Annotated in this window: 52 protein-coding genes (2 of these 52 running past the window's edge); 35 read left to right on the top strand and 17 right to left on the bottom strand. The window is 68.8% G+C overall.

The genetic code is table 11. From position 1 onward, the window contains the following. From RZE79_RS01955 to RZE79_RS01945, 3 genes are all read left to right on the top strand, one after another. A protein-coding gene (locus RZE79_RS01955) for a TetR/AcrR family transcriptional regulator (RefSeq protein ID WP_319358809.1) crosses the window boundary here: on the top strand, window positions 1-111 show its 3' portion. It extends 600 nt beyond the left edge of the window; only the last 111 of its 711 coding nucleotides appear in the window; its start codon lies beyond the left edge, outside the window; it ends in the stop codon at window positions 109-111. 7 nt (window positions 112-118) lie between these two features. Next, window positions 119-967 (top strand): hypothetical protein, encoded by an 849-nt coding sequence (locus RZE79_RS01950; RefSeq protein WP_319358807.1) that lies wholly within the window; start codon window positions 119-121, stop codon window positions 965-967. Between the two features lie 81 nt (window positions 968-1048). Beyond that, a complete protein-coding gene (locus RZE79_RS01945) occupies window positions 1049-1306 on the top strand; it encodes an acyl-CoA-binding protein (RefSeq protein ID WP_319358805.1) in 258 nt (85 codons plus the stop codon). A gap of 4 nt (window positions 1307-1310) precedes the next feature. Here RZE79_RS01945 and RZE79_RS01940 read toward each other — a convergent pair whose 3' ends face one another. Further along, on the bottom strand, window positions 1311-2549 hold the full coding sequence (locus RZE79_RS01940; protein WP_319358803.1) for a CaiB/BaiF CoA-transferase family protein: 1239 nt from the start codon (window positions 2547-2549) through the stop codon (window positions 1311-1313). Between the two features lie 303 nt (window positions 2550-2852). Here RZE79_RS01940 and RZE79_RS01935 point away from each other — a divergent pair, with 303 nt between their 5' ends. From RZE79_RS01935 to RZE79_RS01905, 7 genes are all read left to right on the top strand, one after another. After that, window positions 2853-3746, top strand: a complete 894-nt coding sequence (locus RZE79_RS01935) for an AraC family transcriptional regulator (protein WP_153281074.1) — start codon at window positions 2853-2855, stop codon at window positions 3744-3746. A gap of 120 nt (window positions 3747-3866) precedes the next feature. Then, window positions 3867-4787, top strand: a complete 921-nt coding sequence (locus RZE79_RS01930) for an ABC transporter substrate-binding protein (protein ID WP_153281075.1) — start codon at window positions 3867-3869, stop codon at window positions 4785-4787. Window positions 4788-4836: 49 nt separating this feature from the next. After that, entirely contained in the window at window positions 4837-6372 is a 1536-nt protein-coding gene (locus tag RZE79_RS01925; protein WP_319361064.1) for a sugar ABC transporter ATP-binding protein, read from the top strand. Then, window positions 6369-7349 (top strand): ABC transporter permease, encoded by a 981-nt coding sequence (locus RZE79_RS01920; RefSeq protein WP_319358801.1) that lies wholly within the window; start codon window positions 6369-6371, stop codon window positions 7347-7349. The genes RZE79_RS01925 and RZE79_RS01920 overlap by 4 nt, the downstream gene beginning before the upstream one ends. Before the next feature lie 165 nt (window positions 7350-7514). Further along, on the top strand, window positions 7515-8648 hold the full coding sequence (locus tag RZE79_RS01915) for an alcohol dehydrogenase catalytic domain-containing protein (protein WP_319358800.1): 1134 nt from the start codon (window positions 7515-7517) through the stop codon (window positions 8646-8648). After that, on the top strand, window positions 8645-10171 hold the full coding sequence (locus tag RZE79_RS01910; RefSeq protein ID WP_319358798.1) for an FGGY-family carbohydrate kinase: 1527 nt from the start codon (window positions 8645-8647) through the stop codon (window positions 10169-10171). The genes RZE79_RS01915 and RZE79_RS01910 overlap by 4 nt, the downstream gene beginning before the upstream one ends. Before the next feature lie 291 nt (window positions 10172-10462). Beyond that, complete coding sequence (locus RZE79_RS01905; RefSeq protein ID WP_319358797.1) at window positions 10463-11200, top strand: SDR family oxidoreductase; 738 nt, start codon at window positions 10463-10465, stop codon at window positions 11198-11200. A gap of 18 nt (window positions 11201-11218) precedes the next feature. Here the strand turns inward: RZE79_RS01905 and RZE79_RS01900 are convergent, their stop codons facing one another. From RZE79_RS01900 to RZE79_RS01890, 3 genes are read right to left on the bottom strand one after another with little or no spacing between them, the layout of a single operon-like run. Further along, window positions 11219-11533, bottom strand: a complete 315-nt coding sequence (locus tag RZE79_RS01900; RefSeq protein ID WP_101493405.1) for a polyhydroxyalkanoic acid system family protein — start codon at window positions 11531-11533, stop codon at window positions 11219-11221. Further along, a complete protein-coding gene (locus RZE79_RS01895) occupies window positions 11526-12665 on the bottom strand; it encodes an aminopeptidase (RefSeq protein WP_319358794.1) in 1140 nt (379 codons plus the stop codon). The genes RZE79_RS01900 and RZE79_RS01895 overlap by 8 nt, the downstream gene beginning before the upstream one ends. Then, window positions 12665-14725 carry a molybdopterin oxidoreductase family protein gene (locus RZE79_RS01890; protein ID WP_319358793.1) on the bottom strand — a complete coding sequence of 687 codons (2061 nt, stop codon included), beginning with the start codon at window positions 14723-14725 and terminating at the stop codon, window positions 12665-12667. Before RZE79_RS01890 ends, RZE79_RS01895 begins: the two co-directional genes overlap by 1 nt. Before the next feature lie 58 nt (window positions 14726-14783). Between RZE79_RS01890 and RZE79_RS01885 the strand changes: the two genes are divergently transcribed. Beyond that, complete coding sequence (locus RZE79_RS01885; RefSeq protein WP_319361063.1) at window positions 14784-15917, top strand: ABC transporter substrate-binding protein; 1134 nt, start codon at window positions 14784-14786, stop codon at window positions 15915-15917. A 285-nt stretch (window positions 15918-16202) separates the two neighbouring features. On the opposite strand, the gene RZE79_RS01880 is transcribed toward RZE79_RS01885, so the two are convergent. Genes RZE79_RS01880 through RZE79_RS01870 form a run of 3 tightly spaced genes read right to left on the bottom strand, consistent with a single transcriptional unit; the run spans window position 16203 to window position 19745 of the window. Next, window positions 16203-17297 carry a M14 family metallopeptidase gene (locus RZE79_RS01880; protein WP_319358792.1) on the bottom strand — a complete coding sequence of 365 codons (1095 nt, stop codon included), beginning with the start codon at window positions 17295-17297 and terminating at the stop codon, window positions 16203-16205. After that, window positions 17294-18496 (bottom strand): M20 aminoacylase family protein, encoded by a 1203-nt coding sequence (locus RZE79_RS01875; protein ID WP_319358790.1) that lies wholly within the window; start codon window positions 18494-18496, stop codon window positions 17294-17296. The genes RZE79_RS01880 and RZE79_RS01875 overlap by 4 nt, the downstream gene beginning before the upstream one ends. Window positions 18497-18551: 55 nt before the next feature. Continuing rightward, window positions 18552-19745: a glycerophosphodiester phosphodiesterase gene (locus RZE79_RS01870; protein WP_153281085.1), complete on the bottom strand. Its 1194-nt coding sequence runs from the start codon at window positions 19743-19745 to the stop codon at window positions 18552-18554. Window positions 19746-19855: 110 nt separating this feature from the next. On the opposite strand from RZE79_RS01870, the gene argE reads away from it, so the two are divergent. From argE to RZE79_RS01825, 9 genes are all read left to right on the top strand, one after another. Then, window positions 19856-21022, top strand: coding sequence for an acetylornithine deacetylase (gene argE / locus RZE79_RS01865; RefSeq protein ID WP_319358789.1), 1167 nt, complete (start codon window positions 19856-19858; stop codon window positions 21020-21022). Beyond that, on the top strand, window positions 21015-22274 hold the full coding sequence (locus RZE79_RS01860; RefSeq protein WP_319358787.1) for a DUF445 domain-containing protein: 1260 nt from the start codon (window positions 21015-21017) through the stop codon (window positions 22272-22274). Before argE ends, RZE79_RS01860 begins: the two co-directional genes overlap by 8 nt. Window positions 22275-22398: 124 nt before the next feature. After that, window positions 22399-24057 (top strand): hypothetical protein, encoded by a 1659-nt coding sequence (locus RZE79_RS01855; RefSeq protein ID WP_319358786.1) that lies wholly within the window; start codon window positions 22399-22401, stop codon window positions 24055-24057. Window positions 24058-24176: 119 nt separating this feature from the next. Further along, the gene (locus RZE79_RS01850) at window positions 24177-24956 is read left to right on the top strand and encodes an MHYT domain-containing protein (RefSeq protein WP_153281087.1); all 780 of its coding nucleotides are present in this window, start codon (window positions 24177-24179) and stop codon (window positions 24954-24956) included. A 73-nt stretch (window positions 24957-25029) separates the two neighbouring features. Beyond that, a complete protein-coding gene (locus RZE79_RS01845; RefSeq protein ID WP_319358783.1) occupies window positions 25030-26640 on the top strand; it encodes a carboxyl transferase domain-containing protein in 1611 nt (536 codons plus the stop codon). Then, window positions 26637-28586, top strand: a complete 1950-nt coding sequence (locus RZE79_RS01840; RefSeq protein ID WP_319358781.1) for an acetyl-CoA carboxylase biotin carboxylase subunit — start codon at window positions 26637-26639, stop codon at window positions 28584-28586. Before RZE79_RS01845 ends, RZE79_RS01840 begins: the two co-directional genes overlap by 4 nt. Before the next feature lie 32 nt (window positions 28587-28618). Then, window positions 28619-29515, top strand: a complete 897-nt coding sequence (locus RZE79_RS01835; protein WP_319358780.1) for an SDR family oxidoreductase — start codon at window positions 28619-28621, stop codon at window positions 29513-29515. Window positions 29516-29543: 28 nt separating this feature from the next. Continuing rightward, window positions 29544-30704, top strand: coding sequence for an acyl-CoA dehydrogenase family protein (locus tag RZE79_RS01830; RefSeq protein WP_319358779.1), 1161 nt, complete (start codon window positions 29544-29546; stop codon window positions 30702-30704). Window positions 30705-30719: 15 nt separating this feature from the next. Then, window positions 30720-31886: an acyl-CoA dehydrogenase family protein gene (locus RZE79_RS01825; protein WP_319358778.1), complete on the top strand. Its 1167-nt coding sequence runs from the start codon at window positions 30720-30722 to the stop codon at window positions 31884-31886. A gap of 6 nt (window positions 31887-31892) precedes the next feature. Here RZE79_RS01825 and RZE79_RS01820 read toward each other — a convergent pair whose 3' ends face one another. Next, a complete protein-coding gene (locus tag RZE79_RS01820) occupies window positions 31893-33176 on the bottom strand; it encodes a DEAD/DEAH box helicase (protein ID WP_319358776.1) in 1284 nt (427 codons plus the stop codon). A gap of 45 nt (window positions 33177-33221) precedes the next feature. Between RZE79_RS01820 and RZE79_RS01815 the strand changes: the two genes are divergently transcribed. From RZE79_RS01815 to RZE79_RS01795, 5 genes are all read left to right on the top strand, one after another. Continuing rightward, entirely contained in the window at window positions 33222-33602 is a 381-nt protein-coding gene (locus RZE79_RS01815; protein WP_192194523.1) for a translation initiation factor Sui1, read from the top strand. A gap of 7 nt (window positions 33603-33609) precedes the next feature. After that, window positions 33610-33846, top strand: coding sequence for a DUF3820 family protein (locus RZE79_RS01810; protein WP_153281095.1), 237 nt, complete (start codon window positions 33610-33612; stop codon window positions 33844-33846). Window positions 33847-34028: 182 nt separating this feature from the next. Next, window positions 34029-34442, top strand: a complete 414-nt coding sequence (locus RZE79_RS01805; RefSeq protein ID WP_319358773.1) for an RNA-binding protein — start codon at window positions 34029-34031, stop codon at window positions 34440-34442. 339 nt (window positions 34443-34781) lie between these two features. Continuing rightward, window positions 34782-35270, top strand: coding sequence for a tripartite tricarboxylate transporter TctB family protein (locus RZE79_RS01800; protein ID WP_056584013.1), 489 nt, complete (start codon window positions 34782-34784; stop codon window positions 35268-35270). A 13-nt stretch (window positions 35271-35283) separates the two neighbouring features. After that, the gene (locus RZE79_RS01795) at window positions 35284-36795 is read left to right on the top strand and encodes a tripartite tricarboxylate transporter permease (RefSeq protein ID WP_153281097.1); all 1512 of its coding nucleotides are present in this window, start codon (window positions 35284-35286) and stop codon (window positions 36793-36795) included. 131 nt (window positions 36796-36926) lie between these two features. On the opposite strand, the gene RZE79_RS01790 is transcribed toward RZE79_RS01795, so the two are convergent. Then, window positions 36927-37685, bottom strand: a complete 759-nt coding sequence (locus RZE79_RS01790; protein WP_153281098.1) for a TSUP family transporter — start codon at window positions 37683-37685, stop codon at window positions 36927-36929. 416 nt (window positions 37686-38101) lie between these two features. On the opposite strand from RZE79_RS01790, the gene RZE79_RS01785 reads away from it, so the two are divergent. Both RZE79_RS01785 and RZE79_RS01780 read left to right on the top strand, forming a co-directional pair. Further along, entirely contained in the window at window positions 38102-39340 is a 1239-nt protein-coding gene (locus RZE79_RS01785; protein ID WP_319358769.1) for an ammonium transporter, read from the top strand. A 23-nt stretch (window positions 39341-39363) separates the two neighbouring features. Beyond that, a complete protein-coding gene (locus RZE79_RS01780) occupies window positions 39364-39666 on the top strand; it encodes a hypothetical protein (protein ID WP_082549084.1) in 303 nt (100 codons plus the stop codon). A 6-nt stretch (window positions 39667-39672) separates the two neighbouring features. Here the strand turns inward: RZE79_RS01780 and RZE79_RS01775 are convergent, their stop codons facing one another. The 4 genes from RZE79_RS01775 to RZE79_RS01760 all read right to left on the bottom strand — a co-directional run bounded on the left by RZE79_RS01775 (window position 39673) and on the right by RZE79_RS01760 (window position 45260). Beyond that, entirely contained in the window at window positions 39673-41346 is a 1674-nt protein-coding gene (locus tag RZE79_RS01775) for a thiamine pyrophosphate-binding protein (RefSeq protein ID WP_319358766.1), read from the bottom strand. A gap of 151 nt (window positions 41347-41497) precedes the next feature. Next, window positions 41498-42715: a pyridoxal phosphate-dependent aminotransferase gene (locus RZE79_RS01770; protein WP_319358764.1), complete on the bottom strand. Its 1218-nt coding sequence runs from the start codon at window positions 42713-42715 to the stop codon at window positions 41498-41500. Then, window positions 42712-43620: an amino acid ABC transporter substrate-binding protein gene (locus RZE79_RS01765; RefSeq protein WP_319358763.1), complete on the bottom strand. Its 909-nt coding sequence runs from the start codon at window positions 43618-43620 to the stop codon at window positions 42712-42714. Before RZE79_RS01765 ends, RZE79_RS01770 begins: the two co-directional genes overlap by 4 nt. A gap of 101 nt (window positions 43621-43721) precedes the next feature. After that, window positions 43722-45260, bottom strand: coding sequence for an aldehyde dehydrogenase family protein (locus RZE79_RS01760; protein ID WP_319358761.1), 1539 nt, complete (start codon window positions 45258-45260; stop codon window positions 43722-43724). A 196-nt stretch (window positions 45261-45456) separates the two neighbouring features. Between RZE79_RS01760 and RZE79_RS01755 the strand changes: the two genes are divergently transcribed. Next, window positions 45457-45732: a GIY-YIG nuclease family protein gene (locus RZE79_RS01755; protein WP_319358760.1), complete on the top strand. Its 276-nt coding sequence runs from the start codon at window positions 45457-45459 to the stop codon at window positions 45730-45732. A 45-nt stretch (window positions 45733-45777) separates the two neighbouring features. Here RZE79_RS01755 and RZE79_RS01750 read toward each other — a convergent pair whose 3' ends face one another. Both RZE79_RS01750 and RZE79_RS01745 read right to left on the bottom strand, forming a co-directional pair. Then, the gene (locus RZE79_RS01750; protein WP_319358758.1) at window positions 45778-47412 is read right to left on the bottom strand and encodes a GMC family oxidoreductase N-terminal domain-containing protein; all 1635 of its coding nucleotides are present in this window, start codon (window positions 47410-47412) and stop codon (window positions 45778-45780) included. Window positions 47413-47572: 160 nt separating this feature from the next. Continuing rightward, window positions 47573-49090: a CoA-acylating methylmalonate-semialdehyde dehydrogenase gene (locus RZE79_RS01745; RefSeq protein WP_319358756.1), complete on the bottom strand. Its 1518-nt coding sequence runs from the start codon at window positions 49088-49090 to the stop codon at window positions 47573-47575. Between the two features lie 86 nt (window positions 49091-49176). On the opposite strand from RZE79_RS01745, the gene RZE79_RS01740 reads away from it, so the two are divergent. From RZE79_RS01740 to RZE79_RS01710, 7 genes are all read left to right on the top strand, one after another. Beyond that, a complete protein-coding gene (locus RZE79_RS01740) occupies window positions 49177-50085 on the top strand; it encodes a LysR family transcriptional regulator (RefSeq protein WP_319358754.1) in 909 nt (302 codons plus the stop codon). Between the two features lie 133 nt (window positions 50086-50218). Next, window positions 50219-51391, top strand: coding sequence for an ABC transporter permease (locus RZE79_RS01735; RefSeq protein ID WP_319358752.1), 1173 nt, complete (start codon window positions 50219-50221; stop codon window positions 51389-51391). Then, window positions 51388-52242 carry an ATP-binding cassette domain-containing protein gene (locus RZE79_RS01730; protein WP_319358750.1) on the top strand — a complete coding sequence of 285 codons (855 nt, stop codon included), beginning with the start codon at window positions 51388-51390 and terminating at the stop codon, window positions 52240-52242. The genes RZE79_RS01735 and RZE79_RS01730 overlap by 4 nt, the downstream gene beginning before the upstream one ends. Before the next feature lie 6 nt (window positions 52243-52248). Beyond that, window positions 52249-53205 carry an MlaD family protein gene (locus RZE79_RS01725; protein WP_153281110.1) on the top strand — a complete coding sequence of 319 codons (957 nt, stop codon included), beginning with the start codon at window positions 52249-52251 and terminating at the stop codon, window positions 53203-53205. A 21-nt stretch (window positions 53206-53226) separates the two neighbouring features. After that, window positions 53227-53919 carry an ABC-type transport auxiliary lipoprotein family protein gene (locus tag RZE79_RS01720; protein ID WP_319361062.1) on the top strand — a complete coding sequence of 231 codons (693 nt, stop codon included), beginning with the start codon at window positions 53227-53229 and terminating at the stop codon, window positions 53917-53919. A 55-nt stretch (window positions 53920-53974) separates the two neighbouring features. Then, window positions 53975-54196, top strand: a complete 222-nt coding sequence (locus RZE79_RS01715; RefSeq protein ID WP_056583963.1) for a hypothetical protein — start codon at window positions 53975-53977, stop codon at window positions 54194-54196. A 19-nt stretch (window positions 54197-54215) separates the two neighbouring features. Then, complete coding sequence (locus RZE79_RS01710) at window positions 54216-54710, top strand: GFA family protein (RefSeq protein ID WP_319358747.1); 495 nt, start codon at window positions 54216-54218, stop codon at window positions 54708-54710. Window positions 54711-54714: 4 nt separating this feature from the next. Here RZE79_RS01710 and RZE79_RS01705 read toward each other — a convergent pair whose 3' ends face one another. Both RZE79_RS01705 and RZE79_RS01700 read right to left on the bottom strand, forming a co-directional pair. Next, window positions 54715-55497 (bottom strand): Sir2 family NAD-dependent protein deacetylase, encoded by a 783-nt coding sequence (locus RZE79_RS01705; protein ID WP_319358745.1) that lies wholly within the window; start codon window positions 55495-55497, stop codon window positions 54715-54717. Next, a protein-coding gene (locus RZE79_RS01700) for an IclR family transcriptional regulator (protein WP_319361061.1) crosses the window boundary here: on the bottom strand, window positions 55494-55498 show its 3' end. The gene runs 871 nt beyond the window's last position; 5 of the gene's 876 nt are visible here — the last part of the coding sequence; the start codon falls outside the window, past its right edge; its stop codon occupies window positions 55494-55496. The genes RZE79_RS01705 and RZE79_RS01700 overlap by 4 nt, the downstream gene beginning before the upstream one ends.

Genomic DNA, 55498 nt, shown 5'->3' with positions numbered 1-55498 from the left:
GCACGCGACCAGCGCCGCCACCTGCTGGCGCTGAGCAACGCCTACAACGGCGAGAACGCCGCCAGCAGCCCCCCCAGCCACGTGCCACCGACGGTCGATATGGCGGCCTAGAACATCCATGCCCCACTCCGATTTCAAACCGCTCTCGCTGCTGTCCGCCGGTCCTGCCGCGGCCACGGCCGCCGCCGGCACCGAACCCTGGACGCCCCTTCCCTACCCCGATGTGCCCCGCTACGACGCGCGCAGCCTGCTCGCGCACTGGCCGCGCCTGCACGCCGGCCACGCACTGCCGCCGCCCGCGGCCGACGCGCCGCTGGCCGAAGGTTGGGCGCTGTACCACAGCGGTGAGTTCGAACGCGCCGCCGCCCTCGGCCTGCGGCACGGCCCCGACGGCCTGGCGCTCGCCAACCAGGCGACCGCGATCTATGCCAACTACCTGGAGCCGCGCGAGGCCGTGCGACTCGCGCTGTTCCGCCAGGTCATCGAACGCGCCGGCGCGCAGGTCGCGGCCGAGCCCGACAACTGCCAGGCGCTCTACTGGCAGGCCTACGCGCTGGGCCGCTACAGCCAGGGCATCAGCGTGGCACGCGCCCTGGCGCAGGGACTGGGCACCAAGCTCAAGGGCGCGCTGGAGCACGTGATCGAACTGCAGCCCGAGCACGGCGACGCGCACCTCGCGCTGGCCGCCTTCCACGCCGAGGTGATCGACAAGGTCGGCGCGCTGGTCGGGCGCATGACGTATGGCGTGCGCGCCGAAACCTCGATCGAGCTGTTCGAGCGCGGGCTGGCGCTGCACCCGAATTCGGCGGCCGGGATGATGGAGTACGCGCGTGCGCTGCTGATGCTGCACGGCGAGTCGCGCACGGGCGAGGCGAACGGACTGTATGAAAAGGCCGCGGCGCTGACGCCGGCAGATGCGCGGGAGCGGCTGGATGTGGAGCTGGCGCGGGCGGGGCTGACGGACTGAAAGGCCCAAACGCCTGCAATTGGTACCACTTGGTACCAATCCATTTAAGATGCGCGTTTTCTGACCTTCTTCCCGACCGCCATGTCCGATCTCAACGCCCAATTCGAAGCCGCCCAGGCCAACTCCAAGCTGCTGGCCGAGCGCCCCGACAACCCGACGCTGCTGAAGATCTACGGCCTGTTCAAGCAGGCGACCGAAGGCGACAACGCCGCCAAGAAGCCCAGCTTCAGCGACATCGTCGCGCGCGCCAAGTGGGACGCGTGGACCGCCCAGAAGGGCGCCACCGCCGACGAGGCGAAGCAGAAGTACATCGACCTGATCGAATCCCTCCGGGCCTGACCGGCTAGCCGACGATCCCGCGCTCCTGCAGCGCGGCGATCTGCCCGGCGCTCAGGCCGATCTCTTTCAGCACCGCCTCCGTGTCCGCCCCCAGCGCCGGCGCGTTGCGCCGGTGGCCGGCCGGCGTGAGCGACAGCTTGGGCACGAAGCCGGGCACCGCGAGCGCGCTGCCGTCGGGCATTGTCACCTCCTGCAGCATGCCGCGCGCAGCGTAGTGCGGGTCGGCTGCGATGTCGGCGATGGTGTAGATGCGCCCGGCCGGCACGTGCGCCGCATCGAGCGCGGCCAGCACCTCGGTCACCGTGCGCTGCGCGGCCCAGTCGCCGATGGCGGCATCGAGCAGGTCGACCTGCGCCACGCGCCCCGTGTTGCCCGCCAGCGCCGGGTCGGCCGCGAGGTCGGGCCGGCCGATGCAGGCCATGAGCCGCTTGAAGATGCTGTCGCCGTTGCCCGCGACGATGGCGTAGCCGCCGTCCGCGCAGCGGTAGGCGTTGGTGGGCGCAATGCCCGGCAGCGCGCTGCCGGCCGCCTCGCGCACCGCACCGAAGGCGCCGTACTCGGGCAGCAGGCTTTCCATGCAGTTGAAGACCGCCTCGTACAGCGCGACGTCGACCACCTGGCCCCGGCCTTTTGGCAACTCGGCGCTGACGGTGGCATGGCGGTGCTGCATGGCCATCAGCACGCCGATCACGCCATGCAACGAGGCCAACGTGTCGCCGATCGACACGCCCACGCGCACCGGCACGCGGCCCGGCTCGCCCGTGAGGTGGCGCAACCCGCCCATGGCCTCGGCCACCACGCCGAAGCCGGGGCGGTCGCGGTAGGGGCCAGTCTGGCCGTAGCCGCTGATGCGCAGCATCACGAGCGCGGGGTTGGCGGCCAGCAGGTCGTCGGGGCCGAGGCCCCAGCCTTCCATCGCGCCGGGTCGGAAGTTCTCGACCAGCACGTCGGCCTCGGCCGCGAGCTGGCGCACGATGGCCTGCGCCTCGGGCTCGCGCAGGTCCAGCGCCAGCGAGCGCTTGTTGCGCGACTGCACCTGCCACCAGACGGAGGTGCCGTCCTTCAGCAGCCGCCAGGTGCGCAGCGGGTCGCCCGCGCCGGGCGGTTCGATCTTGACCACATCGGCGCCGAAGTCGGCCAGCGTGCGCGCCGCGAACGGGCCGGCGATCAGTTGCCCGAGTTCGACGACCTTGAGGCCGGCCAGCGGACCCGCGGCCGGAGGGGAAAGAGAGCTTTGCGTCATGGCTTCCGAGTGTGCCGTGCCGCCCCGGAGGTCGGGTCGGGCCGGGAAAACACCTATGAAATCTTGACACGACCCGGCCCTACCTTTCTGCACTGCAGCAATTGCGCTCAGCCACGCGCTTTCCCCCGAGGAGAAAGGGGTTTGCTGCAGTGCAATGAGGCATCCCGCCCCTTGTCATCGGGCAGGACTGAAGCTCAAAAAAGTATCAATTGCGAGCACCAACGCTGGTTGTTGGCGTCCTGAGCGATTCGTACAGTCCGCCTCACTCCCACCGAGCCACACCTACACAGAGACAACCCGGCCATGCAACCCGATCTGGAAATCGTCGAAGTCCACGGGGACGAATCGTTCACCGCATGGGCGCACGGCTATCCGTATCGCACGGTGCGCTGGCACTTCCACCCCGAGTACGAAATCCAGCTGATCGTCGAGACCCAGGGCGTGTATTTCGTGGGTGACCATGTCGGTCACTTCGAGCCGGGCAACCTCGTGCTGATGGGCCCCGACCTGCCGCACAACTGGATCAGCGACGTGCCCGCCGGCCAGAGCGTGGAGCGCCGCGGCATCGTGATCCAGTTCCCGGCCGCGCTGGTGCGCAACGTGGCAGGCACCTTTCCCGAGTTCCGGCACATCGAGCCGCTGCTGGCCGAATCGGCCTCCGGCCTGCTCTTTTCTGCCAAGACCGCCGCCGCCGCCAAGCCGCTCATGGAGTCGCTGCTCGAAGCCAGCGGCATGCGCCGCGTGGTGCTGCTGCTGTCGCTGTTCGAGCTGCTGGTGGCCAGCGACGACCGCCAGCGGCTGGCCAGCCCGGCATTCACGCCCGACCCCAAGGCCTTCATGTCGCACGCGATCAACAACGTGCTGGCGCACATTGCCGCCAACCTCGGCGACGAGCTGCGCGAGCCGATGCTGGCCGAGCTGGTGGGCCAGAGCCCGAGCGCGTTCTCGCGCTCGTTCCGCAAGCACACCGGGCAGTCGTTCGTGCGCTACGTGAACCGGCTGCGCATCGGCCGCGCCTGCGAGCTGCTGGCCAACAGCGACAAGCCCGTGCTCGACGTCTGCATGGACGTGGGCTTCAACAACGTGTCGAACTTCAACCGGCAGTTCCTGCTGCACAAGCGCATGCCGCCGACCAAGTTCCGCCACTTCCATCGCATGCAGCTCGCTGCATCGCGCGCCGCCAACAGCCCGCCGTAGCGCGCACCCGCCCCGTGTTCCCCGCGTCGTTCCTGGCGCGGCGCCTTCCGCGCCGCGCAGGGCGCCCCTTTGCCCGCGTTTTTGCAGACCGTCACACAACCACCTCAAGGAGACAAACCCATGAAGAGCCTTCTCAAAGCCACCGCCCTCGTCGCCGCCCTCGCCTGCGGCACCACCGCCGCACTGGCGCAGGCGCCCAAGCAGCCGCTGCGCATCGGCATGACCTTCCAGGAACTGAACAACCCCTACTTCGTGACGATGAAGCAGGCACTGGAAGAAGCCGCCGCCAGCATCGGCGCCACCGTGGTCACCACCGATGCGCGCCACGACGTGGCCAAGCAGATCGGTGACGTGGAAGACATGATCCAGAAGAAGATCGACATCCTGCTGCTGAACCCGACCGACTCGGCCGGCGTGCAGTCGGCGGTGCGCTCGGCCAAGAAGGCCGGCGTGATCGTGGTGGCGGTCGATGCGAACGCGCAGGGCCCGGTCGATTCGTTCGTGGGTTCCAAGAACCTCGACGCGGGCCGCCTGGCCTGCGAGTACCTCGCGAAGAGCATCGGCGAAAAAGGCGACGTGGCCATCCTCGACGGCATTCCGGTCGTGCCGATTTTGGAGCGCGTGAAGGGCTGCCGCGAGGCGCTGGCCAAGTACCCCGGCATCAAGGTCGTGAGCACGCAGAACGGCAAGCAGGAGCGCGCCACCGCGCTCACCGTCACCGAGAACATCCTGCAGGCCAACAAGAACCTCAAGGGCGTGTTCAGCGTGAACGACGGCGGCTCGATGGGCGCACTCGCCGCCATCGAGGCCAGCGGCAAGGACGTGAAGCTCACCAGCGTGGACGGCGCGCCCGAAGCCATCAAGGCGATGCAGAAGGCGGGCTCGAAGTTCATCGCGACCACCGCACAGTACCCGCGCGACCAGATCCGCCTGGCCATCGGCATCGCGCTGGCGAAGAAGTGGGGCGCCAACGTGCCCGCTGCCGTGCCGGTCGATGTGAAGCTCATCGACGCCGAAGGCGCCAAGACCTTCAGCTGGTAAGCCGCCGGACGCGCCGCCCGTGACCACCACGAACGAACCACCCCGGGAGATGCTGCGGCTCGAGGGCGTGTCCAAGCGCTTCCCGGGCGTGAAGGCCCTGTCGAACATCGACCTCTCGGTGCGCCAGGGCGAGGTGCACGCGCTGCTCGGCGAGAACGGCGCGGGCAAGTCGACGCTGATGAAGATCCTCGGCGGCATCCACCAGGCCGACGAGGGCCGCATCGTCATCGACGGCACCGAGTGCCGGTTCGCGGGCTACGGCGACGCCATCGCGGCCGGCATCGGCATCATCTTCCAGGAGTTCAGCCTGGTGCCGTACCTGAACGCGGTGGAGAACATCTTTCTCGGCCGCTACCGCACGAACCGCCTCGGCCTGATGGACAAGGCCGCCATGACGCGCGAGGCCCGCGCGCTGTTCGACGAGCTGGGCGTGCAGGTCGACCTCGATGTGCCCATCTGCCAGCTCTCGGTGGCGCAGCAGCAGTTCGTCGAGATCGGCAAGGCGCTGTCGCTCCACGCGCGGCTGCTGGTGCTCGACGAACCCACCGCCACGCTCACGCCCAACGAGGCGGAGCACCTGTTCAAGGTCATGCGCGCGCTGCGCGCCAAGGGCGTGGCAATGATCTTCATCTCGCACCACCTCGACGAGATCTTCGAGGTATGCGATCGCATCAGCGTGCTGCGCGACGGTGCCAACGCCGGACATGCCGACATGGCCGCCACGACCGTCGACGCGCTGGTCGAGATGATGGTGGGCCGGCGCATCGAACAGAGCTTTCCACCCAAGCCGCAGCCTTCGCCGCACGCACGCAAGGTGCTCGAGGTGCCCGAGATCCAGCTCGTGAAAGACGGCCCGGTGAACCGCTTCGACCTGCACGCAGGCGAGATCCTCGGCTTCGCGGGGCTGGTGGGTTCGGGGCGCACCGAACTCGCGCTGGGCATGATGGGCGCCGACCGCACGCACCGCAAGACAGTGCTGCGCAACGGCCAGCCCGTGCGCCTGAACGACCCGACCCAGGCGCTCGCGCACGGCATCGGCCTGCTGCCCGAAAGCCGCAAGGTCGAAGGGCTGATCACCGACTTCACGATCCGCTTCAACATCTCGCTGAACAACCTCGGGCGGCACCGCCGCGCGGGCGTGGTCGACACGGCATCGGAGAAACGCTCGGCCGACGCGCTCTCGCGCCGCGTGGGCGTGAAGGCGCCGGGCATCGACACCCGCGTGGCCACGCTGTCGGGCGGCAACCAGCAGAAGGTGGTGATCGCGCGCTGGCTCGGCCACGACTGCGACGTGCTGATCTTCGACGAGCCCACGCGCGGAATCGACGTGGGCGCCAAGGCCGAGATCTACCAGCTGATGCGCGAACTCACGCGCCAGGGCAAATCCATTTTGATGATCTCGAGCGAGCTGCCCGAGATCGTCGGCCTGTGCGACCGCGTGGCGGTGTTCTCGGGCGGCGCCATCGTGGCCACGCTCACGGGCGACGCGATCAACGCGGGCGAAATCATGCGCCACGCGACGTCTTCCTCCCCCGCCCTTCCCTCCGTTCCCGCTCTTCCCTCTTCCTCCGGGAGCCCCTCATGACTGCCACCGCCACCCATCCCACACCGCCGGCACCTGCGGGCGGGTTCTTCACGCAGCTGCGCCGCTCCACGGCCTTCCTGCCGCTGGTCGGGCTCATCGCCATCTCGGTCTTCATGATCGTGGCGACCGACAACTTTCTTTCGGCGAGCAACCTGCAGAACATCGCGCTGCAGTCGTCGATCAACGCGATCATCGCGGTGGGCATGACGGCCGCGATCCTCACGGGCGGCATCGACCTGTCGGTGGGCGCGGTGGTGGCGTTGTCGGGCACGCTGGCCTCGGGACTGATGGTGCACTTCGGACTGCCGCCGGTGCTCGCCGTGCCGCTCGGGCTCGGCGTGGGCGCGGTGATCGGCCTGTTCAACGGCTACTGCGTGGCCTATCTGCGCATGCCGCCGATCATCGTGACGCTCGCCACCATGGGCATCGCGCGCGGCATCGCGTTGATCTACACCGGCGGCTACCCGATCGACGGGCTGCCCGAGTCGTTCGCCTTCCTCGGCAGCGGCACGCTCGCGGGCCTGAAGGTGCCGATCCTCATCATGCTGGCGACCTACCTCGTGGCCTACGTTCTGCTCAACATGGCGCCCTTCGGCCGCTATGTGTATGCCATCGGCGGCAACGAGGAAGCCACGCGGCTCTCGGGCGTGCGCGTGTCGCGCTACAAGCTGCTGGTGTATGTGCTCAGCGGCCTCACGGCTGCTGTCGCGGGCATCGTGCAGGCCGCGCGCGTCACCAGCGGCCAGCCCGGCGTGGGCGTGGGCTTCGAGCTCGACGCCATCGCGGCAGTGGTGATGGGCGGCACGTCCATCGCCGGTGGCCGCGGCGCCATCGTCGGCACGCTGGTCGGTGCGCTGTTGCTGGCGGTGCTGAACAACGGTCTCAACATGATCGGCGTGTCGCCGTACCTGCAACTGATCATCAAGGGCGGCATCGTCCTGCTCGCCATCTTCATCAGCCGGGAAGCCAAACGCTGACGCCTTCCTGTCTTGCTCCTTCCCCTCCCGGGGGAAGGCTGGGATGGGGGCAGGCAGAGCGTGCCCAGTGGTGACGCCGCTTGCCCCCACCCCGGCCCTCCCCCAGAGGGGGAGGGAGAAAAACCGAAACCCAACCCCAACGACCTCTCTGAACACAAGGAACCCATGTCTTATCAAAAGCTCCAGCCAGGCACATCGGGCCTCGCCGCCATGCAAGCCGTCGTCTGCCACGGCCCCAAGGACTACCGGCTCGAAACCGTCGCGATGCCCGCGATCGGCCCGAACGAACTGCTCATTTCCATCGCGGCCTGCGGCATCTGCGCCTCCGACTGCAAGTGCCACTCGGGCGCGAAGATGTTCTGGGGCGGCGACGGCCAGCCTTCGTGGGTCAAGCCGCCGGTCATTCCGGGCCATGAGTTCTTCGGCTATGTCGAAGCACTCGGCGAAGGCGCGGCCGAGCACTTCGGCGTGGAGAAGGGCGACCGCGTGATCGCCGAGCAGATCGTGCCCTGCGGCAAGTGCCGCTTCTGCAGCACCGGCAAATACTGGATGTGCGAAGTGCACAACATCTTCGGCTTCCAGCGCGTCGTGGCCGATGGCGGCATGGCCGACTACATGCGGCTGCCATCCACATCGCGCGTGCACAAGATCCCCGACGGCATCACGCTCGAAGACGCGGCCATCATCGAACCGCTGTCGTGCGCGATCCACACCGTGAACCGCGGCGAAATCCAGCTCGACGACGTGGTGGTGATTGCCGGCGCCGGCCCGCTCGGATTGATGATGACGCAGGTGGCGGCACTCAAGACACCGAAGAAGCTGATCGTGATCGACCTTGTGCCCGAGCGCCTGGCACTCGCGAAGCAGTACGGCGCCGATGTCGTCATCAACCCGAAGACCGAGAACGCCGACGCCATCGTCAAGGGCCTGACCGAAGGCTACGGCTGCGACGTGTACATCGAAACCACCGGCGCGCCCATCGGCGTGACGCAGGGCCTGGAGATGATCCGCCGGCTCGGCCGCTTCGTCGAGTTCAGCGTGTTCGGTTCGGAGACCAGCGCCGACTGGTCGATCATCGGCGACCGCAAGGAGCTCGACGTGCGCGGTGCGCACCTGGGGCCCTACTGCTATCCGATCGCCATCGACCTGCTGGCGCGCGGCCTCGTCACATCGAAGGGCATCGTGACGCACGACTTCCCGCTGACCGAGTGGGAGCGCGCCTTCGCACTCGCCAACTCGCTCGATTCGATCAAGGTGCTGCTCAAACCCGAGCCCCGCGCCCTCGGCGCCGCGTCATGAAATACGTCATCGGCGTCGACATCGGGACGCAGAGCACCAAGTGCCTGTTGGTCGGCATCGACGGCAAGGTTCACGCGCAGGCCAGCGTGGCCTACCAGCCCGAAACGCCGAAGCCGCTGTGGGCGCAGCAGGACTGCGAGGTCTGGTTCGACGCCGTGTGCGAGAGCGTGCGCGCCTGCGTGACGCAAAGCGGCGTCGCAGCCGCAGACATCGCCGCGATGTGCGTGAGCAGCCTCTACGGCGGCGCGGGCATCCCGGTCGACGACGCCATGCAGCCTCTGCACCCCTGCCTGATCTGGATGGACCGTCGCGCCACCGCCGAGGTCGATGCGGTGAACGCGACGGTCGACGTGGCGCGGCTGCAGGCCATCACGGGCAATGGCGTCGACAGCTACTACGGCTTCACCAAGATGCTGTGGCTGCGCGAGCACCGGCCCGAGGTGTGGGCGAAGACGCACCACTTCCTGCCGCCCAACAGCTACGTCAACTGGCGGCTGACCGGCGCGCTCGCGGTCGATCACAGCTCGGCCGGCAACATCGGCGGCGTGTACGACGCGGCGCGGCGGCGCTGGTCGACGCAAGCGCTCGACATGCTCGGCATCCCGGCGCGCATGATGCCGCCGCGGCTCGTCGAATCGAGCGAGGTCGTGGGCACATTGACTGCAGAGTGGGCCGCGCAGTTGGGCCTGCGCGAAGGCATGCCGCTGATGGCCGGCGGCGTCGATGCGGCGGTGGCCACCTTCTGCGCGGGCGTCACCGGCAGCGGCGACCATGTCGCGATGATCGGCACCAGCATGTGCTGGGGCTTCGTGAGCCCGACGGTGGACGCGCGCCACCAGCTCATCACCATGCCGCATGTCTACCGCGGCGCCGACCGCAGCTACGTGTTCGGCGGCGCGATCACGGCCGGCGCGGCCGTCACCTGGTTTCGCGAGGCCTTCTGCCAGACAGAGATGGCCGAAGCCGCACGCACCGGTGAAGACGCGCACGCCCTCATCGAACGCCGCGCGGTCGACGTGCCGCCCGGCGCCGACGGCCTCGTCTTCCTGCCCTACCTCATGGGCGAGCGCAGTCCGATCTGGGACGCGCAGGCCAAGGGCGCCTTCATCGGCCTCTCGCTCGCCCACAGCCGCGCGCACCTGTACCGCGCCGTGCTCGAAGGCGTGAGCTTTGCGCTGCAGCACAACATCGAAGCCGGCCGGCGCAGCGGCCAACCGCTGGACGACCGCCTCATCGTCGTCGGCGGCGCCGCGCATTCGGACCTGTGGATGCAGATCGTGGCGGACGTCACCGGCTACCGCGTGTTCACGATCGAGCAAGAGGTCGAGGCCGCCCTCGGTGCGGCGATGCTCGCGGCGCTCGGTGCCGGGCTCGTCGATGCGGCCACCGCTGAGCGAGGCTGGGTCACGCTCGTGGAACGCGCGCGGCCCGAGCCTGCGGCGCAGGCGGTGTACCAGGAACGCTTCGAGATCTACACGTCGCTGTACCCGGCGTTGCGTGATGCGATGCATCGGCTGGGATGACGCATACGCTGTCCAGGGCGACGCTCCCGCCGACGGGGCACCTTGCTCCGCGAATGTCCCCCCGGCTTCGCCCTCCTCCTTGATTTCGCTGCGCAAGGCACCCCATCGACGTGAGCTTGGGCAGCGCAGTCGTTGATCGAACAGCACGGCGACCGCGCTCGGTGTGCGCAGGGCACTGGGTGCTTCCCGCAGCGAAATCAAGGAGGAGCGAAGCGGGGGACATTCGCGGAGGGAAGTACCCGGTGGCCTGTGCACACGCCCTGAACCCACAACACCCATAGAGCAACCGACATGACACCCACCTTCGACTTCTCAGGCAAGCGCGCCCTCGTGACTGGCGCCAGCAGCGGCATCGGCCGCGCAGTCGCAGCACAGCTCGCCCACTCAGGCGCCACAGTCACGGCCGTGGGCCGCAATGCAGACGCGCTGGAAGCGTTGCACGCCGAGTCCGGCTGCCAGCCCTTGGCACTCGACGTGGCCGACGTGTCCGCGTTGGAAAAGGCACTCGCCCCATTGCCCGCCTTCGACCTCATCGTGAACTGCGCCGGCACCACACGCATCGAGCGGGCCACCGATCTGCAGGCCGAGAGCTTCGACGCCGTGATGGCCGTCAACGCACGCGCCGCGGCGATCGTGGCCGCGCGTTGCGGCCGGGCCATGATCGCTGCCGGCGTGCGCGGAAGCATCGTCAATGTGTCGAGCCAGGCGTCGCTGGTCGCGCTCGATGCGCACCTTTGCTACAGCGCCTCGAAGGCGGCAATGGACGCCATCACGCGCGCACTGTGCCTGGAGTTCGGACCGCACGGCATCCGCGTGAACAGCGTGAACCCGACCGTCACGCTCACGCCGATGGCCGAGCAGGCGTGGTCCGACCCGGCCAAGAGCGCGTCGGTGCTCCAGAACATTCCGTTGAGGCGCTTCGCGCAGGTCGCGGAAGTGGTCGCGCCGATCCTGTTCCTGCTGTCGGACGGCGCGTCGATGGTCAGCGGCGTGGCGCTGCCGATCGACGGCGGCTACACCATCGCCTGAAGAAAAAACCCGAGCAGGTCAGGCGAAGCGGCTGCCGCCCTGCGGCGCTTCGAGCAGCGCGTCGAGGTTGCGCGCGATCTTCTGCTCGATCTGGTCGCTGAAGCTGCTGAACAGGAAACCCAGCGTCGCCTCGAGCCGGAAGGTATCGGCCGTGACCTCCACCGTGCCGTCGATGCCCGCGCGACTGAACTGGGCCACATCGCAGTCGGTGCCCTCGGTGTAGGTGCACTCGAGACCGTAGTCCTGCTCGACCTGATGCACCCATTGGCGCGCGACTTCGCGGGCGCCGGCAATGCCCAGCGTGTGGTTGCGTTCGATTTGGATGTCAGGCACCGTGGTCTCCGTTGTCGTCGTGTGTGCGGCCTTGGCGCGCGTGGGTGTGCAGGATACCCGTGGCGGCCTGCAACGCAGTGCGGCGCTCTTCCGTGGTGGGCAGCGCGGCGATGCGCCGCACCGCAGTGTAAAAGCGCGGCCAGTCGCGGCCCTCGCGTTCGAACAGGGCTTCGAAGCTCGGCACCAGGTCGTCGTACGCGCCCTGCGCACCGAAGGCCGCATTGTTGGCGCGTGCCACCCAGCCGTCGTAGGCGTTCTGGCGCGGGCCGGTCCAGCCCGTCTTCAGCGCGGCATAGCGCTCGCGGAAGTCGGCCATGGCGGCCTGCTTCTGCGCTTCGACCTTCGTCCAGTCTTTGGCCTTGGCTTCGGGCGATTCGTACACCTGCGTGAGCGCGCGGCGCGTGTTGAGCGCGAGCGCGCGAAAGTCCTGCCGCTGCGCATTGAACTGCGCGTACTCGGCGCGCGCCGCCTCGCCGGCTTCGCGCTGCAGCCACATCGCGCCGCCGATGCGCTCGACGGCCGTGGCGTACGACTCGTTGAACACCGTGTCGCCCGACACATAGAGCACCTGGTGCGCCAGCTCGTGGAACACGAGGCGCGCCAGCTCGCCCTCGGGGTAGCCGATGAAGGTCGACAACAGCGGATCGCCGCCGGCCCAGTTCATCCAGCCCAACGTGGAGTAGGCCGGCACGGGGTACACGGCCACTTCGAGGCCGTTGGTTTTCTGCGCCTCGGCCTCGGTCTTGGCAGCGGCTTCGTCGTAATAGCCGCGATAACCGACGCAGCCCGCGACCGGAAAGCACCAGCTCTTCAGCGTGAGCGAGTACGGCGGCGCGGCCACCACGTTCCACACGGCGGCGGGGCGGTGCAGGTCGGCGTACGAGGTGTAGCTGGCGTTGTCGGGCAGGCCGAGTTCGCTCGACGCGAAGCGGCGGATGCGCTGCGCGAGTTCGAGCTTGGCCTTGAGCGGCGCCCCCACGGCGGGGTCGGCCAGCCACTCGGGCACGGGCTTGGCGGCGCGCAGGATGTCGAGGTGGCCGTTGGCCGATTGCCAGTAGTAGCCGAGGTCGGCGCAGCCGGAAAGAAAGAACGCGCCGGCCAATGCCAGCGCGGGCGCACGCAGCCGCAGCATCACGCCTTTTCGACCTGCACCAGGCAGTCGTAGAAGGTCGGGCCGCGGCCGATGTCGGTCAGGCGCTGGCTGGTCAGCTCGTTGATGTTGGTGCCGTCCATGCCGAGCTTGCGCCACCAGATGCCCATGCCATGCACCACGCCGCGGCGCGCGCGGCGCGACACCTCGGCGCGGCAACGGTGCTCACCGCGCTGGTTGAACACGCGCACCGTGGCGCCGTCCTCGATGCCGCGCGCGGCGGCATCGTCGGCGTGGATCTCCAGCAGCGGCTCGACCTCGATGGCGCGCAGGCTGATCACGTTGACGAAGGTCGAGTTGAGGAAATTGCGCGCCGGCGGCGAGATCATCGCCAGCGGGAATTCGGTCGAGCTGCCGGCCGGCTCCCAGTTGGGCACGTGGTCGGGCAGGCCGTCGATGCCCATGGCCTGCAGGCGCTCGCTGAAGAACTCGCAGCGGCCCGAAGGTGTGGGAAATTTGCCTTCGGCGAACGGCGCCTCGGCCAGCTTCAGGCTGGTGAAGCCCTGCGCGCGCAGCTGGTCGAAATCGATCGTGTTCTCGGCGAAGGCGGTGCGGCACAGCGACTCGTCGCTCTCGGCAAAGCAGGGCTCGTCGAAGCCCATGCGGCGCGCCAGCTCGCGGAACACCCAGGCGTTGCTGCGGGCCTCGCCGCGCGGCGCGACGGCCGGCTGGTTCAGCAGCACGTCGGTATGGCCGTAGCTGCAGTGGATGTCCCAGTGCTCGAGCTGCGTGGTGGCGGGCAGCAGGTAGTCGGCGTAGTCGGCGGTGTCGGTGCGGAACTGCTCGAGCACCACGGTGAACAGGTCTTCGCGCGCGAAGCCCGCCACCACCTTGGCCGACTCGGGCGCCACCGCCACGGGGTTGCTGTTGTAGACCACGAGGGCCTTCACGGGCTTCGCGGTGTCGAGCAGCGCATCGCCGATGGTGCTCATGTTGATGGTGCGCGGCTTGCGCCCGGCCAGCAGGTCGGGGCGCTGCAGCGCGGCGCGGTCGACGGGGTAATGGCCCGAGCTGCTGAGCAGCAGGCCGCCCGCGCGGTCGCGCCACGCACCGACCAGCGACGGCAGGCAGGCGATGGCGCGTGCCGCGTTGCCGCCGCCGCGCACGCGCTGCATGCCGTAGTTCAGGCGGATCGCGGCCGGCTTCGTCGTGCCGTAGGCCTGGGCCAGCGCGACGATCTGCGCTTCGGGAATGCCGCAGACTTCGGCCGCACGCGATGGCGGCCACTGCAGCGCGCGCTCGCGCAGCTGCTCCCAGCCGAGCGTGTGGTTCGCGATGTACTCGTGGTCGAGCCAGTCGTGCACGATGAGTTCGTGCATGAGCGCCAAGGCCAGCGCGGCGTCGGTGCCGGGCAGCAGCGCGATGTGCTCGTCGCACTTGTCGGCGGTTTCGGTCTTGCGCGGGTCGATGCACACCAGCCGCGCGCCGGCGCGCTTGGCCGCCTGGGCGTGGCGCCAGAAATGCAGGTTGCTGGCGATGGAGTTGCTGCCCCAGATCAGGATGAGCTTGGCCTCGGCAAAGAACTCGATGCGCATGCCGACCTTGGCGCCCAGCGTGTAGACCATCGCTTCGCCGCCCGCCATCGAGCAGATGGTGCGATCCAGCAGCGAGGCACCGAGCTTGTGGAAGAAGCGCCGGTCCATCGACTCGCCCTGCACGAGGCCCATGGTGCCCGCATAGCTGTAAGGGAGAATTGCTTCCGGTTCGGCTTGCAAACCCCGAAGATGCGCGGCGATGTCGTCCAATGCGGCGTCCCACGAGACCGGCTCGAAATGGCCGCTGCCCTTGGGACCCACGCGTTTGAGGGGCTGCACCAGCCGCTCGGCATGGTCATTGCGTTCGATGTAGCGGGACACCTTGGTGCACAGCACGCCCCCGGTGTGCGAGTGGGCGGGGTTGCCCTGCAGCTTCACCGCCACGCCGTCCTTGACGGTGGTGACAAGCGCGCAGGTGTCGGGACAATCGTGCGGGCAGGCGCCGAGCACCGTGGAGGGTGCAGAGGCGTCGGGCGTGTCGAGGAGGGAATCCGTTGCGTGGGCCATCGGACAAGTCTAAATTGAGTATCAACACACAGGGCAGAGGGAGGATTTCACCATGACGATGCATCTGAATCGCAGGCATTTTTCGATCGCCACGGCGGCCGCCGCCACCTTGGGCGGCTTCGGCATCGCCCGGGCGCAGAGCGAAACGCCGCTGGTGCTGGGCCAGTCGGCGCCGTTCACCGGGCCGGCCGCGCAGCTGGGCATCCAGTTCCACCAGGGCGCCAAGCTCTTCCTGGAGCAGTACAACGCGCAGCCGGGCCAGCGCGACGTGGTCATCAAGAACCTCGACGACGGCTACGAGCCCGACCGCTGCGCGGCCAACACGCAAAAACTGATCAGTGAAGACGTGTTCGCGCTGTTCGGCTACATCGGCACGCCGACCAGCCTGGCCGCGCTGCCGCTGGCGGTGAAGGACAAGGTGCCGTTCATCGCACCGTTCACGGGCGCGATGTCGCTGCGCGAACCTTTTCACCGCAACGTGTTCCATCTGCGCGCTTCGTACAACGACGAGACGGCATTGATGGTGAAACAGCTCACGCACCTGGGCATGAAGAAGATCGCGGTCTTCTATCAGAACGACGCCTACGGCAAGGCCGGGCTCGACGGCGTGACGCTGGCCCTGGCCCAGCAGCAGCTCAAGCCCGTGGCGCTGGCCACGGTGGAGCGCAACTCGGCTGACGTGGCCGCGGCCGTGAAGACGATCGTGGCAAGCCAGCCGGCGGCGGTGGTCCAAGTCGGCGCCTACAAGGCCTGCGCGGCGTTCATCCGCGAGGCGCGCAAGGCGGGTTACGGCGGCGTGTTCTTCAATCTCTCGTTCGTGGGCACGCAGGCGTTGGCGGACGAGCTGGGCAAGGAGGCGGCGGGCGTGATGGTCACGCAGGTGGTGCCGTCGCCCTACAACCAGGCCAATGCGCTGGCCCGCGAGTTCACCGAGGCGGTGCGCAAGGCGGGCGGGGGCGCGAGCGCCAATTTCTCGAGCATGGAAGGCTACCTGGCCGCCAAAGTGCTGACCGAAGGCCTGCGCCGCGCACCGGGCGGCAAGGGCACGCGCGACGGGCTGATCACGGGGCTGGAAAGCATCGAGCGTCAGCAGTTCGGCGGCTTCGAGGTGTCGTTCTCGCCGAAGAGCCACGTGGCGTCGCGGTTTGTCGAGCTGTCGATGCTGACTGCGGATGGGCGGGTGCGGACTTAATTTTTTCGCGCTCTTGTTCAGGGCGCGTGCCCAGGCCACCGGGTACTTCCCTCCGCGAATGTCCCCCGCTTCGCTCCTCCTTGATTTCGCTGCGGGAAGCACCCAGTGTCCTGCGCCCGCTGAGCGCGGTCGTTGGGCTATTCGATCAACGACCGCACTGCCCAACGCTCACGTCGATGGGGTGCCTTGCGCAGCGAAATTAAGGGGGAGCCCGAAGGGCGGAGGACATTCGCGGAGCAAGGTGCCCCGTCGGCGTGAGCGCTCTAGGGCGCCCACGCCGGCAGTTCAACTGCTGAGCCCGTCCACCGCCTGGAACATCGCCTGTCGCGCCTGGCTCACGATCTGGCCGCGCCAGCCGTCGCTGTCCGTGTAGAACGCCTCCACCATGCGTGCGCGGATGCCGTCGGCCAGGTCGGCCGGTGCGTCGGGGTGCTTGTGCAGCCAGTGGTCGGCGCGCAGCGCGCCGGTCACTTCGAGGATCGGCAGCGTGCCGTATTCGAGCGCGATGCCGGTGTACTCGGCCTGCGGGCACTCTTCGTAGACGGCGTCCCACATCAGCCCGCGCAGCAGCGCCGAGGTCGAGGAACCGTCGTAGATCGAGGTGACGGGCGCGGCGGGCGTGCCCCACCACGCATTGGCGCGGGCGTAGGCGACCTTGTCGTCGCGGCAGGCAAAGATGCGCTCGCCCAGGCCGTTGGGGCCGAGGCCCGTGTGCAGGTCGATCCAGGCGATGCGTTTGGCGTTGCCTGCATGGCGACGCAGCACGCTGCGGATGGTCTTGTTGCTCCAGGTGGGCGCCTTGCCGCCGAAGAACAGGCCATCGTCGAACTGGTACTGGCCGCTGGTCACCGCCGCCTGGTAGGCCGTGGCGCCGTGCTTCTCGATCCACTTGTCGATGGCGGCCTGGTTCTCCGGCGTCGGCGGCCAGGTGTCGGGCAGCAGCATCGGATGCAGCTTGGCGTAGGGTTCGTTCACCGGCACGGGTTGCGAGAAGTCGAGGAAGTTGCGGTTCAGGTCGACGTTCTCGTGCGTCACGCGGCGGCCGTACGAAAAGCCGTGCGGGTTCAGCGCATGCACGTACAGCACCGCCACGCCCTGCGCCTTGGCCTTTTCGCGCCATTCGGCATCGTGCAGCGCGAACACCTGTACGCCGCTGCCGCAATGGCCTTCGACGCCATGGCAAGCGCTGGTGACGACGAGCAGCCGCTCGGCGTTGGCATCGCCGTCGAGCGCCACGTCCATCGACAGCTCTTCGCCGTCGCGGCCCTTGAGCGGATGCGCGTGCGGCTCGACCGTGAGGCCGGCGCTGACGCAGCCCTGCAGGAACTTCTGGCGCGCGGGGGCGTAGCGCGGCGAAAAGGCCTCGCCGATGCCGATCATGGGGCCGTGCCGCCGGGCTTGAGGAACTGCTCGGCGATCTGCACCCAGCAGGTGGCGCCCAGCGGAATGAGGTCGTCGTTGAAGTCGTAGCTGGCGTTGTGCAGCGTGCACGGGCCTTCGCCGTGGTGCACGTCGCGGTGCGCGCCGTCGCCGTTGCCGATGAAGGCGTAGGCGCCGGGCTTGGCCTGCAGCATGAAGGCGAAGTCTTCCGAGGTCATGGCGGCCTCCTGCTTGAGCACGTTCTCGGGGCCGACGATCTCGCCCATGACACGGCGCGCGAAGTTGGCCTCGGCCTCGGTGTTGATGGTCGGCGGGTAGTAGCGCTCGAAGCGGAACTCGCAGGTGGCGTCGTGCGCGGCGCAGATGTGCTCGCTGATCTGCTGCATCTTGGCCTCGATCATGTCGAGCACCTCGAGCGAGAAGGTGCGCACGGTGCCCGACAGCTCGCAGTTGTCGGGGATCACGTTGTTGGTTTCGCCGGCGTGGATGGTGGTGACCGAAATCACCGCCGAATCGGTCGGCTTCATCTTGCGCGTGAGGATGGTCTGGAAGGCCTGCACGATCTCGCAGGCGATCGGCACCGGATCGATGCCGGTCTGCGGCAGCGCCGCGTGGCCGCCCTTGCCGACCACGTTGACGTGGAACTTGTTGCCCGACGCCATCACCGGGCCGGGGCTCACGGCGAACTGGCCGGCCTTCATGCCGGGCCAGTTGTGCATGCCGAACACGGCGTCCATGGGGAACTGCTCGAACAGGCCCTCCTTGATCATCTCGCGCGCGCCGCCGCCGCCCTCTTCCGCCGGCTGGAAGATCAGGTAGACGGTGCCGTCGAAGTTGCGGTGCTTGGCCAGGTGCTGCGCGGCTGCGAGCAGCATCGCCGTGTGGCCGTCGTGGCCGCAGGCGTGCATCTTGCCGTGGTGCTGGCTCGCGTGAGCGAAGGTGTTGAGCTCGGTGACGGGCAGCGCGTCCATGTCGGCGCGCAGGCCGACGGCGCGGGTGCTGGTGCCGTTCTTGACGATGCCGACCACGCCCGTGGTGCCCAGGCCGCGGTGGATGGGAATGCCCCATTCGGTGAGCTTGCCTGCCACCACGTCGGCGGTGCGGACTTCTTCGAAACAGAGTTCAGGGTGGGCATGAAGGTCACGCCGGACGGCCGCGATGCCGGCCGCCTGCGTGACGAGCGAGTCGATGAGTTTCATAGGACACAGTCTAGGCTTTGCGATCAGCGCCGCAAAGACCGTGCCGGGCAAACCCTCAGCGGCCGAGGCTCTTCAGATACTCGGTGCGCGCGGCCAGCGCGGTGTCGGTGAAGTCGGTAAAAACGCCATCGACGCCGAGCTTGTAATAAATCGCGTACTCGTTCTTGCCGTCCTTGTTGTAGTCGGCGGCCAGGCGACGCGACTCGTTGCGGAAGGTGAAGGGGTGCACGAACAGGCCGGCCTTGTGGGCGTCGGCGATCAGCGTGGTGGGCGAGACCGAGGTGGCGTCGGCGTCGTTGATCTTGCCGTCCTTGTTCACATCGAGCGGCTTGCCGTCGGCGCCGACGCTGCCCTTGATGCTCACGATGTAGCGCTTCCAGGGGCCGATGCCGTCGGCGTAGGTCTTGATTTCGGCCAGCCCGGCGGGCGTGACCATGACGTCGAAATTGCGCTTGTCGCCGGCCTTGGTCCACTCGTAGGGGCGGTCGACGGGCACGGCGTAGGTCATGGCGCCGGTCTTCATGTCGATGCCGTCGCCGTCGATCAGCTGGATGAGCCGGGTGTTCAGGCCCTTGGCCTTCATGTACTTGAGGCTGCCGGGCTCGAACGACTGCACGTAGATGGGCGCGGTCTTGCTGTTCCAGCCGGCGGCGTTGATGGCGGCGATGACCTTGTCTTCCATGGGCATGCCCAGGTCGCGGAAGTAGGTCGGGTTCTTGGTCTCCGGGTAGATCGCGATGGTGCGGCCGGTTTCCTTCGACTTGGCCTTGGCGAAATCGATGATCTCCTGGAAGGTCGGGATCTTGAACTTGCCGTTGAATTCCTGCGGGCGCTCGGGGTCGGTCGAGATGCCGCCCAGGGTCTTGATCTCGGCCAGCGTGAAGTCGTTGCTGAACCAGCCGGTCTGGGTTTCGCCGTCGACCTGGATGGTCTTCTTGCGCGAGGCAAAGCGCGCGTGCCTGGCCACGTCGGTGCTGATGGCCAGGTTGGGGTCGTGGCGGGCGATGAGCACGCCGTCCTTGGTGGAGACCAGGTCCATCTCGATGACGTCGGCGCCCAGCTCGATGGCGCGCGCGTACGACTCCAGCGTCTGTTCCGGCAGGTAGCCCGAGGCGCCGCGGTGGGCGATGACCAGCGGCGGGTTGCCGTCCAGCGTGAGCAGCTTGTGCGCCGACGGGCCGGTGGTGCCGCAGGCGGCCAGGCTCAGGACGGCCGCGGCGGTCAGGGTGATCTGCAGGGACATGCGCATGTTGTCTTCTCCATCCAAACAAAGAAAAAAGAAGAAGCAGGCTACCCGCTGCGCGTGACAACGCCGGTACCCGTCTGCGCGCGCCTTCAACTTCCCGGACAATCTGTTGCATGCAGCACACGCTTTCTCCCCAGAGCCTCTTGATGGCGCAAACCTTGGTTCGCATGAACACGGTGAGCGCAAACAGCAACCTCGAGCTGATCGACTTCGCCCAGGCGCACCTCGCCGCCCTGGGCGTGAAGAGCCGCATCACCTACAACGCCGAGCGCACCAAGGCGAACCTGTTCGCCACGCTGGGCGAGGGCAAGCCGGCCGGCGTGATCCTCTCGGGCCACACCGACACGGTGCCCTGGGACGGCCAGGCCTGGAGCGTCGACCCGCTGTCGGCCGTGGTGCAGGACGAGCGCCTGTACGGGCGCGGCTCGGCCGACATGAAGAGCTACATCGCGATCGCGCTGGCCAATGCCCAGCGCTTCCTCGAAGGCGACGCGCCCTTCGCCGTGCACTTCGCCTTCACCTACGAAGAAGAAATCGGCTGCTTCGGCGTGCGCGAACTCATTGCCGACATGCGCGACGCCGGCATCAAGCCGCTGGCCTGCATCGTGGGCGAACCCACCAGCATGGTGCCGGCCATCGCGCACAAGGGCGTGTACCGCTACAAGTGCTGCGTGCGCGGCAAGGAGGCGCACTCGTCGCTTACGCCGAAATCGGTCAACGCCATCGAGATGGCCGCGCGCGTGATCGGCAAGGTGCGCGACATGGCCGAAGACTTCGAGCGCAGCGAGCCGCGCTACGACGGTTTCGACGTGCCCTTCAGCACCGCCAGCGTGGGCCAGTTCCACGGCGGCATTGCCGACAACGTGGTGCCGCGCGACGCCGAGTTCCGCTACGAATTCCGCGACCTGCCCACGGCCGACGCGAAGCGCATGCAGTCCGACGTGCTGGCCTACGCCGCGAGCATCGAACCGGCCATGAAGAAGGTGGCGCCCGACGCCGGCTTCAAGTTCGAAACGATCTGCGAAATCCCGAGCTTCCTGGGCGCCGCCGGCGACCCGGTCACGCTGCTCGCGCAGCGCCTGGCCAGCGAAGACCGCACCACGCTGGTGGCCTTCGGCACCGAAGCGGGTCTTTTCAAGAACGCCGGCATCCCCACCGTGGTGTGCGGCCCCGGCAGCATCGAGCAGGCGCACCAGCCCGACGAGTTCGTGAGCCTCGAACAGCTGGCGCGCTGCGAGCTGTTCATGGAGCGCCTCGCAACTTCGCACAGCATTGGCTGAAGACCCAAGCAGCGCCGCACTGCAGCGCATGAAGCGCATCGCGCTCGGCCTGCTGTGCGCGGCGGCGCTGCTCTATGCCGTGGCGAGCGCGCTGCATTCGCAGCACCCGGCCTGGGGTTACGTGGCCGCCTTTGCCGAGGCCGCGATGGTCGGCGCCATTGCCGACTGGTTCGCGGTGGTGGCGCTGTTTCGCCACCCGCTGGGCCTGCCGATTCCGCACACGGCGATCATCCCGAGCAACAAGGACCGCATCGGCGCCAAGCTCGCGGGCTTCATCTGCGACAACTTCCTGAGCACCGCGCAGGTGCTCGCCAAGCTGCGCCAGTTCGATGCGGCGGCGCGCATCGCCGAGTGGCTGGCCCGGCCCGCCAGCGGCGACAGGCTCGGTGAATGGGGCGTGGCCGCCACGCGCTACGGCCTCAGCGCCTTCGATGACGAGCGCGTGCGCGACTTCATGGGCCGCGCCGCCGCGGCGGGCCTCGCGAAGATCGACCTCTCGCGCCTCACGGGCCAGGCGCTCGACGCGCTCACGGCCGGCGGGCGCCACCAGGCGCTGCTCGACGACGTGCTGCAGCAGGTGGCCGAACTGCTCGACGGCGAGGAGGTGCAGGCCCACATCACCGAGGGCATCGCGCGCGAGATCAAGACGCTGCGCTACGTGGGCCTGGACCAGGTGGCGGCCAAGCTCGCCACGCGCAAGATCGTGGCCGCCATCGCACGCACGCTGGCCGAGTTGGCGGCCGAGCCCGAGCATCCGATGCGCAAGCGCTTCGACCACTTCGTCGATGACTTCGTGGTGCGCCTGAAGCTCGACCCCGAGTTCCAGCAGCGCGGCGAGCAGATCCGCGCCGAGCTCATTGCGCACCCCGCGCTGGGCGACTACCTGCACGGCCTGTGGGGCGAGCTGCTGGGCTGGCTGCACGACGACCTCGGGCGGCCCGACTCGACCATCCGCCAGCGCATCGCCACCATGGCCGGTGCGCTGGGCCAGCGGTTGCAGAACGACGCAGCGATCCGCGCCTGGATCAACGAGCAACTCGAAGCCGCCGCGCCGGCGGCCATCGAACGCTATCGCGAGGACATCCGCCGCTACATCGAGGAGCGCGTGGGCGAGTGGAACGCGCACGAGATGACCGACGAGCTCGAGCGCCACATCGGGCGCGACCTGCAGTTCATCCGCATCAACGGCACGCTGGTGGGTGGGCTCGTGGGGCTGCTGATCCACACGGCGACGCAGCTGCTGCGCGGCTGAACAAATCGTCTGGTGCTGCGGGTTATCCGCAGCGGACGAAAGTCCGCGTCTTGTCCCGCGAGCGACTGCGCGGCCTCGATCGACTCCTAGACTGCGGCCACATCGCAACCCAGAGGAGATCGCCATGCCCCGTCGCTCGATCCGCGCAGCCGCGCTGACCGCCGCCCTCGCCCTGCTCGCCGCCTGCAGTTCGCTGTCGCCGCCGCCCAAGCGCCCCGCTTCGTGGGCCGCGCCCGAAGTGCTCGTGGCCCCGTCGGCCTTTGCGGGCGTGCACGGCCTGGCCATCGATGCGAAGGGCCGGCTGCTCGCGGGTTCCGTGCTCGGCAACACGCTGTGGGAGGTCGACCGCCAGACCGGCGCCGCCAAGGTGCTGGTCGATGCGCCCGAAGGCCAGGCCGACGACATCGCGGTCGGGCCGAAGGGCGAGCTGGCCTGGACCAACTACCTCATGGGCATGCTGCGCTACCGCGAAAACGACAGCGCGCCGCTGCGCGTGCTCGCCAAGGACCTGCCCGGCCTGAACTCGCTGGACTTCGACCGCAGGAACGGCAAGCTCTACGCCTCGCAGGTGTTCCTGGGCGATGCGCTCTGGGAGATCGACCGCGAAGGCAAACAGCCGCCCCGGCTCATCAAGAAGGACATGGGCGGCTTCAACGGCTTCGAGGTCGGGCCCGACGGCCTGCTCTACGGGCCGCTGTGGTTCAAGGGCCAGGTGGTGAAGATCGACCCGGCGAACGGCAACCTGACCGTGATCGCCGACGGCTTCAAGATCCCGGCCGCCGCCAACCTCGACGGCAAGGGCAACCTCTGGGTGGTCGATGCGCGCAGCGGCGAGCTGGTGAAGGTGGATCTTGCGAGCGGCAAGAAGACCGTCGCCAAGCAGCTGCGCCCGTCGCTCGACAACCTCGCCATCGCGCCGGACGGAACGATCTACATCTCGAACATGGCCAACAACGAGGTGCAGGCCTTCAACCCCGCCACCGGCGAGCTGCGCACGCTCACCAGCGGCAAGGTGGCGGTGCCCGCGGGCCTGAAGGTTGACGGCAACGACCTGTGGGTGGCCGACGTCTTCGGCTTCCGGCAGGTCGACGTGCGCACCGGCGAAGTGCGTGACGTGTTCCGCATGCAGCGCGAGCCCGAGCTCGACTACCCGTTCGCGGTCGGGCTGTCGCCCAAGCTCTTTGCGCTGACCTCGTGGTTCACGGGCTCGGTGCAGCTGGTCGACCGAAAGACCCTGAAGACGATCGAAACGATCCACGGCCTGAAGGCCCCGTTCGACGCGCTGCCCATGCCCGATGGCAGCGTGATCTACGCCGAACTCGCCACTGGCAGCATCACGCGCGCCAGCGGGCCGAAGTTTGCAGAGAAGTCAGTGCTGGCTAGCGGCCTGAACGGCCCGGTGCAACTGGTGGTCGGCCAGGACGGCGCGCTCTACGTGACCGAGGCGGCCGGCAAGCTGCTGCGCATTCCGCTGGACGCCAGCGCGCCGCTGCGCACCGTGGCCGACGGGCTGGCGCTGCCCGAGGGCCTGGCCCAGACGCCGTGGGGCAGCTTCATCGTGGCCGAAAGCGCGGCGCGCCGGCTGGTCGAGATCGATCCGGCCACCGGCACCCGCCGCACGGTCGCCGACACCCTGCCCATCGGCTTGGCCGCCGGGCCCGGCCTGCCGCCGCCCTACGTGGTGACCGGCGTGGCCGTGGGGCGTGACGGCACGGTCTACGTATCGGCTGACAAGAACAATTCGATCTATCGAATTCGGCCTGTTATGCAGGGTAACAATTAGTACAAGTTTCAGTTTACTTTTACAAACATATATTACAAACTGGCCGGGACGCCTCGCAGCGTTCCGATCGCATAGGGCAATCGGGGGTCCGCGAAGCGCTCTTTCCGAAGGGACACCGCATGACTCCACTCGTCGTAGGCCAGGTGCTATCGCCCGAATACTCCCTGGGGCTGGTTGCACTTTCGTTTGTCATTTCCTTCTTCGGCTCGCTGGTGGCCCTGATCTGTGCCGGGCGCATGGTCGGCGCCGACGGCAAACCCAACCTGGCGATCGTGGCCTGCGCCGCGGTGGCGCTGGGGGGCATCGGGATCTGGTCGATGCACTTCATCGGCATGCTGGCCTACCGGCTGCCCTTCGGCATCTCGTACAACATGCCGCTGACCATCGTGTCGCTGGTGGCGGCCATCCTGATCTCGGGCATTGCGCTGTACCTGGCGGGCGGGCGGGCCAAGTTCAGCCGCTCCGGCTGGCTGGCCGGCAGCCTGCTGGCCGGCCTGGGCGTGTGCGTGATGCACTACATGGGCATGTTCGCGATGAACATGCGGGCCACGATGAGCTTCGACCCCGGCATGGTCGCGCTGTCGGTGGTCATCGCCATCACGGCCGCCGCCGCCGCGCTGTGGCTGGCCTTCAACCTGCGCAAGCTGAGCCACCAGGTGGCGGCCGCCGCCGTGATGGGCGTGGCGGTCTGCACCATGCACTACGTGGGCATGAGCGCGGCCAGCATGATCTGCACGGCCGCAGCGCCGGTCGACGCGCTCACGCTCGGCGGCAGCTACATGGGCCTCACGGTGTTCGGCACGGCCGGCGCGGTGCTGATCTTCATCTACTGGGTGGTCACGGGCAGCAGCCTCGACGCCCCCGCCGCCGCCGCGCGGCAGCGCGTGCGCCCCAGCTAGTTGGCGCAAGCGGGCCCGGGGCCCGCCTCCTACAGTCTGTGCGAACGACACGTTGCGCTTCGCACAGACCCCCATGCCCTTTCTCGAATCCCGGCTGCAGACGGCCGCAGACACCTACCAGGCCAACCGCGCGAGCATGCTGTCGCTGCTGGAGCAGGTCCGGTCGCACGAAGCCCGCGCCGTGGCCGCCTCCAGCGCCTCGGCCGAGCGCTTCGCCAAGCGCGGCCAGCTGCTGCCGCGCGAACGCCTCGCGCTGCTGCTCGACACCGGCGCGCCCTTTTTGCCGCTGGCCACGCTCGCGGGCCTGGGCCAGGACAACCCCGACCTCACCAAGAGCGTGCCCGGCGGCGGCCTGATCGCCGGCATCGGGCGCGTGGCCGGCGTGCGCTGCATGATCAGCGCCTCCGACTCCGGCATCGACGCCGGCGCGCTGCAGCCCATGGGGCTGGACAAGCAGCTGCGGCTGCACGAGATCGCGCTGGAGAACAAGCTGCCCTTCGTCCAGCTGGTGGAAAGCGCGGGCGCCAACCTCATGCAGTACCGCGTGCAGGACTTCGTGCGCGGCGGCAACATCTTCCGCAACCTCGCACGCCTCTCGGCCGCGGGCCTGCCGGTGGTGACGGTGACGCACGGCTCCTCGACCGCGGGCGGCGCCTACCAGACGGGCCTGTCGGACTACATCGTGATGGTGCGCGACCGCACGCGGGCCTTCCTGGCCGGGCCGCCGCTCCTGAAGGCCGCCACCGGCGAGATCGCCACCGAGGAAGAACTGGGCGGCGCCGTCATGCACACCCACATCTCGGGCCTGGGCGACTACCTGGCCGAGGACGACCGCGACGCGCTGCGCATTGCGCGCGCCATCCTCGGCGGCATCGACTGGGCGCGCGACGAAGCGCCGCGCACCTTCGCGCCGCCGCGCCACGACGCCGAAGAGCTGATGGGCCTCATGCCCGCCGACGGCCGCCGGCCGGTGGACATGCGCGAGGTCATCGCGCGCATTGCCGACGGCTCGGAGTTCCTGGCCTTCAGCGAGCACTACGGCAGCGCCACCGTCTGCGGCCACATCCGCCTGGAAGGCCATGCGGTGGGCATCATCACCAACAACGGCCCCATCGACTCCGACGGCGCAACCAAGGCGACGCACTTCATCCAGGCCTGCTGCCAGTCGCGCACGCCCATCGTTTACCTGCAGAACATCACGGGCTACATGGTGGGCCGCGCGCACGAGGAGGCCGGCATCATCAAGCATGGCGCCAAGATGATCCAGGCCGTGACCAACGCCAACGTGCCGCAGATCACGCTGCACTGCGGCGCCTCGTACGGCGCGGGCAACTACGGCATGTGCGGACGCGGCTTCGCACCGCGCTTCTGCTTCTCGTGGCCCAACGCGCGCACTGCGGTGATGGGCGGCGAGCAGGCGGCGCAGACCATGGCCATCGTCATGGAGGCGGGCATGGCGCGAAAGGGCACGGTCGACCGCGACAAGATCGACGCGATGCAGCGCCAGATCGTCGAGCGCTTCGACCGCCAGATGAGCGTCTTCACCACCAGCGCGCTGCTGCTCGACGACGGCGTGATCGACCCGCGCGACACGCGCGCCGTGCTGGCCGAGGCGCTGTCGATCTGCCGCGACGCCGAGGCGCGTGCGCCGCAACCCATGCAGTTTTCGGTGGCACGGCCATGAGCATTTTTCACAAGATCCTGATCGCCAACCGCGGCGAAATTGCGGTGCGCGTGATACGCACCGCGCGCACCATGGGCTACCGCACGGTCGCCGTGTATTCCCGTGCGGATGCAGACGCCGAGCACGTGCGCCAGGCCGACGAGTCGGTGTGCATCGGCGAGCCGCTGCCCGCGCAGAGCTACCTGAACATCGACGCGATCATTGCCGCGGCCCGCGCCAGCGGCGCCGACGCGGTGCATCCGGGCTACGGCTTCCTCGCCGAGAACGCCGCGTTCGCGCAGGCCTGTCGCGACGCGGGGCTGGTCTTCATCGGCCCGTCGCCCGAGGCCATCGTCGCGATGGGCGACAAGGCCGGCGCCAAGCGGTTGATGCAGGCGGCCGGCGTGCCGTGCATTCCCGGTTACCAGGGCGACGACCAAAGCACCGCCACGCTGGCCGCCGAGGCCGAGCGCATCGGCTGGCCCGTGATGATCAAGGCGACCGCCGGCGGCGGCGGGCGCGGCATGCGGCTCGTGGCGTCAGCCGGCGCCTTCGCCGAGCAATTGCAGAGCGCGCAGTCCGAGGCGCTGCATGCCTTCGGCGACGCCACCGTGATCCTGGAGCGCGCCATCGTCGCGCCGCGCCACATCGAGATCCAGGTGTTTGCCGACCGGCACGGCCACGCGATCCACCTCGGCGAACGCGACTGCTCGGTGCAGCGGCGCCACCAGAAGGTGATCGAGGAAGCGCCCTCGCCGGCCGTCGACGCCGCGCTGCGCGCGCGCATGGGCGCCACCGCCGTGGCCGCCGCGAAAGCCATCGCCTACGAAGGCGCGGGCACGCTCGAATTTCTGCTCGACGCGCAAGGCCAGTACTGGTTCATGGAAATGAACACGCGGCTGCAGGTGGAGCACCCCGTGACCGAAGCGGTGACGGGCCTCGACCTCGTCGAGCTGCAGCTGCGCGTGGCCGCCGGCGAGCCGCTGCCGCTCACGCAGGACGACGTGCGCATCGCCGGCCATGCGATCGAGGTGCGGCTGTGCGCCGAAGACCCGCAGCAGGGCTTCCTGCCGCAGAGCGGCACGCTGAGCGCATGGCGCACGTCACCCATGCTGCGCACCGAGCACGCGTTGCGCGACGGCGCCGAAGTGCCGCCCTTCTACGACTCGATGGTCGCCAAGCTCATCGCCTCGGGCCGCACGCGCGACGAAGCGCGGCAGCGGCTGCTGGCGGGCCTGCGCGACACGGTCGCGCTCGGCCTGTCGACCAACCAGGCGCTGCTGCAGCGCGCGCTCGCGCACCCGGTGTTCGCGAATGGCGAGGCGACCACCGCCTTCATCGGCGACCACCTCGATGCGCTGCTCGCAGCCGACGTTGCGGCCGACACGCGCGCCGCCCTGCTCGCCGCTCTCTTGCTGCAGACCGGCGCACGCGGCTGGCCCTCGCCGCTGGCGCACACGCTGCCCAATGCCTTGCGCTTCGCGCTCGACGGCACCGTGCACACGGCGCGCGTGACGCCGCGCGGCGCGGCGCGCTTCGAGGTCGTACTGGACGATGCCGCGCCCGTGTCGCTCGCCTTGCTGGCGCTCGCGGACGACGGCCTGCTGCGCTTCGCCTGCGACGGCGTGGCCGCGCAGGCGCAGGTCGTGCGGTGCGCCGAACGCACGGACTTCCATTTCGACGGCCGCGCCTTCCAACTCGACGACCTCACGCACGTGGCCGTGGCGCGCGCCGACGCGGGCGGCGGCGACGGCCTGCTGCGCGCCTCGATGAACGGCCGCGTCGTCGCACTGCTGGCCGCCGAGGGCGACACCGTCACCGCAGGCCAGCCACTGGTCACGCTCGAAGCCATGAAGATGGAACACGTGCACTGCGCACCCCGCGCGGGCCGCGTCGCGGCGCTGCATGTGGCCGTGGGCGCGCAGGTCGCTGCGCGCCACATCGTGGCCGAAATCGCCGAGGCCTGATCGCCTTCTTCCCTTTGCCAGAGCCCTTCTCCATGAACGCACCCCACTACCGCTCCGTCTTCGCGCCCACCCTGTTCGGCGGGCAATGCATCGTCGTCACCGGCGGCGGTTCGGGCATCGGCCGCTGCACCGCGCACGAACTGGCCTCGCTCGGCGCCCACGTGGTGCTGGTCGGCCGCAAGCCCGAGAAGCTCGATGCGGTGCGCGCCGAGATCGAAGCGGCCGGCGGCCAGACCAGCACGCAGGCCTTCGACATCCGCCAGGAAGATGCCGTGCGCGAGGCGGTGAAGGCCATCGTCGCGGCGCACGGCCGCATCGACGGGCTGGTCAACAACGCGGGCGGCCAGTACATCACGCCGCTGGCCGCCATCTCGGCCAAGGGCTGGGAGGCGGTGATCCACACCAACCTCACGGGCGGCTTCCTCGTGGCGCGCGAGTGCTACGTGCAGAGCATGCAGGCGCACGGCGGTGCCATCGTCAACATCGTGGCCGACATCTGGGGGTCGATGCCGAACATGGGCCACAGCGGCGCCGCGCGTGCCGGCATGGTGAGCTTCACCGAGACCGCCGCCGCCGAATGGGCCGTGAGCGGCGTGCGCGTGAACGCCGTGGCGCCGGGCTACATCGCCTCCAGCGGCATGGACCACTACCCGCCCGAGGCCGGCGACATGCTGCGCGCCATGCGCAAGACCGTGCCCGCGGGCCGCTTCGGCAACGAGGCCGAGACCTCCGCCGCCATCGCCTTCCTGCTGAGCCCGGCCGCCGCCTTCATCAGCGGCACCGTGCTGCGCGTGGACGGCGCGCGACCGCAGGCGCGCATGGGCTGGCCGATGGAGCTGCCCGACGCGCAGGCGCAGCAGCGCCCCGCGGTGCGGCCCTATGACGGCTTTCACCTCGCGCAGACACCGCGCGTGTTCCAGGACAAATGAAGAGCGATCGAACGAACGGAGACCCCTGATGCAGTACACCCACGAACACCTCGAGATGCAGAAGACCCTGCGCCGATTCATCGACGAGGAGATCAACCCTCACGTCGACGAATGGGAAGCCGCCGAGATCTTTCCCGCGCACGAGGTCTTCAAGAAGCTCGGCAACCTCGGCCTGCTGGGCCTGAACAAGCCCGAGGCCTTTGGCGGCGCCGGTCTCGACTATTCGTATGCAATGGCCTTCGCCGAAGCCTTGGGCCACATCAGCTGCGGCGGCGTGCCGATGGCCATCGGCGTGCAGACCGACATGTGCACGCCCGCACTCGCGCGCTTCGGCAGCGACGAACTGCGCCGCGAGTTCCTCACACCCGCCATCGCGGGCGACATGGTCGGCTGCATCGGCGTGAGCGAGCCCGGCGCGGGCAGCGACGTGGCGGGCCTGAAGAGCCATGCGCGCAAGGACGGTGACGACTACCTCATCAGCGGCCAGAAGATGTGGATCACCAACAGCCTGCAGGCCGACTGGATGTGCATGCTGGTCAACACCAGCGACGGGCCGGTGCACCGCAACAAGTCGCTCGTGATGGTGCCGATGAACCTGCCGGGCATCGAGAAGGCCAAGAAGATCCGCAAGATCGGCATGAACTCGAGCGACACCGGCCTCATCTATTTCGACAACGTGCGCGTGCCGCAGCGCTACCGCGTCGGCGAAGAGGGCCAGGGCTTCGTCTACCAGATGCAGCAGTTCCAGGAAGAACGGCTGTGGGCCGCCGCCAGCTCGCTCGAACCGATGGAAGACTGCATCGCGCAGACCATCGAGTGGGCGCAGCAGCGCCAGATGTTCGGCGCCACGCTGGCCGACCAGCAGTGGGTGCAGTTCAAGCTGGCCGAACTCAAGACCGAGGTCGAGGCGCTGCGCGCCCTCACCTACCGCGCCTGCGACCTGCATGTGCAGGGCGAAGACGTGCTCGAACTCGCGTCGATGGCCAAGCTCAAGACCGGCCGCCTCACGCGCCAGGTGGCCGACACCTGCCTGCAGTTCTGGGGCGGCATGGGCTTCACCTTGGAGAACCGCGTCTCGCGCCTGTACCGCGACGGCCGCCTGGGCTCGATCGGCGGCGGCGCCGACGAGGTGATGCTCGGCATCCTCGCCAAGACCATGGGCATCGCCAAGCGCCCGCCGCGCGGCTGACCGGGCACGCCATCCATGGACGCAGAACTGCAGGCCGACCGTGCCGCGCTCGCCGACACGGTGCGGCGCTTCGCCCAGACCGAGATCGCACCGAACGTGCAGGCCTGGGACGAGGCCGGCGAATTTCCGCGCGCGCTGTACGCCCGCGCGGCCGAGCTGGGCCTGCTGGGCCTGGGCTACCCGGACGAACTCGGCGGCACGCCCGCCTCTTATTCACTGAAGCTGCCTGCCTGGGTCGCGCTCGCGCGCCACGGCCAGAGCGGCGGCGTGCTCGCGAGCCTGTTCTCGCACAACATCGGCCTGCCGCCCGTGGTGCTGCACGCGAGCGATGCCGTGCGCCGCGAGGTCGTGCCCGTAGTGCTGCGCGGCGAGAAGATCGCCGCGCTCGCGATCACCGAACCGGGTGGCGGCTCCGACGTGGCGGCGGTGCGCACGACAGCCAAGCGCGACGGCGACCACTACGTGCTCAACGGCGAGAAGACCTTCATCACCTCGGGCATGCGCGCCGACTGGATCACCGTGGCCGTGCGCACCGGCGAAGGCCGCGGCGCGGGCGGGCTCTCGATGCTGCTGGTACCGGGCGACGCGCCCGGCCTCTCGCGCACGCGGCTCGCGAAGATGGGCTGGCTGTGCTCCGACACCGCCACGCTGCACTTCGACAACGTGCGCGTGCCCGCGCGCTACCTGCTCGGCGAAGAGGGCGCGGGTTTCCGAATGGTCATGGGCAACTTCAACGGCGAGCGCGTCGGGCTCGCCGCCGGTGCGCTGGGCTTTGCGCAGGCCTGCCTCGACGAAGCGTTGGCCTGGTCGCGCGAACGCAAGACCTTCGGCGCCGCGCTCATCGAGCACCAGGCGGTGCGCCACAAGCTGGTCGACATGCAGATGCGCATCGCCTCGACCGAGGCCTGGCTCGAGGCCGTGTCCGCCGAGGGCGACGCCCACGAAGCAGCGGGCCGCATCAACGCGCCCGAATGGGTGGCGCAGGTCTGCCTGCTCAAGAACCACGCCACGCAGACCATGCAGTTCTGCGCCGACCAGGCCGTGCAGATCCTCGGCGGCATGGGCTTCATGCGTGGCACGGTGAGCGAGCGCATCTACCGCGAGGTCAAGGTGATGATGATCGGCGGCGGGGCCGAGGAGATCATGAAGGAGCTGGCGGCGAGGCAGCTGGGGTGGGTGTAGCCGACCTCAGTCGTTCGGCTCGGTCTCGTTGCTTTGCGAGGCAGCGGCCAGCGCCACCGCTGCGCGCAGCTTGTCCTTCTTGCTCGGCCGCGCGCCCTTGACGCCGCCGTTGCCCGAGGTATCGACGAGCACCGGCGCCACCTCGACCGGCTCGAAGCCTTCGATGCGTTCGCGCGGCACGTGCTGGCCTTGGCGTTTTTCGATCAGGCGGAAGTGCGCTTCGGTCGCCGCGCTCACGAAGCTGATCGCCAGCCCGCTCGCGCCCGCCCGGCCGGTGCGGCCGATGCGGTGGATGTAGTCGGTCGGCGAACGCGGCAGGTCGTAGTTGATGACCACGGGCAACTGCGCGATGTCCAGGCCGCGCGCCGCGAGGTCGGTGGCGATCACCACGTCCCAGCGGCTCTGCTTGAACTGCGCGAGGATGTCGCGGCGCGTGCCCTGGGCGATGTCGCCATGGAAGGGCACGGCGTAGATGCCGTTGCGATACAGCTTCTCGGCCACGGTCTGCGCGGCGTGCTGCGTGGCGACGAACACCAGCACGCGGTCCCACGTGCCTTCGTTTTCTTTCAGCAGCTGGCGCAGCAACTGGGTGCGGCGGCCGGCGTCGACCTCGATGGCGCGCTGCACGATGTCGGGGCGCGTGCCGGGCTCGCCCTGCACGTCGACCAGGGCCGGGTCGTGCAGCATGTCGTCGGCCAGCGCCTGGATGGCGATCGGAAAGGTGGCCGAGAACAGCAGGTTCTGGCGCCGCGTCGGCAACAGCGCGAGGATGCGCTGCAGTTCCTCGGCAAAGCCGAGATCGAACAGGCGATCGGCCTCGTCGAGCACGAGCATCGACACGGCGTCGAGCGCGAGCGCGTTGTGCTCGACCAGGTCGAGCAGCCGGCCGGGCGTGGCAATCACGATGTCGGCACCGCCGCGCAGGCGCATCATTTGCGGGTTGATCGAGACGCCGCCGACGGCGACGACGATCTTCAGGCGCTCGGGCAGGTGGCGGGCGAAGTCTTCCAGCGTCTCGCCGACCTGGGCCGCGAGTTCGCGCGTGGGCGCGAGCACCAGCGCGCGCAGGCGGCGCGAGGCGGACGACGCAGGCTCGGCGGCCAGGCGCTGCAGCAGCGGCAGGGAAAATGCGGCCGTCTTGCCGGAGCCGGTCTGTGCCGAGCCCCGCAGGTCGCGGCCCTGCAAAATTGCAGGGATGGCCGCCGCCTGGATGGCGGTCGGCGCGGCAAAGCCGCTCGCGGCGGCCGCTTGCGCAAGTGCGGGGGTCAGGCCCAGGGTATCGAATGGCATGGAACGGGCACCGAGAAAAGAGAGATCGAAAGAAAGACGGATCGCATGGGAACGATGAAAAGCAACCGCACCGGCAGCACGCTGGTGTACTCCACCGAGGCGGGCGGGCGCATGTGCCCCGACTGCGGCGCCCCGGTGGCGCAATGCCGCTGCAAGGAACTCGCGAAGGCGCAAACGGCGGCCACGGACGGCATTGTCCGCGTATCGCACGAGACCAAGGGCCGAAAGGGCAAGGGCGTGACCGTGGTCAAGGGCCTGCCGCTCGACGCGGCGGCGCTGGCGGCCGTGGGCAAACAGTTGAAAGCGGCCTGCGGCACGGGCGGCACGGTGAAGGACGGCACGGTCGAGATCCAGGGCGATCACCGCGAGGTGGTGATCGCCGCCCTCGTGAAGCAGGGCCACACAGTCAAGCGCGCGGGCGGTTGAGCAGCACATGAACCCCGAAGACCTGCAGCGCCTGGTGACGCTCGAAATGCCTTTTGGCAAGCACAAGGGCACGCTGATCGCCGATTTGCCCGGAAATTACCTGACCTGGTTTGCGCGCGAGGGTTTTCCCTCGGGAGAAATTGGCCGACTGCTCGCTTTGATGCATGAAATAGACCACAACGGCCTGTCCGACCTCCTGAAACCGTTGCGAAACCGCCCGCCGGGCCGGAATGTTTCTCGATAACACAAAAATTCCTCCCTTTTTTTGGGAATCGGGCCGGATAATCCGGCTCACGTGTCTGCGAGCCTCGGCTCCCGTGCACGTAATTTGGTGATCGGTCAGTTTCGCGCCACAGCGCATTAGTTTGTTGTGATTCTGGGACTCCATCGCTTTGTGTTTTTTTGGTTTGAATTAGGAGTCCCTCCATGGGCAAGAAACTTTACGTGGGCAACCTCGCCTACTCCGTGCGTGACAACGACCTGGAACAGTCTTTCGGCGAGTTCGGCACGATCGTCAGCGCCAAGGTCATGATGGAACGTGACACCGGCCGTTCGAAGGGCTTCGGCTTTGTCGAAATGGGCACCGACGCAGAAGCACTCGCTGCTGTCGAAGGCATGAACGGCGCATCGCTGCAGGGCCGCGCCCTGACGGTGAACGAAGCCCGTCCGATGGAAGCACGTCCCCCCCGCACCGGCGGTGGTGGCGGCTACGGCGGTGGTGGCGGCGGCGGCGGCTACGGTGGTGGCGGCGGCGGTTACGGCGGCGGCGGCGGTGGTGGCCGCAGCGGCGGCGGCGGTGGTGGTTACGGCGGCGGCGGCGGTGGCCGCGGCGGCTACTAAGCCCTCCCCCACACACTCATGAGCGCCTCGGCGCTCTGAATGAATAAAAAGCTCCTTCGGGAGCTTTTTTCGTTTCTGACGTCCATCGCCCCATTCCCACGAATCCCTTCGTGGAACGCCACGGAACCGGCTTTGCCGGGCCGTTGGCGTTGCCCCCGGAAGGGGGTTGGCGCAGCGACACGAAGTGCGCGAAGGCTGGGGGAGAACCAAGTCCATCGACACGAAGTGCGCGAAGCCTGGGGGAGAGCTCATCTACGCATTTGTCCGTACCGCGGCGGTCAGCCGACGGTCAGCCGCTGGCGACGACCCTCGTCCCCTTCGAAACAGAGGGTCGAGACGATGAAGATCAAGAGACAGGCGGACTTCTTCTCAGGAGTCATGTTCGCCACCGTCGGTGGCGCGTTCGCCATCGGCGCCACCACCTACACCATCGGCGACGGCGCCCGCATGGGGCCGGGGTACTTCCCGCTGATGCTGGGCATCCTGCTGGCGCTGCTGGGCGCGCTGATCATGTTCCAGGCCATGGTGGTCGAGAGCGCCGACGGCGACAAGATCGGCAAATGGGCCTGGAAGCCGCTGGCCTTCGTGCTGGGCGCCAACCTGGCCTTCGGCGTGCTGCTGGGCGGCCTGCCGAGCGTCGGGCTGCCGGCGATGGGCATGATCATCGCGATCTACGCGCTGACGATCATCTCGAGCATGGCCGGCCAGCACTTCAAGCTGCGCGACGTGCTGGTGCTGGCGACCATCCTGGCCGCAGGCAGCTATGTGGCCTTCATCTGGGCGCTCAAGCTCCAGATCCAGGTCTGGCCCACGTTCATTTCGGGTTGAGGAGCACACCGCCATGGAACTGTTCCACAACCTGGCGACCGGCTTCGGCGTCGCCTTCACCTTCACCAACCTGCTGTACTGCCTGGTCGGTTGCATTCTGGGCACGCTGATCGGCGTGCTGCCGGGCATCGGCCCCGTCGCGACCATCGCGATGCTGCTGCCCGCCACCTACGCGCTGCCGCCCGTGTCGGCGCTGATCATGCTGGCCGGCATCTACTACGGCGCCCAGTACGGCGGCTCGACCACGGCCATCCTGGTGAACCTGCCCGGGGAGTCGTCCTCGGTGGTCACCTGCATCGACGGCTACCAGATGGCAAGGCAGGGCCGCGCAGGCCCCGCGCTGGCCGCGGCGGGACTGGGTTCGTTCTTCGCGGGCTGCGTCGGCACGCTGATCCTGGCCGCCTTCGCGCCCCCGCTGACCGAGCTGGCCTTCAAGTTCGGCCCGGCCGAGTACTTCTCGCTGATGACGCTGGGCCTGATCGGTGCGGTCGTGCTGGCCTCGGGCTCGCTGCTCAAGGCCGTGGCGATGATCGTGCTGGGCCTGCTGCTGGGCATCGTCGGCACCGACGTCAACTCGGGCGTCGCGCGTTTCAGCTTCGACATTCCCGAGCTCACCGACGGCATCGGCTTCGTGGTGATCGCCATGGGCGTGTTCGGCTACGGCGAAATCATCGGCAACCTCTCGCAGCCCGACGACGAGCGCGAGGTGTTCACGCACAAGGTCAAGGGCCTGTGGCCCACCAAGGACGACTTCAAGCGCATGACGCCCGCCGTGCTGCGCGGCACGGCGCTGGGTTCGGCCCTGGGCATCCTGCCGGGCGGCGGCGCGCTGCTGGCGGCTTTCGCGGCCTACGCGCTGGAGAAGAAGATCAAGATGCGTCCGGGCGAAGTGCCCTTCGGCAAGGGCAACATCCGCGGCGTGGCCTCGCCCGAGTCGGCGAACAACGCCGGCGCGCAGACCTCCTTCATTCCGCTCTTGACGCTGGGCATTCCGCCCAACGCGGTGATGGCGCTGATGGTGGGCGCGATGACCATCCACAACATCCAGCCCGGCCCGCAGGTGATGACCAGCAACCCCGAGCTGTTCTGGGGCCTGATCGCCTCGATGTGGATCGGCAACGCGATGCTGATCGTGCTGAACCTGCCGCTGATCGGCATGTGGATCAAGCTGCTGACGGTGCCCTACAAGTTCCTGTTCCCGGCGATCGTGCTGTTCTGCGCGATCGGCGTGTACTCGACCAACAACAACACCTTCGACGTGTGGATGGTGGCGATCTTCGGCTTCATCGGCTACCTGTTCCTGAAGCTGCGCACCGAGCCGGCCCCGCTGCTGCTGGGCTTCATCCTGGGGCCGATGATGGAAGAGAACCTGCGGCGCGCGCTGCTGCTGTCGCGCGGCGCGTGGAGCGTGTTCGTCACGCGGCCGCTGTCGGCCGGGCTGCTGGTGGCTGCGGCGCTGCTGCTGTGCATCGTGCTGCTGCCGGCGATCAAGGCCAAACGCGAAGAGGCATTCGTCGAGGACTAAGCTCGCCCCCAGGCTGCGCGCACTTCGTGTCGCTTCGCCAACCCCCTACCGGGGGCAACACCTGAGGCCCGGCAAAGCCGGTTCCTCGGTGTTTCTCGAAGAAGCCCCTGGCCTCGCGCCCGGGGCTTTTTCTATTTCAGAAACGCGTCGTAAGCCGTCTTCAGGATGAGTGCACTCACCACCACGATGAACACAATCCGCACGAAGCCCGCCCCGTGCTTCAGCGCCACGCGCGTGCCGACCAGGCTGCCGGCCACGTTGGCGACCGCCATCACCAGCCCGTAGTGCCACCAGACGTGGCCCTTGGCGGCCAGCAGGATCAGCGCGGCGGCGTTGGTCAGCGTGTTGATGACCTTGGCCGAGGCCGAGGCGTTGAGGAAGTCGTAGCCCATCCAGCGCACGAACAAAAACACCAGGAAGCTGCCCGTGCCCGGCCCGAAGAAGCCGTCGTAGAAACCGATGGTCAGGCCGATGGTGCTGGCCGCCAGCGTCTCGGCGCGGCCGCTGAAGCGCGGCGCGTGCAGCCGGCCCATGTCCTTGCGCGCCAGCGTGTAGATCAGCACGCCCAGCAGGATGACGGGCAGCGCACGGCGCAGGAAATCGCCAGGGAAGACCGTGACGGTCCACGCACCGACCATCGAGCCGCCGAAGCCGAGCAGCGCGGCCGGCCACATCGCGCCCCAGCGCATCTGCACCCGCTGGCTGAACTGGGCCGCCGACGCCGCGGTGCCCCAGATCGACGCGCTCTTGTTGGTGCCCAGCAGCGTGGCCGGCGGCGCGCCCGGAAACACCGCAAAGAGGGCCGGCACCAGGATCAACCCGCCGCCGCCCACGATCGCATCGATAAAACCCGCGAGCAGTGAGGCGCCCGTGACCACCAGCATTTCCATGCGGGCGATTGTCTCACCGAATCGCTATCGAAACGATAGCTGTCATGGCCGACCCCAGCTGGTCAGAAGGCTTGTTTGGCTTGGAGGAAAGCGCCCGAGATCGCGCGGCGAACAGGCAAAAAAAAGCGCCGACCAGCGGCGCTTTTTAAATATCAGACAGGCATCTCGTACGGAGCCTTTGAAGAATGTTCTTGTTGATCGATCGGAAGCTTGTCTCCTCGGACCCTCGGCAGTACGAGCAGGGCCCGTCGCGAGTGCGCAGATTGTGCAAGCGCGCACCGCCCCAGTGCATTAGGAATTACCCGCTTCGACTTACTTCGCCCCCCCAGTTGGGAAACGAAAGTGTTTCAGCCAGTTAACAGATGGCATGACTCGTGCACACAGGCCTGTGTCCACCACTCCAAGAAGAAACGGTCATGGCCCTGCTGGCACCCCAAGCCTCCCTGAACGCGGCCGACACCGCCTGGATGATGACCTCGACCGCGCTGGTGCTGTTGATGACGCTGCCCGGCATCGCGCTCTTCTACGCCGGCATGGTCCGGCGCAAGAACGTGCTGGCCACCATGGCCGGGGTGGTGGCAATCGCCGCGGTGGTTTCGCTGACCTGGTTCGCGCTCGGCTACTCGCTGGCCTTCACGCCGGGCTGGCCCTGGCTGGGCAACCTCTCGCGCATCGGCTTCTCGGGTTTCGAGTACCTGAAGGACGCCGGCCAGGTGGCCGTGAGCCATGTGGCACCGAACGTGCCCGAGTCGGTCTACGCCATGTTCCAGCTGAGCTTCGCGATCATCACCACCGCGCTCGTGCTCGGCGCTTTTGTGGAGCGCATGCGTTTCTCCGCCCTGCTCTGGTTCGCGCTGCTGTGGAGCGTGCTCGTGTATGCCCCCGTCGCGCACTGGGTGTGGGAGCCGGGCGGCTGGCTCGCGCAGATGGGCGCGCTCGACTTCGCGGGCGGCTCGGTGGTGCACGTCAACGCGGGCATCGCGGGGCTGGTGTGCGCCTATGCGCTCGGGCCGCGCCGGGGCTACGGACGCGAGGCCTTCGAGCCCTACAGCCTGGCGCTCACCATGACCGGCGCGGGCCTGCTGTGGGTGGGCTGGTTCGGCTTCAATGCCGGCTCGGCGGTGGCGGCCGACGGGCGCGCCGGCCTGGCCATGCTGGTGACGCACATCGCGGCGGCGGCCGGCGCCATGAGCTGGATGATCGGCGAATGGATCGTGCGCCGCAGCCCCTCGCTGCTGGGCCTGTGCTCCGGCCTCGTGGCCGGGCTGGTGGCGATCACGCCGGCGGCCGGCTTCGTCACGCCGCTGGCGGCGCTGGCCATCGGCGCCATCGCCGGGCTGGCCTGCTACTGGGGCGCCACGGGCCTGAAGCACCTGCTCGGTGCGGACGACTCGCTCGACGTGTTCGGCGTGCACGGCATCGGCGGCATCGTGGGTGCGCTGCTCACCGGCGTGTTCGCCGACCCGCGCATCTCGGGCGCAACGGGCAGCGTGCTGACGCAGGCGATCGCCGTCGGCAGCGTCGCGATCTACAGCGCGACGGGCACGGCCATCGTGCTCTTCCTCGTGCATGTGCTGGTCGGATTGCGCGTCGACCCCGAGAGCGAACTCGTGGGCCTCGATCTTGCTCAACACAAGGAACACCTGGGAGCTTGACCCGCAGACGCTGGAGACCCGCCATGCCATCCATGTCCGAAAGCGAACGCATCGCCCTCGCCGCCCGCCTGCACGTGGCGCTGCGGCGCAAGCACGGACGCGTGACCGACACCGAATGGATGGCCACCAATGCCGAGTACGCCGCCGAGATCGTGCGCATGACGCGCATCCACGCCGCCGAGACGAAGGACGACGAGCTCGACCAGCTCGCCACACGGCTGGAGCAGGCCATGGAACCGCTGGCCCGCGCCGCGCGGCTGGCAGCGCGCCAGCCCGACGGCCTGCCGCCCACGCCGCCGCCGCGCTACGTCGGCGGCCTGCGCTGACGACGTTCAGTTCGCGGCCAACGCCGCCTTGCGGATCGACTGCAGCGTGCTCGCGGGCGTGATCGCCTCGGGGTCCAGCAGGCAATGCAGGATCGCCGGCTTGCCGCTGGCACGGGCTCGCGCCAGTGCGGGGCCGAACTCTTCCGTCGTGGTCACGCGTTCACCGTGGCCGCCGAACACTTCGGCATAGCCGCGGAAGTCGGGGTTCTTCAACTGCGTGGCGCTGATGCGGCCGGGGTAGTGCTTTTCCTGGTGCATGCGGATCGTGCCGTACATGCCGTTGTCCAGCAGCACGACGAGGATCGGCAGGCCGTACTGCACGGCGGTCGCGAACTCCTGGCCATGCATCATGAAATCGCCGTCGCCCGCGAACACGACCACCTCGCGCTCGGGCCACAGCCGCTTGGCGCCGACACCCGCCGGCAGGCCGTAGCCCATCGAACCGCTGGTCGGCGCCAGTTGGCTCGCGAACGCGCGGAACGGCCAGAAGCGGTGCACCCAGGTCGCGAAGTTGCCCGCGCCGTTGCAGAAGATGGTGTCGGCCGGCAGCACCTCGCGCAGGTGCTGCATGACCTCGCCCATCTGCAGCGGGCCGGGAATGCGGATCGTGGCCGGGGCGCTCCAGCGCAGGAAGTCTTCGCGCGCGGTCTTCGTCTCGGCCTGCCACACGGGCGATGAAGCCGGGCGCAGCGCGGACACCGCTTCGGCAAAAGCCTGCGGCGTGGCGTGGATGCCCTGCGCCGGTCGATAGAGCTTGCCGAGCTCGTCGGCATCCGCGTGCACATGCACCAGCGCCTGCTTCGGCTGCGGAATCGCGAACAGCTCATAGCCCTGCGACGGCACCTCCGACAAGCGCCCGCCGACCAGCAGCACGAGGTCCGCATCGCGGATGCGCGCCAGCATGCGCGGGTTCGCGCCGAGCCCCAGGTCGCCCGCGTAGCAGGGGTGCTCGGCGGACATCAGCATCTGGCGGCGGAACGAGCAGTACACGGGCAGCGCATACGCCTCGGCGAACTGCGCGAACTGCTGCGTCGCGGCTTCAGACCAGCGGCTGCCGCCCAGGATGACGACGGGCCGCTGCGCTTGCGACAGGCGCTGCTGCAGCTCGGCCAGTTGCGCCGCGCCGGGATGCGTTTCGGTGACCGCATAGGGCAGCGCATCGGCCACCACGGCGGCTTCGGTCAGCATGTCTTCGGGCAGCGCGATCACCACCGGACCGGGCCGGCCCGAGGTCGCGACATGGAAGGCGCGCGAGACCAGCTCGGGCACGCGCGCCGGGTCGTCGATCTGCACGACCCACTTGGCCATCGTGCCGAAGACCGCGCCGTAGTCCAGCTCCTGGAAGGCCTCGCGGCCCCTCGCATCGCGCGCGACCTGGCCGACGAACAGCAGGAGCGGCGTCGAATCCTGGTGCGCGATGTGCACGCCCGCCGCGGCGTTGGTGGCGCCGGGGCCGCGCGTGACGAAGCAGATGCCGGGCTGGCCCGTGAGCTTGCCCTGCGCCTCGGCCATCATCGCCGCGCCGCCTTCTTGCCGGCACACCGTCACGTCGATCGATGCATCGTGCAACGCATCGAGCACGGCGAGAAAGCTTTCGCCGGGCACGCAGAAGAGCTGCTTGACGCCGTGGGTGATGAGCTGGTCGACCAGGATCTGGCCGCCGGTGCGGGAGGAAGTCATGGGGTGTCCAATGTGATGAAGGTCTTGGTATTCGCTCCTTCCCCCTCTGGGGGAAGGCTGGGATGGGGGCAAGCGGCGCTGAAACGGCCGACGGCAATGGATACGCCGCGTGCCCCCACCCCTGCCCTCCCCCAGCGGGGGAGGGAGAAATTCACGAGAGCGCCGCGCATGCCGCTGCAATCCGCGCACACGCCTCTTCCAGCTGCGCCATCGACGTCGCATACGAGATGCGGAAATACGGCGCAAGCCCGAACACGCTGCCCGGCACCACCGCCACCTCGACCTCCTGCAGCAGGTAGCGGCAGAAGTCGCTGTCGGTCTGCAGCAGCGCGCCGCCGGCGGTGCGCTTGCCGAGCACGCCGGCGCAGCTTGCAAAGGTATAGAAGGCGCCCTCGGGCACGCGGCAATGCAGGCCTGGCGTGCGGTTGAGCGCGGCCACGACGAAGTCGCGGCGCTGTTGAAAGGATGCGCAGCGCTCGGCCACGATGTCCTGCGGCCCGGTGAGCGCCTCGATCGCCGCGGCCTGGCTCACCGACGACGGGCACGAGGTCGACTGGCTCTGCACCACGGCCATCGCCGCGATCAACGCGCGCGGCCCGGCGCCGTAGCCCACGCGCCAGCCCGTCATCGCATAGGCCTTCGACACGCCGTTCACCGTGAGCGTGCGATCTCTCAGCCTTGGCTCGACGGCCACCGGCGTCGCGAACGCGAGGCCGTCGTAGAGGATGTGTTCGTAGATGTCGTCCGCCAGCACCCACACGCCCGGGTGCTCAAGCAGCACGTCGGTGATCGGCTTCAGCTGCGCGGCGCTGTAGGCCGCGCCGCTCGGGTTCGACGGCGAGTTCAAAAAGAGCCAGCGCGTGCGCGGCGTGATGGCCGCCTGCAGCTGCGCCGCCGTCAGCCGAAAGCCGTTCTCCTCGCCGCACGCCACCGACACCGGCACGCCGCCGCAGATCTGCACGATGTCCGCGTACGAGGTCCAGTACGGCGCGGGCAGGATCACTTCGTCGCCCGGGTTCAGGCTCGCCATCAGCGCGTTGAAGATCACCTGCTTGGCGCCCGCGCTCACGCTGATCTCGTCGAGCGCAAAGTCCAGCGCGTTGTCGCGCTTGAACTTCAGCTGCACGGCCGCCTTCATCGCCGGGCTGCCGTCGAGCACCGTGTAGCGCGTGTCGCCGCGCGCAATCGCCTGCGAGGCCGCGTGACGGATGTTCTCGGGCGTGTCGAAGTCGGGCTCGCCCGCCCCCAGCACGATCACCGGGCGGCCGGCGCGCTTGAGCGCCTGCGCGTGGTCGGTGATACGCAGGATCTCCGAGACGTGGATGGCGCGCACGCGTTGCGCCGGCGAGAACACGGCGGCGTCGGTCACTTGGCGTAGGCTTCCAGCGGCTTGTCGTTGGGTTCGAGCATCAGCTGCTTGAGCACGGGGCTCATCGGGAGGTTGAGGCTGGTGTTCTTCGGGGGAATCGCGGCCACGAACCACTTGGTGTAGAGCTTCTCGAGCTCGCCGCTCTTCATGAGCTTGCGCAGTGCGCCGTCCACCGCGGCCTTGAAGGCCGGGTCGTCCTTGCGGAACAGCAGCGCGATCGGCTCCGACCCCAGCGCCTCGCCCGTGATGCGATACGCCGCGGGGATCTTCGAGTTCGCGATGATGCCGGCGAGCAGGTTGTCGTCGAGCACGAAGGCGTCGGCGCGGCCCGACTCCATCAGCAGGAAGCTCTCCAGGTGGTCCTTGCCGAGCAAGGTGTTGTACGAGACGTTCTGCGCACGCTCGCGCTTGCGCAGCAGCTGCACGGCGGTGGTGCCGCTCGACGCCGACACGTTGCGGCCCGCGAGCTGGTCGAGCGTGGTGATGCCCGAGTCGACCCGCGACGCCATGCGCACCTCGCTCACATACGTGGTGAGCGCGAAGGCCACCTGCTGCTGGCGCGCGGTGTTGTTGGTGGTCGGGCCGCAGCCGATGTCGAGCGTGCCGTTCTGCATCAGCGCGATGGTGTTCTGCGCGGTCACGGCCATGTACTCGAGCCTGGCGTCGGGCGCGATGTCTTTCAGCACGCGCTCGCAGAGTTCGACGTGGTAGCCCACGTACTTGTCGCCCGCGCCCAGCATGTAGGCCATGGGCGGCGACGCCTCGCGCACGCCGAGCACGACCTTGCCGCTGGCCTTGATCTTGTCGAGCGTGCCGCCGGTCGGGGCCTGCTGCGCGGTGGCTGTGGTGCCGAAGGCGAGCGCGAGCAGCGCGGCGGTGGCGAGGGTCTTCAGTTGCATCTTCATCTTTTCTGTCTCCTGGTGGTTTTCTTTGGGGGGATGCGCGCGACCACTGCCCTGCCGCTGCAGCGAGGTGCTGCGCGGCGAGAACAACAGGCCGGGGTGGGTCAGTCGCCGATATCGAAGGTCACGCCCTGGGCAAGAGGCAATGCCGTCGAATAGTTGATGGTGTTGGTCGCGCGGCGCATGTAGGCCTTCCAGCTGTCCGAGCCCGCTTCGCGCCCGCCGCCGGTTTCCTTCTCGCCGCCGAAGGCGCCGCCGATCTCGGCACCGCTCGGGCCGATGTTGACGTTGGCGATGCCGCAGTCCGAACCCGCGCTGGACATGAAGCGCTCGGCCTCGCGCACGTTGAGCGTGAAGATCGACGACGACAGGCCCGCGCCCACTGCGTTGTGCCATTCGATCGCCTCGTCGAGCGAGCTGTAGCGCACCACGTAGAGGATGGGCGCGAAGGTCTCGCGCAGCACCGGGCCGTCGTGCGACTTCAGTTCGACCAGCGCGGGGCGCACGTAGCAGGCGTCGGGCGTGCCGATGCCGTCGACGCGCTGGCCGCCGTGCACCGCCGCGCCGATCTCGCGGCTTTCGTTCAGGGCCTTCTGCATGCCGTCGAAGGCGGCGCGATCGATCAGCGGACCGACCAGCGTGCCGGCCTCGCGCGGATCGCCCACCTGCACGTTGCCGTAGACCTTCACGAGCTGGGGCACCAGCTGGTCGTACACGCTGTCGTGCACGAACAGGCGCCGCAGCGTGGTGCAGCGCTGGCCGGCCGTGCCCATGGCCGCGAACGCGATGCCGCGCAGCGTGAGATCGAGGTCGGCCGAAGGCGTGACGATGGCGGCGTTGTTGCCACCGAGTTCGAGGATCGCGCGGGCGAAGCGCGCAGCGAGCTTGGGCCCGACCTGGCGACCCATCGCGGTGGAGCCTGTGGCCGAGAGGATCGGCACGCGGTGGTCGTCCACCAGCACCTCGCCGATGTCGCGCTGGCCCAGCAGGAGGCCCAGCAGCCCTTCGGGCGCGTCGCCGAAGCGGGCGATGGCGCGCTGCGCGATGGCATGCACGGCCAGTGCCGTGAGCGGTGTTTTTTCCGAAGGCTTCCACACCACCGAGTCGCCGCACACCAGCGCGAGCGCCGCGTTCCACGACCACACGGCCACGGGAAAGTTGAAGGCCGAGATCACGCCGCACACGCCCAGCGGATGCCAGGTTTCCATCATCCGGTGCTCGGCGCGCTCGGTGGCCAGCGTGAGGCCGTAGAGCTGGCGCGAGAGGCCGACCGCGAAGTCGCAGATGTCGATCATTTCCTGCACCTCGCCCGCGCCTTCGGACGGAATCTTGCCGGCCTCCAACGTGACGAGGCGGCCCAGGTCGGCCTTGGCGGCGCGCAGTTCTTCGCCCAGCAAACGCACCAGCTCGCCGCGACGCGGCGCCGGCACCAGGCGCCAGGCCTTGAAGGCCTCGTGCGCGCGGCCGATGGCGCCGGTGGCTTCGACGGCCGTGGTCTGCGGCACCTGCGCGATCACCTCGCCGCTGACCGGCGAGCGCACCGTCAACTCGCCGCCGGTGTGGGCCGAGCGCGGCACGCCCAGGCGCTGCAGCAGTTGCTCGACTTCGGCGGGAACGCTGTCGGGGATCTGGGCTTCAGGCATGGGCGCTCCAGGGGAAGAGAGGCAGAACAAATGGAAGGGCGAACCCGGCCAATATGTGCGAAACCCGCGCCGTTGGCTAATGAAAAATTGGAAGGACTTGGTGCGTTTGGCGAATGAACTCCGGGCCAGCACCTTCGTTCAACGCACCATTCAAGACCGTCCGGGAGCCCCTGCGGGCCACCCGCACAATCGGACCGTGCCCCGAACCTTGCCCGATTCATCGCCGCCGCAGCCCTACTGGCTCTACCTGCTCGAATGCGAGGGCGGCGTGTACTACGCGGGCATCGCCCTCGATGTGGAGCAGCGCTTCTTCCAGCATGTCTTCGGACTCGGGGCCAAGTTCACGCGGGCGCGTCCGCCGCAGCGCGTGCTGGCGGCGCGCCAGTACCCCGACAGGGGTGCCGCGCTGCGGGCGGAGATCGCGCTCAAGGCGCTGCCTCGCGCACGCAAGCTGGCGTTCTTCGACCGGTAGGCGCTCTGCTGACGGGCCCGCCCGCGCCGCGCCGCTGAGGCCGGCTCAGCGGTGGCGGTTGTCTTCGAGGATCCAGCCCGCCGCCTTTTCCGCCATCATCAGCGTGGGGCTGTTGGTGTTGCCGCTCGTGATGGTGGGCATCGCGCCCGCATCGACCACGCGCAGGCCATGCACGCCGCGCACGCGCAGGCGCGCGTCGAGCACCGCCATCGGGTCGCCGTCGGCGCCCATCTTGGTGGTGCCGACCGGATGGAAGATGGTGGTGGCGATGTCGCCGGCCAGCCGCGCGAGGTCTTCGTCGGTCTGGTACTGCACGCCGGGCTTCCACTCTTGCGGCTTGTACTTCGCGAGCGCGGGCTGCTGCGCGATGCGGCGCGTCACGCGCAGCGAATCGGCCGCGACCTTGCGGTCTTCCTCGGTGCTCAGGTAGTTGGGCGCGATGGCGGGCGCGTCTTCGAAGCGCGCGCTCTTGATGCGCACCGAGCCCCGGCTCGTCGGGTTCAGGTTGCACACGCTCGCGGTGAAGGCAGGGAAGCTGTGCAGCGGCTCGCCGAAGGCGTCGAGCGACAGCGGCTGCACGTGGTACTGGATGTTGGGCCACTCGCGGTCGGGCGAGCTGCGCGTGAACGCGCCGAGTTGCGACGGCGCCATGCTCATCGGGCCGCTGCGCTTCATCAAATACTCGAGGCCGATCTTCGCCTTGCCCGCCATCGACGAGGCCAGCACATTGAGCGTGGGCGCGCCCTCGATCTTGTAGACCGCGCGGATCTGCAGGTGGTCCTGCAGGTTGGCGCCGACGCCGGGCGCGTCGACCGCCACGTCGATGCCGTGCTGGCGCAGCAGATCGGCCGGGCCGACGCCCGACAGCTGCAGGATCTGCGGCGAGCCGATGGCGCCCGCGCTCAGGATCACTTCGCACTCGGCGTGCGCGGTGGTCATCTCGGTGCCGTCCCACACCTGCGCGCCGGTGCAGCGTTGGGTGCCGTCGGGCAGCGTCTCGAACAGCAGGCGCGACACCTGCGCGCCGGTCCACAGCTCGAAGTTGGGGCGGCCGTAGCAGGTGGGCCGCAGGAAGGCCTTGGCGGTGTTCCAGCGCCAGCCGTTCTTCTGGTTGACCTGGAAGTAGCCCACGCCTTCGTTGCTGCCGCGGTTGAAGTCGGTGGTGTGCGGCACGCCGGCCTGCACGGCCGCGTCGGCAAAGGCGTCGAGGATGTCCCAGCGCAGCCGTTGCTTCTCGACACGCCACTCGCCACCCGCGCCGTGCATCTCGTCGGCGCCGAGGTAGAAGTCTTCGTGCTTGCGAAAGGCCGGCAGCACGTTCTCCCAGCGCCAGCCTTCGTCGCCCGTGAGGGAGGCCCACTGCTCGTAGTCGCGCGACTGGCCGCGCATGTAGATCATGCCGTTGATGCTCGAGCAGCCGCCCAGCGTCTTGCCGCGCGGATAGCGCAGCGTGCGGCCGTTGAGGCCCGCGTCGGGCTCGGTGTTGTAGAGCCAGTCGGTGCGCGGGTTGCCGATGCAGTAGAGGTAACCCACCGGAATGTGAATCCAGTGGTAGTCGTCCTTGCGGCCGGCCTCGATGAGCAGCACGCGCCTGGTCTTGTCGGCGCTCAGGCGGTTGGCGATGAGCGAGCCCGCGGTGCCGGCGCCGATGATGATGTAGTCGAAGGTGGTGTCGCTCAACGGTGTCTCCAATCTGATTGTTCTTTTTGGGGGTGCGCGACGTCTCTGCGCACCAGTGCCTTGCCAGCGCTCCCGCGGAACCGGCTTTGCCGGGCCGCCGGGAGCGCCCCCTTGAGGGGGGATGCGAGCGACACGAAGTGCGCGAGAGTCGGGGGTGGGATTATTTGGCCGTCGGCATCACGAATTCCGCGCCCTTGCCGATGCTCTCCGGCCAGCGCTGCATGATCGACTTCTGCTTCGTATAGAAGCGCACGCCCTCTTCACCGTACGCGTGCATGTCGCCGAACAGGCTCTTCTTCCAGCCGCCGAAGCCGTGCCAGGCCATCGGCACCGGGATCGGCACGTTGATGCCGACCATGCCGACCTGGATGCGGCGGCCGAACTCGCGGGCCACGTTGCCGTCGCGCGTGAAGCAGCTCACGCCGTTGCCGAACTCGTGCGCGTTGATGAGGTCGACGGCTTCCTTGAAGGTCGCGACGCGCAGGCAGCCCAGCACGGGGCCGAAGATCTCTTCCTTGTAGATGCGCATCTCGGGCGTGACGTGGTCGAACAGCGTGCCGCCCATCCAGAAGCCATCGCCACAGCCTTCGCCGGCGACGTTGCCGTCGAACTTGCGGCCATCGACCAGCAGCTTCGCGCCTTCCTTCTCGCCCAGGTCGATGTAGCCGGTGATGCGTTCATGCGCGGCGCGCGTGACGATCGGGCCCATCTCGGCCGCGAGGTTGGTGCCGTTGAGCACCTTCAGCGTCTTCGTGCGCTCGATGAGCTTGGGCAGCAGCCGGTCGGCCACGTCGCCCACGAGCACCGCAACGCTGATCGCCATGCAGCGCTCGCCGGCCGAGCCGTAGCCGGCGCCGATGAGGGCGTCGACCGCCTGGTCGATGTCGGCGTCGGGCATGACGACCATGTGGTTCTTCGCGCCGCCCAGGGCCTGCACGCGCTTGCCGTGATGGGCGCCGGTTTCGTAGATGTAGTTGGCAATGGGCGTGGAGCCCACGAAGCTGATCGCCTTGACGTCGGGGTGCTCCAGCAGCGCATCGACCGCCACCTTGTCGCCCTGCACCACGTTGAACACGCCGTCGGGCAGGCCGGCCTTCTTGAGCAGCTCGGCCATGAAGAGCGACGCGCTCGGATCGGTCGGGCTGGGCTTGAGCACGAAGGTGTTGCCCGCGGCAATGGCCACCGGGAACATCCACATCGGCACCATCACCGGGAAGTTGAAGGGCGTGATGCCCGCGACCACGCCCAGCGGCTGGCGCAGCGTCCAGTTGTCGATGCCGGTGCTCACCTGGTCGGTGAAGTCGCCCTTGAGCAGCTGCGGAATGCCGCACGCGAACTCGACGATGTCGATGCCGCGGCTCACTTCGCCCTGCGCGTCGGTGAAGACCTTGCCGTGCTCGGCGGTGATGAGGTGGGCGAGCTCGTCCTTGTGCTGGTTGAGCAGCTCCAGGAACTTGAACATCACGCGGGCCCGGCGAATGGGCGGCGTGTCGGCCCAGGCCGGGAACGCGGCCTGCGCGGCGGCCACGGCGGCCGACACCTGCGCGGCGTCGGCGAGGCCGACCTTGCCGGTGACGGCGCCGGTGGCGGGGTTGGTCACGTCCTGCGTGCGGCCGGAGGTGTTGGCGGCGGGGGCGCCGGCGATGTGGTGGTCGATATTTCGGGTGCTGATGGACATGTTCGGGTCTCCTGAAGGCAATTTGGCCCGCTCCACGCAGAGAAAGCCAATGAATTCGCGTCGATGGCGCTATAAATCAGTCTTATATGACTGCGCCATCGATGGACCTCCAGATTCTGCGCGCCTTCGTCCTGGCGGCGCGCGAGGGCAACGTCTCGCGCGCCGCCGAAAAGCTGCACCTCACGCAGCCCGCGGTGAGCCTGCAGCTCAAGCGCTTCGCCGAAGAAACGGGGCTGGCGCTGTTCACGCGCACGCCGCACGGGCTGGCGCTCACGGCCGACGGCGCGGCGATGCTGCCGCAGGCCGAGCGCGTGCTGGCGGCCGTGGGCGATCTGCAGCAGGCCGCGCGCAACCTGCAGGTCACGGTGCGCGGGGCGTTGCGCATCGGCACCATCCTCGACCCCGAGTTCACGCGGCTGGGCGTGTTCCTGCGCGAACTGGTCGAGGCCGCGCCGCAGATCGAGACCGAGCTGCGCCACGGCATGAGCGGCAGCGTGCTGGCGCAGGTGCTGCGCGGCGAGCTCGACGTGGGCTTTCACCTCGACCCCGGCGACGAGTCCGACGATGCGGCCCCGGCGCCGCTGGCGGTGCGCACGCTCACCCGCTTCAGCTACCGCGTGGTCGCCCCAGCCGGCTGGGGCCCGCAGGTGCTCGGGCGCGACTGGAAGGCGCTGGCCGCCCTGCCCTGGCTGGCCACGCCGCCCGAATCGGCGCACCACCGGCTGCTGGAGCGCGTGTTCGGCCCGCTCGGCCTGGCGCCCCGGCGCGTGGCGCTGGTCGACCAGGAGGCCTCGATGCTCGACCTGCTGAAGTCGGGCGTGGGCCTGAGCCTGGTGCGCGACTCGATCGCGATCCGCGAAAGCCAGGCCCACGGCCTCGTGCTGGCCGACCGCGTGCGGCTCGATTGCGCGCTGCGTTTCGTCTCTCTGGCCGCGCGCCGCGACGAGCCCGTGATCGCCAGCGCATGGAACGCGCTGGCCCGGGCCTGGAGCTGAAGGCTTCCTGAAAAAACGGCGTCTGGCCCTACGCAAACGAAGGGCCGGACGCACACAAGCCCCGGATGCACGCGGTTACGATGCGCCGTCTCACCTGCATCCTTTGTTAACAAACCGCCTCACTCGCACGCCCATGGTTTCCACCCCGTCGTCTGCCGACCTGCCCGCCATCGACGACGCCTCTGCGCCGCCGCGCGCGCGCACGCACGATGCCGACGGCCGCAGCTGGGCCGTGGCCAGCGGTTGCTGGACCACGCTGGCGATGTCGACGCGCCCAGCCTGGGAGGCGGTGGCCAAGGACCTCGCGGCGCTGCCGCCCACCGACGACCGCGCCTGGGACCTGCGCCCCATCGGCCAGCTCGACCACATCGGCGCCCAGCTGCTGTGGGACCACTGGCGCCACGACTGGCCGGCCACGCTCGAACTGACGCCGCAGCACCAGGCGGTGCTCGACCAGGTGGCGAAGTTCACGGTCGCCACGCCCGACGAGCCCCCGAAATCGCTGAGCGACCGGTTGCGCGAACTCGCCCACCATGGCCCGCGCGCGATGGTGGTGCTGCGCGACTTCGTGGGCCTCATCGGCCAGCTCGCGCTCGACCTGTGCACGCTGGCGCGCGCGCCGCACCGCGCGCCATGGCGCGACTTCTCGGGCCACCTCTATCAGTTCGGCGCCACGGCGCTGCACATCACGGCGCTGGTCGGCCTGCTCATCGGCGTGGTGCTGGCCTACCTGATCTCGCAGCAGCTGCGCAACTACGGCGCCGAGACCTTCGTGGTGAACATCCTCGGGCTGTCGCTGATCCGCGAGCTGGGGCCGGTGCTGGCCGCCGTGCTCATTGCAGGCCGTTCGGGTTCGGCGATCACAGCGCAGATCGGCGTGATGCGCGTCACCGAAGAACTCGACGCCATGCGCGTGATGGGCATCCCGCACGGCTTCCGCCTCGTGATGCCGCGCGTGCTGGCGCTGGCCATTGCGATGCCGCTGATCAGCCTGTGGACGTCCATGGCGGCGCTGGCCGGCGGCATGCTCGCGGCCGATGCGGCGCTCGGCATTTCGCCGGCGTACTTCCTGTCGGCCCTGCCGCGCGCGGTGCCCATTGCCAACCTCTGGCTGGCCCTGGCCAAGTCGGCGGTGTTCGGCGTGCTGATCGCGCTGATCGGCTGCTACTTCGGCATGAAGGTCAAGCCCAACACCGAGAGCCTGGGGCGCGGCACCACGTCGTCGGTCGTGACCTCGATCACCGCGGTGATCCTGGTCGATGCGCTCTTCGCAGTGCTCTTCAAGGGCATAGGATTCCGCGGATGAACGCCGCCACGACATCCCCGCCCGGCACCGTGGTCGACATCCGCAAGCTCTGGACCGTGTTCAAGAGCCCCGACGGCGAGCAGGTGGTGCACCGCGACCTCGACCTGCACCTCGACCGCGGCGAGGTGCTGTCGCTGGTCGGCGGCTCGGGCACCGGCAAGACGGTGCTGCTGCGGCAGATTCTCGGGCTGCAGAAACCCACGAAGGGCACGGTCGAGGTGCTGGGCCGGGCGCCGGGTGAACTCAGCGCGGCCGGCGCGGCCAACGTGGGCATGCTGTTCCAGCACGGCGCGCTGTTCTCGGCCTTCAGCGTGCTGGAGAACATCGCCTTTCCGCTGCGCGAACTCAAGCTGCTGCCCGACGAGCTGATCCGCCATGCCGCGCTCGTGAAGCTGCAGATGGTGGGGCTGGAGCCGCAGCATGCGAACAAGAGCCCGTCAGACCTGTCGGGCGGCATGATCAAGCGCGTGGCGCTGGCGCGCGCGCTCATCATGGACCCGCCGCTGCTGCTGCTCGACGAGCCCACGGCCGGCCTCGACCCCGAGGCCTCCGACAGTTTCTGCGACCTGCTGCGCGGCCTGCACCGCGAGCTGGGCCTGACGGTCGTGATGGTCACGCACGACCTGGACACCCTGTTCGACCTGAGCACCCGCATCGCGGTGCTGGCCGACCAGAAGGTGATCGTGAGCGGCACGGCGCGCGAAGTCATCGCCTATCCGCATCCGTTCATCCACGAATACTTTCTCGGCGGGCGCGGCCAGCGCGCCCTGGAGGCGCTGCACGACAAGCCCGCCGCCGGCACACAACCATCCGCGCCGCGGCCCGAGGCCGCGCGCGCTGAAGAAAGGTAGGTCCCCATGGAAAACAAGGCCCACGCCCTCGCCGCCGGCGCCTTCGTGCTCGGCCTGATCGCCGCGCTCGTCGCGCTGGTGGTCTGGTTCACGCGCGACAACACCGTGCGCAACGTGTACGAACTCTCCACCCGCGACGCCGTGAGCGGCCTGCAGCCGCAGGCCCAGGTGCGCTACCGCGGCATCTCGGTCGGCAAGGTGACCTCGATCGACTTCGACCCCAAGACCAAAGGCAACGTGCGCGTGCGCATCACGGTCGACGAGCGCGTGCCGCTCACCACGTCGAGCTTTGCCACGCTGAGCTACCAGGGCGTGACCGGCCTGGCCTTCATCGCGCTGGACGACGAAGGCGAATCGACCGTCGCGCTCAAGCCGAACAACGACAACCCGCCGCGCATTCCGCTCAAGCCCTCGATGCTCGCGAAGCTGCAGGACCGCGGCGAGGAAATCATCGACCAGGTCGAAGAAGTGACCAAGCGCGCCAACGCGCTGCTGGCCGATGCCAACCAGAAGCGCGTGGCCGACGCGCTGGAGAACATCGCGGCCGCCTCGGCCAGCGCCAACACGCTGCTCAAGCAGCTCGACAATACCGTGAAGACCGGCCTGAACCCGACGCTCGCCGCCATGCCCGAGACGCTGTCGACGGTGAAGAAAGCGGCCGGCGACGTCTCGCGCGTGGCCAACAACTTCAACACCACCGTGGGCAAACTCAACGCGCCCGACGGCCCGGTCGAACGCCTGAGCGACGGCACCAAGGCGCTGGCGCAGGCGGTCGATTCGTTCAACGCCGCCACCCTGCCGCGCGTGAACCGCGTGGCCGACGACACCGCGCACGCGGTGCGCCGCCTGGGCCGCGCGGCCGACAGCATCAACGACAACCCGCAATCGCTGCTGTTCGGCAACGGCGGCGCGGTCGCGGGCCCGGGCGAGCCCGGCTTCGTTGCGCCCGCCGCACGCCGTTGACCGGGAGCCCACACCATGCGCATGAAGACCACCACCCTCCACGCCCTCGCCAGCCTCGGCTGTGCCCTGTTGCTCGCCGGCTGCGGCGCGCTGCCCGACAAGCCGGCGCGCGCCACGCTGTACGACTTCGGCCCCGGCCTTTCGGCCCCTGCGCCTGCCGCTGCCGCCGTGCCGACGACCGCACTGCCTGCGCTGTCCCTTGCCGAGTTCGACAGCAACACGCGCCTGGACGGCACGCAGATCCTGTACCGCATGGGCTATGCCGACGCCAACGAACTGCGCCCCTACGGCCAGTCGCGCTGGAGCCTGCCGCCCGCGCAGTTGCTGCGCCAGCGGCTGCGCGACACGCTGGCCGAGCGCCGCACCGTGCTCGGCCCCGAAGAAAGCGCGACGCTCGCGCGCACCGAGGGCATCGTGCCCGACACGCTGCGCATCTCGCTCGACGAGTTCAGCCACTACTTCGATGCGCCGGCCAGCAGCACGGGTCTCGTGCGCCTGCGCGCCACGCTGGTCCGCAGCGCCACCGGCGGCGACCGCGTGATGGGCCAGCGGACCTTCACGGTGCGCCGCCCCGCCGCCAGCGCCGACGCGCCCGGCGGCGTGAAGGCGCTCATCGCGGCGAGCGACGCGGCCATGGCCGAAGTCGTGCAATGGGTCGACCAGCTGCAGCAGCAACAACCGCCGCAGCCGCGTGCGGCACCGGCGCGGCGCTGAGCGACCGCCGTTTTTTATTTCTGTTCTTGCCAACCACCTCGAGGAGACCCGCCCCATGAACGCAACGCGCATCGTCGGCATCCTGCTGATCGTCGCCGGCATCGCCGGGCTCGGCATCGGCGGTTTCAGCTTCACCAAGGAAACCCACCAGGCCAAGCTGGGCCCGCTGGAGTTCTCGGTGAAGGAAAAACAGAACGTCAACATCCCGTCCTGGGCCGGCGTGGCGGCGATCGTGGTGGGCGGCGCGCTGGTGCTGCTGGGTGGCAAGAAGGGCTGAACGCTCGCCGACCACGGCCATGGCCGACGCCTTCGTGCCGCTCGAAGGCGGCTGCACCTGCCGGCAGGTGCGCTACCGCCTGAACGCGCCACCGCTCTTCGTGCACTGCTGCCACTGCCGCTGGTGCCAGCGCGAGACGGGATCGTCTTTTGCGCTCAATGCGCTGATCGAACCGGAACACGTGCAGGTGCTGCAGGGCACGGTCGATCGCGTGCTCACGCCGTCGGCCAGCGGACGCGGACAGACGTACGCGCGCTGCCCCACCTGCCACGTCGCGCTGTGGAGCCACTACGCAGGCGCCGGCGACGCCGTGAGCTTCATCCGCGTGGGCACGCTCGACACGCCCGACATGTTGCCGCCGGACCTGCACATCTTCACGATGTCCAAGCAGTCGTGGGTGGTGCTCCCGCCCGCCGCGCCCGCCGTGCCTGAGTACTACGACCGCAAGGATCACTGGCCCGCCGAGAGCCTCGCGCGCTGGCGCGTGCTGCGCGAGAAGCTGCGGGCCGGCTGACGGCTCAGTCGCCGACCATGCCGGCCAGCAAGCGCGGCAACAGGTCTTCCGACGCCCCCCGCAACACCACCGCCGCCGCATCGTCCAGATGCGGCAACGGTTCGATGTTCAGCGTCACCAACCGCGCACCGCGCGCCATCGCGAGCTTGGGCAACTCGGCCGCCGGGTAGACGATGGTGGTGCTGCCGACCACCAGGAACAGGTCGGACTCCTGCGCCGCCACTTGCGCATCGAGCAGCACGCCGGCGTTCAGCATCTCGCCGAACATGACGACGTCGGGCCGCGCGTGCGAGCCGCAACGCAGGCAGCGGTGGAACGGCCACGGGCCGCTGCGGTTGCCGCAGTGGTCGCAGCGCCAGCGGCGCAGCGAGCCGTGCAGTTCGAGCACATCCTGTCCGCCGGCCTTGCCGAGCAGGCCGTCGACGTTCTGCGTGATGAGCCGGGTCGCAGGGCGCAGGCGCTGCAGTTGCGCGAGCGCGAGGTGGCCGGGGTTGGGCGACGCGGTCTCGATCAGCGACAGGCGCTGGGCCCAGAACCTGGTGAAGCCGCCCGGGTCGCGCGCGAGGTCGTCGGCATGCGAGAACTTGAGCGCGTTCTGGCTCATCCAGAGGCCGTCGGCGTCGCGGTAGGTCGGGATGCCCGAGGCCTTGGACAGCCCCGCGCCCGAGAAGACCACGATGCGCCGCGCGCCGCGCAGCAGCGCCACGGTGCGGTCGATGCGCAGCGCGAGATCGTCGGAGTCGGAAGAAGAAGGCGTGGAAGACAAGGCGGAAGAAAACAGGGTCATC

This window comes from Variovorax sp. EBFNA2, assembly GCF_033802765.1.
GTDB lineage: Bacteria > Pseudomonadota > Gammaproteobacteria > Burkholderiales > Burkholderiaceae_C > Variovorax > Variovorax paradoxus_H.
This window is presented reverse-complemented; position numbering and strand designations above follow the sequence as displayed.

Coding starts and splice junctions, on each gene's coding strand:
- RZE79_RS01760 (WP_319358761.1), bottom strand. CDS start 45,260: ATGCCTGAAGCCCAGATCCCCGACAGCGTTCCCGCCGAAGTCGAGCAA.
- RZE79_RS01740 (WP_319358754.1), top strand. CDS start 49,177: ATGACTGCGCCATCGATGGACCTCCAGATTCTGCGCGCCTTCGTCCTG.
- RZE79_RS01720 (WP_319361062.1), top strand. CDS start 53,227: ATGAAGACCACCACCCTCCACGCCCTCGCCAGCCTCGGCTGTGCCCTG.
- RZE79_RS01790 (WP_153281098.1), bottom strand. CDS start 37,685: ATGGAAATGCTGGTGGTCACGGGCGCCTCACTGCTCGCGGGTTTTATC.
- RZE79_RS01710 (WP_319358747.1), top strand. CDS start 54,216: ATGGCCGACGCCTTCGTGCCGCTCGAAGGCGGCTGCACCTGCCGGCAG.
- RZE79_RS01835 (WP_319358780.1), top strand. CDS start 28,619: ATGAACGCACCCCACTACCGCTCCGTCTTCGCGCCCACCCTGTTCGGC.
- RZE79_RS01945 (WP_319358805.1), top strand. CDS start 1,049: ATGTCCGATCTCAACGCCCAATTCGAAGCCGCCCAGGCCAACTCCAAG.
- RZE79_RS01845 (WP_319358783.1), top strand. CDS start 25,030: ATGCCCTTTCTCGAATCCCGGCTGCAGACGGCCGCAGACACCTACCAG.
- RZE79_RS01880 (WP_319358792.1), bottom strand. CDS start 17,297: ATGATCGGCATCGGCGAGGCCTTTTCGCCGCGCTACGCCCCCGCGCGC.
- RZE79_RS01890 (WP_319358793.1), bottom strand. CDS start 14,725: ATGGCCCACGCAACGGATTCCCTCCTCGACACGCCCGACGCCTCTGCA.
- RZE79_RS01840 (WP_319358781.1), top strand. CDS start 26,637: ATGAGCATTTTTCACAAGATCCTGATCGCCAACCGCGGCGAAATTGCG.
- RZE79_RS01785 (WP_319358769.1), top strand. CDS start 38,102: ATGGCCCTGCTGGCACCCCAAGCCTCCCTGAACGCGGCCGACACCGCC.
- RZE79_RS01830 (WP_319358779.1), top strand. CDS start 29,544: ATGCAGTACACCCACGAACACCTCGAGATGCAGAAGACCCTGCGCCGA.
- RZE79_RS01950 (WP_319358807.1), top strand. CDS start 119: ATGCCCCACTCCGATTTCAAACCGCTCTCGCTGCTGTCCGCCGGTCCT.
- RZE79_RS01795 (WP_153281097.1), top strand. CDS start 35,284: ATGGAACTGTTCCACAACCTGGCGACCGGCTTCGGCGTCGCCTTCACC.
- RZE79_RS01780 (WP_082549084.1), top strand. CDS start 39,364: ATGCCATCCATGTCCGAAAGCGAACGCATCGCCCTCGCCGCCCGCCTG.
- RZE79_RS01885 (WP_319361063.1), top strand. CDS start 14,784: ATGCATCTGAATCGCAGGCATTTTTCGATCGCCACGGCGGCCGCCGCC.
- RZE79_RS01855 (WP_319358786.1), top strand. CDS start 22,399: ATGCCCCGTCGCTCGATCCGCGCAGCCGCGCTGACCGCCGCCCTCGCC.
- RZE79_RS01870 (WP_153281085.1), bottom strand. CDS start 19,745: ATGCGCATGTCCCTGCAGATCACCCTGACCGCCGCGGCCGTCCTGAGC.
- RZE79_RS01920 (WP_319358801.1), top strand. CDS start 6,369: ATGACTGCCACCGCCACCCATCCCACACCGCCGGCACCTGCGGGCGGG.
- RZE79_RS01805 (WP_319358773.1), top strand. CDS start 34,029: ATGGGCAAGAAACTTTACGTGGGCAACCTCGCCTACTCCGTGCGTGAC.
- argE (WP_319358789.1), top strand. CDS start 19,856: ATGCAGCACACGCTTTCTCCCCAGAGCCTCTTGATGGCGCAAACCTTG.
- RZE79_RS01715 (WP_056583963.1), top strand. CDS start 53,975: ATGAACGCAACGCGCATCGTCGGCATCCTGCTGATCGTCGCCGGCATC.
- RZE79_RS01930 (WP_153281075.1), top strand. CDS start 3,867: ATGAAGAGCCTTCTCAAAGCCACCGCCCTCGTCGCCGCCCTCGCCTGC.
- RZE79_RS01815 (WP_192194523.1), top strand. CDS start 33,222: ATGGGAACGATGAAAAGCAACCGCACCGGCAGCACGCTGGTGTACTCC.
- RZE79_RS01895 (WP_319358794.1), bottom strand. CDS start 12,665: ATGCTGCGGCTGCGTGCGCCCGCGCTGGCATTGGCCGGCGCGTTCTTT.
- RZE79_RS01765 (WP_319358763.1), bottom strand. CDS start 43,620: ATGAAGATGCAACTGAAGACCCTCGCCACCGCCGCGCTGCTCGCGCTC.
- RZE79_RS01820 (WP_319358776.1), bottom strand. CDS start 33,176: ATGCCATTCGATACCCTGGGCCTGACCCCCGCACTTGCGCAAGCGGCC.
- RZE79_RS01745 (WP_319358756.1), bottom strand. CDS start 49,090: ATGTCCATCAGCACCCGAAATATCGACCACCACATCGCCGGCGCCCCC.
- RZE79_RS01910 (WP_319358798.1), top strand. CDS start 8,645: ATGAAATACGTCATCGGCGTCGACATCGGGACGCAGAGCACCAAGTGC.
- RZE79_RS01850 (WP_153281087.1), top strand. CDS start 24,177: ATGACTCCACTCGTCGTAGGCCAGGTGCTATCGCCCGAATACTCCCTG.
- RZE79_RS01875 (WP_319358790.1), bottom strand. CDS start 18,496: ATGAAACTCATCGACTCGCTCGTCACGCAGGCGGCCGGCATCGCGGCC.
- RZE79_RS01825 (WP_319358778.1), top strand. CDS start 30,720: ATGGACGCAGAACTGCAGGCCGACCGTGCCGCGCTCGCCGACACGGTG.
- RZE79_RS01915 (WP_319358800.1), top strand. CDS start 7,515: ATGTCTTATCAAAAGCTCCAGCCAGGCACATCGGGCCTCGCCGCCATG.
- RZE79_RS01735 (WP_319358752.1), top strand. CDS start 50,219: ATGGTTTCCACCCCGTCGTCTGCCGACCTGCCCGCCATCGACGACGCC.
- RZE79_RS01725 (WP_153281110.1), top strand. CDS start 52,249: ATGGAAAACAAGGCCCACGCCCTCGCCGCCGGCGCCTTCGTGCTCGGC.
- RZE79_RS01940 (WP_319358803.1), bottom strand. CDS start 2,549: ATGACGCAAAGCTCTCTTTCCCCTCCGGCCGCGGGTCCGCTGGCCGGC.
- RZE79_RS01925 (WP_319361064.1), top strand. CDS start 4,837: ATGCTGCGGCTCGAGGGCGTGTCCAAGCGCTTCCCGGGCGTGAAGGCC.
- RZE79_RS01775 (WP_319358766.1), bottom strand. CDS start 41,346: ATGACTTCCTCCCGCACCGGCGGCCAGATCCTGGTCGACCAGCTCATC.
- RZE79_RS01705 (WP_319358745.1), bottom strand. CDS start 55,497: ATGACCCTGTTTTCTTCCGCCTTGTCTTCCACGCCTTCTTCTTCCGAC.
- RZE79_RS01905 (WP_319358797.1), top strand. CDS start 10,463: ATGACACCCACCTTCGACTTCTCAGGCAAGCGCGCCCTCGTGACTGGC.
- RZE79_RS01730 (WP_319358750.1), top strand. CDS start 51,388: ATGAACGCCGCCACGACATCCCCGCCCGGCACCGTGGTCGACATCCGC.
- RZE79_RS01800 (WP_056584013.1), top strand. CDS start 34,782: ATGAAGATCAAGAGACAGGCGGACTTCTTCTCAGGAGTCATGTTCGCC.
- RZE79_RS01935 (WP_153281074.1), top strand. CDS start 2,853: ATGCAACCCGATCTGGAAATCGTCGAAGTCCACGGGGACGAATCGTTC.
- RZE79_RS01810 (WP_153281095.1), top strand. CDS start 33,610: ATGAACCCCGAAGACCTGCAGCGCCTGGTGACGCTCGAAATGCCTTTT.